This is a genomic window from uncultured Devosia sp. (assembly GCF_913055165.1).
In the GTDB taxonomy this organism is placed as follows: Bacteria; Pseudomonadota; Alphaproteobacteria; order Rhizobiales; family Devosiaceae; genus Devosia.
In genome coordinates, this window is record NZ_CAJXJS010000006.1 from 56857 (window position 1) to 102006 (window position 45150).

The window sequence follows — 45150 nt, forward strand, 5'->3', positions numbered from 1 at the left end:
CGGCCCTATCTCAACCGCACCTTCTTCTCCCTGCTCGGCCAATACATGGCCGACCGGGTGGTCCTCATGCTCGCCTATGACGGCGACGAACCCATCGCCGGCGCCATCAACTTCCGGGGCAAGGACAGGCTTTACGGCCGCAATTGGGGCGCCGTCCGCGATGTGCCCTTCCTGCATTTCGAGGTCTGCTACTACCAGGCGATCGACTACGCGATCAGCCATAAGCTGGCTGTCGTTGAGGCCGGGGCCCAGGGCGAGCACAAGCTGGCGCGCGGATACGAGCCAGTGCTGACCCACTCGGCTCACTGGATCGCCCATCCCGGCCTGCGGCGTGCCGTCGCAGACTATCTGGCCGACGAGCGCCCGGCCATCGAGCAGCAGCAGGAACTGCTCGAGCAGTTCACCCCCTTCCGCAAAGGTGAGCGGCAGGAGCGATCTTAGCGGTGGTCAGTGACTTCGGGCTTCCCCCAAGCTGCGCGCCGCCGTAAACAAATAAGCATCAGACTCGCCGAGGCGCCCATGAGCTACGATCCCGACAACATCTTCGCCAAGATCCTCAAGGGCGAATTGCCCTGCCACAAGGTCTACGAGGACGAGATCGCTCTGGTGATGATGGACATTTTTCCGCAATCCCGCGGACACACGCTGATCATCCCCAAGGCCGCCTCCCGCAACCTGCTCGATGCCGATCCCGCCGCTCTCGCGGCCGTCATGCCGCTGGTGCAGCGTGTGGCTAGGGCGCTCAAGACCGCCACAGGCGCTGATGGCTTGCGCCTGGTGCAGTTCAACGAAGCGCCCGCGGGTCAGACGGTCTTCCACCTGCATTTCCACGTCATCCCCATTTATGACGGTGTGCCGCTTGGCGCTCATGCCGGCAGCAAGGCCGACGACGCCGAACTGGCCGTCCTCGCCAAAGACATCGCCGCTGCGCTCTGACCCCACCATGACACCCACGCGCCACCTCGTCCTGGGCATGGTGCTGACCGGCTCCGCCGGCCTTATAGACGCGGTCGGCTTCATAGAGCTGGGCGGCTATTTCACCTCCTTCATGAGCGGCAACACCACCCAGGGCGGTGCCGCCCTGGTCGATGGCGCATGGCCCGTGGTGCTGCTCACAGCCTCGCTCATCGCCCTGTTCTTCATCGGTAGCGTGCTGGGTGCCCTTGCCGCCTATTCCAGCCCACGCTGGGGACCAGCCGCCGTCAGCGCCGTTGTGCTGGTGGGCGTGGTGACCACGCTGGCGTTGGCGCTGGCCGGTTATCCTGCGAACCAGGCCATGCTGGTGCTTGCGGCCAGTGCTGGTGGACAGAATGCCATTCTGCCCATGCGCGGCGCGGTCCGCCTTGGCGCCACTTTCGTCACCGGCACGCTCTATATGGCCGGACAGGATTTGGCGCTGGCACTGCGGGGAGCCGCCCCACCTTTGCGCTGGCTGCAACACCTGACTGTGTGGTTTGCACTCTTTGCCGGCGCCGCTATTGGTGCCCTGCTCTACCGGCTTCTCGGCATCGGCACCCTGGGCTTGCCGATCGCGATTTACGCCGCCTTCACCTTCGGCCATCTCCGCGCCGCTCGCGCTTCGGCGATATGAAAAGCCCGGCTGAGGAGCCGGGCTTCAGATCATCCGTGACCCACCAGCAGGTCGCCATTTGCCTTATGGTGCACGCCGAGATTGTCGACGATGGTCGCGCTGGCCTTGTTCATGCCCGATAGCGTCACCTCCCGGCCCAGCTTGCGGAATTTGAGAACCGCCTTGTCGACCCCGGCCACACTGGAAATGTCCCAGATATGGGCGTGTGTCAGGTCGATCACCACGCGATCCACCGCCTCATCGAAGTCAAAAGCCCGCATGAATTGCTCGGCCGAAGCGAAGAACAACTGTCCCTGCACGTGATAAACCCGCGTCTTGCCGTCCTCGCTCAGCTCCTTGCGCACCTGGAAGATCTGCGAGATCTTCCAGGCAAAGAACACGCCAGACAGCAGCACTCCCACGAGCACGCCGATTGCCAGATTGTGGGTATAGACCACAAAGGCCACCGTGGAGAGCATCACCATGGATGACGAACGCGGGTGATCGCGCAGATTGCGGATCGACTGCCAGTCAAACGTGCCGATCGACACCATGATCATGATCGCTACCAGCGCCGGCATGGGGATATTGCGCAACAGGTCACCAAGCACCACCAGCAGCACCAGCAGATAGGCTCCGGCAAGGAATGTGGACAGACGCCCACGTCCGCCGGAACGCACATTGATGCCCGACTGGCCGATCATGGCACAACCCGCCATGCCACCAAAAAAGCCGGAGGCGATATTGGCGATGCCCTGTCCGATGCTCTCCTGCCTCTTGTCACTCGGCGTATCGGTGAAATCGTCGATGATCTGCGCTGTCATCAGGGATTCGAGCAGACCAACGGCCGCCACCCCCACCGAATAGGGCAGGATGATCCAGAACATGTCCAGCGTCAGCGGCACATTCGGAATGAGAAGGAACGGCAGCGCCGTGGGCAGTTCGCCCATGTCACCCACCAGGTGCACATCCAGCCCACCGAAGAACACCACCAGTCCAACGACGATGATGGCCACCAGCGGCGAGGGCACCAACGTGGTTACGCGCGGGAACAGATAGATGATCAGAAGCGCCAGTGCCACCATGGGATAGGTCATCATCGGCACGCCGATCAGCTCGGGCAATTGCGCCATGAAAATCAGGATCGCAAGCGCATTGACGAAGCCGGTCATCACAGATTTCGACACGAACCGCATCACGGTATGCAGCTTAAGATAGCCCGCGCCGATCTGCAGCACGCCAGCCAGAATGGTCGCTGCCAAGAGGTAGTCGAGCCCGTGCTCGCGCACCAGTGAGCCGAACAGCACCGCGGTTGCCGCCGTGGCGGCAGAGATCATGGCGGGACGCCCGCCAAAAATAGCAATGACAATGGCGATCACCACCGAAGCATAGAGCCCGACCCGGGGGTCGACGCCGGCGATGATGGAAAAAGCGATAGCCTCTGGAACGAGGGCCAGGGCGACGACGAGACCGGAGAGCAGGTCGCCCCGCACATTCCGCACCCACTCGGCGCGGTAGTTTTCGAAATTGAACATGGACAAGACCCAGGGCGCAGACGGCTGGGAACCGCCTTGAATGCGCGATGATACTTGTGACCGGGGGATAGGCGCCCGGAGAAGCCACTCGGCAGGAAACACCGAGTCCGACGAACGAGAGGCTTATAACGACGGGATCAGGTTCGAACAACCCGGCGACACGCATCCCTGCCCTGACCAGTCGTCAGGCCCGCATTCCGTGACGAAAAAGCGCGAACGGAAAAAAACAAGGCCGGGATCGCTCCCGGCCTTTCATCATCTCAACCTGAGAAGATCTCAGTTCTTGTCTGCCGTCGCCTTGGGCTTCTTCGGTTTGGGCAACGCCTTGGGCTTGGCCGGGCGTGGCGGAACCGCCACCAGTTCCAGCTTGGCCTCGGCGCCCTCGCCCACCACTGCAACCGTCACCGAGCCACCATTGACCAGTTCGCCAAACAGCACTTGGTCGGCCAAAGGCTTCTTGACATGCTCCTGGATCACACGGCCCAGCGGGCGGGCGCCCATGCGCTCGTCATAGCCGTGCTCGGCGAGCCAGTCGGCGGCCTCCGGGGTGAGATTGATCGTAACGCCGCGTTCGGCCAGCTGGCCTTCAAGCTGCAGCACGAACTTCTCCACCACCCGGCGCACCACTTCGCGCGGCAGCGGCGCGAAGGAGATAATGGCGTCGAGCCGGTTTCGAAATTCGGGGCTGAAGGTGCGGTTGATCGCATCCTCGTCATCCCCCTGCTCGCGCTTGCGGCCAAAGCCGATCGGCGCGCGGGCCAGTTCCGCGGCACCCACATTGGACGTCATGATCAGGATGACATTGCGGAAATCCACCGCCTTGCCGTTGTGATCGGTCAGCTTGCCGTGGTCCATCACCTGCAGCAGAATGTTGTAGAGGTCCGGATGGGCCTTTTCGATTTCGTCCAGCAACACCACGCAATGCGGATGCTGGTCGACGCCATCGGTCAGCAGCCCACCCTGGTCGAACCCGACATAGCCCGGAGGCGCACCGATCAGTCGGCTGATCGTATGGCGCTCCATATATTCGGACATGTCGAAGCGCAGCAGTTCCACGCCCAGCGTATCGGCCAACTGCTTGGCAACCTCGGTCTTGCCGACACCGGTCGGACCGGTAAACAGATACGAACCGATCGGCTTCTCCGGCTCGCGCAGGCCTGCACGGGCCAGCTTGATCGCCGAAGACAACGCCGTGATCGCCGAATCCTGCCCGAACACCACTGTCTTGAGGCTCTGCTCGAGCCCCGATAGCAGTTCCGCATCGGATTTGGAAACCGACTTGGGTGGGATGCGCGCTATCGAAGCTATGGTGGCCTCGATGTCCTCCACCTCGATGGTCTTCTTCCGCTTGTCCTCCGGCAGCAGCATCTGGCTGGCCCCGGTCTCGTCGATCACATCGATCGCCTTGTCCGGCAGCTTGCGGTCGGTGATATAGCGCGCGCTCAGCTCCACGGCGGCCTTGAGCGCTTCATCGGTATATTTGAGCTTGTGGAACTCTTCGAAATACGGCCGCAATCCTTTGACGATCTCGATCGCGTCCGGAACAGTCGGCTCGTTGACGTCGATCTTCTGGAAGCGCCGGACCAAGGCCCGATCCTTCTCGAAGAACTGCCGGTATTCCTTGTAGGTGGTCGAGCCGATGCAGCGGATTGCCCCGCTGGCTAGGGCAGGCTTGAGCAGGTTCGAGGCATCGAGCGCGCCGCCTGAGGTGGCGCCAGCACCGATCATGGTGTGGATTTCATCGATGAAGAGCACCGCATTGGGCATCTTCTCGAGTTCCTTCATCACCGCTTTCAGACGCTCTTCGAAGTCGCCGCGATAGCGCGTGCCTGCCAGCAGCGCACCCATGTCGAGCGCGTAGATGACCGCTTCCTTGAGCACTTCGGGCACGTCGCCCTCAATGATCTTGCGCGCCAGCCCCTCGGCAATGGCGGTCTTGCCGACGCCGGCGTCACCCACATAAAGCGGGTTGTTCTTCGAACGACGGCAGAGCACCTGAATAGTCCGGCGCAACTCGCTGTCCCGCCCGATCAGCGGGTCGATCTTGCCCTGGCGGGCCTTCTCGTTGAGGTTGACACAAAAATCGGCGAGCGCCGAGCTCTTCTTGGCTTCCGGACCGCCTTCCGAGGTGCCCTCCCCTTCATCCGCGCCGCGGACCTTGCGCTCTTCACTCGGGCCCGACTTGGTAATGCCGTGGGAGATGAAATTGACCGCGTCCAGCCGGCTCATGTCCTGCTGTTCGAGGAAATAAGCAGCGTGGCTCTCGCGCTCGGCAAAGATCGCGACCAGCACATTGGCACCGGTAACCTCTTCGCGACCGGACGACTGGACGTGAATGACCGCGCGCTGGATCACGCGCTGAAAGGCGGCCGTGGGCCTCGCATCCTGGCCGTTCTGCACGACCAGACTGTCCAGCTCTTCATTAATGAAATCTTCGAGGTCGCTCTTGAGCGCGTCGATATCGACGTCGCAGCCGGTCAGAACGGCCAGCGTGTCACGGTCGTCCGTCAGGGCCAGAAGCAGGTGCTCGAGCGTGGCAAACTCATGGTTGCGCTCACGGGCCAGGTTCATCGCCTGGTGCAGGGCCTTTTCGAGTCCGCGCGAAAATGAGGGCATATGATGTTCCTACTGTTTTTCCATCACGCATTGCAGCGGATGCTGGTTCTTGCGTGCCGTATCCATCACGCGGGTGACCTTGGTCTCGGCCACCTCGTATGGATATACGCCGCACTCACCGACCCCCTTCTGGTGGACGTGCAGCATGATGCGCATGGCGTCTTCGCGTGACTTGTTGAAGACGTCCTGAAGCACCAGAACGACGAATTCCATCGGCGTGTAGTCGTCGTTGAGCAGCAGAACCCGATACAGGTTCGGCCTCTTGGTTTTGGGACGCGTCTTGGTCACCGTCCCGGTTTCGAAATCCGCATCGTTCCCACCCTTGCGGCCGCCGTCATCGTCCTTGGGGCCGGCAGTCACGCGCGGCGGCACGACGGGCCGGATGGGCGAAAGATTATCGGTGGGCAGCTTGAGGGTCATGGTCATGGTAGGCGCTCTGTCGCCAGAGGAAACGAAGCAGTTGGCTGGCACCATTATGTAGGCAAAATCGGGCCGGTGTTAAGGCCCATGCCATCCCGAAAATGTGAGCGCGCGCCAATGGCGCATTAATCAGCACTCTGGACCTGCAAGTCGTGAGGAGCGCCAGCAGTCTGTTGCCCGATTGACGCTCTGAGCCGAAAAAACATCGCATTTTACGGAATCGTAACGGCGCATCGCTAACCTCATGGAAGGTCGGTTTTTCGGGGTTTGGGGACACTCGAAACCGCCAGCGTCAAACGAGTAGCGTACGGGCCATTAGCCCGAGTAAGTAATTGGAGTACCGGGTGATTTTCCTGGCAAAGACCCCCTGGCGCACTGCGTTTCTGCGTGTTGTCGCCGCCGTTCTCGTGACCTTCGCCCTCGGTCTTTCCGCCGCGGCGCCGGTCCAGGCCATTGAAAACCTCCGCAAATATGCCGGCATCGTGGTCGACGCCAAATCCGGCAAAATTCTCTACGAAGAGCAAGCAGATTCAAAGCGCTACCCGGCCTCCGTCGCCAAGGTGATGACGCTCTACGTGCTGTTCCAGGAATTGCAGGCTGGCAATCTCAGCCTCTCGACCAAGATGACCGTGTCGCGTCATGCGGCCTCGGCCGTGCCGACCAAGCTGGGCCTGCGCGCCGGCTCGACCATTTCGGTGGAAGATGCCATCAAGTCGCTGGTCACGCTCTCTGCCAACGACATGGCCCGCGTGATCGCCGAACACATTTCCGGCAGCGAATCCAAATTCGCTGAACGCATGACGGCCACGGCCCGCGCCATGGGCATGTCGAGCACCACCTACCGCAATGCCTCGGGCCTCCCGGACGGCGGACAGGTCACCACTGTTCGCGACCAGGCCATTCTTGGCATCGCCGTCTACCAGCATTTCCCCCAGTACTACGAGTATTTCCAGACCACGTCCTTCCGCTATGGCGGCAAGACCTATGGCAACCACAACCGTGTGCTGGGCTATATGGGCGCAGTCGACGGCATCAAGACCGGCTACATCAACGCCGCCGGGTCGAACCTGCTAACGGCCGCACGCAAGGACAATCGCCACATCGTGGTCGTTGCCTTTGGGTTCAACTCCGCCGCCTCGCGCGACGAGAAGGTGCGCCAGCTGGTTTCGAATTACCTCTCCAAGGGCCGCCGCGGTGATTATCTCCAGACGGCAATGGTCCCGGTTCCCGGCCGCCAGGGCAACACGCAGTTCGCATTGGCACAGCCGCGCAAACCGACATTTGCAATGCCTACCCCCATGCCCGACTTCCGCCTCGCTGCCCTGGTTGCCACTAATGGCGCCCAGCCGCAGCAGGTTCCTCAGCTTGCCGTCGCTTCCGCGGCGCCCGTTACGCTGCCCACGCCTGTACCCACTGACTTGGGGCTCTCCCCTGCTGTCCAGGCGGCCAACGTACTGGCTGCGCCGACCCAGGCTGCCCCGGCCTATCCCAGCCAGGATGTGATCGGCGCCTGGCTCAGCGAAACCTACAATCTCGGCGCGCCACCGGCTGCGCTTGGACAAACCCCGGCTTCAGCCCCGCTGCTGCCGCCAGGTGAAGTCTCCGGTGGTGCCGGTCAGCCTGTAGATCTCATGCACTCAGGCTCGGTTGCCGATGCGGCCCCGATCTCTGGCTGGATCGTCCAGATCGGTGCCGGTCCCTCCGAAGAGAGCGCCCGGGCCATGCTGTCTGACGCTGCCAGCAAGGTCGGCTCGCTGGGCGATTTCCGCTCCTATGTGGAGCGTTTCGAGAAGAACGGCCAGATTTTCTATCGTGCCCGCTTTGTCGGCTTCGGCGATCGCGACGCTGCCGCTGACATGTGCAATCGCCTAAAGGACCAGGACCTGGCCTGCCTGGCGATGCAGGGCTGAATAAGTGTGACAGGCACGGCGGATCAACCGCCGGCCGGACTTACGGTCTCTGAAGCGAGGCCACGGGGAAGCAAGTTGGTGCTTGTGTATGGAGTAGCCCAATGAGTGAACGCAGTGCTCTTGTCGAATTGGCCAATTTCATAGGCCGATCGCCCCTCGCCTCGCCGGATATGAAAATCCGCAACAAGGCGCTTTCCGGCATGACCGAACGGATGCTGCCGCGTCAGAAGCGCTCTGTCGGAGACCTGCTCGGTGTTGTCATGGCCCTGTCGGCGCGTACGCGCCGGATGGCACACGACCCTGCGCATGTCGAGATCGACGTGTTCGCCCCCAGCGGTCAGCGCGCCCTCCGCATGACCCTGGGTAGCGAGTAACGAAGCGCTGGGCACCCTATACGAGTGCCACAATCTCCTTGCGCTTCCAGACGAAGTGATAGAGTCCGGCCTGCAGAACCAGCATCATGGTGAAGCTGGCAGCATAGGCCACCCAAATTCCGGTCAGGCCAAGGCTGGTCTGGCTTAACCATATGGCGCCGGGAAGCTCGATGAGCAGGATGCAGGCGAGCGATAGTGCCATCGGTGCATAGACCATCCCGCTGGCGCGCATGACGCCGGAGAACACCACACTCCAGCCGAAGCACAAAATGCTCCACAGCACCACATGCAGCAGCGTTTCGGCCAGATCCACGACGGCTGCGTCGGTAATGAACAAAGCCACCAGGTGCTGACTGAACAAATAAGCCAGGACGACCAGGCCACCTGTGATGATCAGGTTGAGTGCCAGCGCCGTCCGGGTGATCGCTTCGATCTGTTCAATCTGGCGCGCGCCGATGGCTTGGGCAGCAAAGATCGACGCCGCGATACCGATAGACATCGCTGGAAATTGCACATAGCTCATGACCTGCCCAAGCGCCCCATAGGCCGCCGTGGCGTCAGAGCCAAAGCGGTTGACGAGCCCCACCACGACGATCCCCGCGATGGATGAAATAACCATCTGCAGGCCCGCCGGGATACCGAGCTTCAGGATCAACCCGAGAAGTTTGATATCGGGCCGAACCATGGCTTGGAACAACACACCGTCGGGCGCCAGCGGCATGTTTCGTATCCGTAGGTAGAAGAACAGGAATACCAGGACAGTCGAAAAGCCCGCAATCATGGCGACAGCGGCGGCGTTGACGCCCAATTGCGGCAGACCTCCCCAGCCCAGGATGAGGGCCGGCGTGACGACCAGCCCCACCACCAGCGAAAGCACCAGCGCCAGCAAGGGCGTGATCGTGTCACCAACCCCGCGCAGAACGGACGTGCCGACCAGAAAAAGGAAGAACCCCGGCATACCGATCAATACGATCCGGGCATAGCCGACACTAAGGTGCAGGATATTGTCGGGCGCCCCGAGGACCCGCATGATCTCTTCGGTCCAGATGCCGCCCACCAGGGCGACCAGGAGACCCAGCACGCTGGCGGCCGCCAGGGTCGTACCGGCAACCTGCTTGACCTTGTCGACATTGCGGGCGCCCCAGGCTTGGCCAACCAGGATGGTCGAGCCTGCGGACAAGCCGATAATGAAGCTCATCAGGAAGAACATGATCGGAAAGAAGGTGGCTGTGGCGGCAAGTGCCTCCACGCTGATCAGCTGACCGACATAGATGGCGTTAATTGTCCCAGAGAGGGCCTGCAGGATATTGGATGCCATTAGTGGAATCAGGAACAGACTGAAGCGCTGCCAGAGCGGGCGGGTTGATGTCGGGTCCATGGAATACTCCAGCATGGTTCGAAATTGGCCGGTCACCGCCGGGAACCCCGAATCCGATTGTGCTGATCGAAATGTCAGTCCGTCGGGGGGACCTATTCACACCGCTTACGCGATGCCGGCTGGACGGGCGCTGGAGGCAGGGCAATGACACCGGAGTCTCTACGCCCGACGATTGACCGCGTCAACGTTCGCCACCAAGCCAAGACCAGCGATGTTCGGAAACTGGTGCCCCCCGCGAGACTCGAACTCGCACGCCTTGCGGCGGAGGATTTTGAGTCCTCTGCGTCTACCATTCCGCCAGAGGGGCACGGGCTGGGTTCCTAGCTCACAAGCAACGCAAGCGCAATAACTTGTCATGCGCATTCGTCGCGCTCTCAACAGCCCAGATGGTCACTGCGAAAGGCTACGCGGCGCGCTCAGGCTCGGATCAAGGAAAGTGCCACGGTTGCTCGGCTGCGTTGTCGTGAACATACCGCCATATTGCTGCTGCATCATCTGCTGCCGCTGGATGGCGTCGAATGCCTGCACATCCAGGCCAATGACCGAAGTCATCAGATTAGGGCCCGTGCCCGGCTTGAAGGCCTCCGCAATGGCTGCCTCGCCTTCAAAGGCCTGAACGCCCGTACTGGGATTGATCCAGGCCGTAGTCATGCCACTGGGGACATTGAACGGCGTCGCCGGCTTGCCCTGCAGCGCCTTGGCCACGAAATTGGTAAAGATCGGAACGGCCATGCCCCCACCCGTCGAGGCCGACCCCATCGATCGGGGTTGATCATAGCCGACATAGACACCCACGGCCAATTCGGGGGTGAAACCCACAAACCAGGCGTCCTTGTAGTCATTGGTGGTGCCCGTCTTGCCGGCGACAGGACGGTTGAGCGCGCGCGCGGCTGTACCTGTGCCGCGCTGCACCACGCCTTCCATCATCGAAGTGATCTGGTAGGCCGTCATCGGATCGAGCACTTGCGGGCGGTTATCAATGATGCGGGGTTCCCCCTGCCCGCGCCAATCTTCGGCAGCGCAGCCATCGCAAAAGCGCTGGTCGTGCCGGTAGACGGTGTTGCCATAGCGATCCTGAATGCGGTCGATCAATGTCGGCACGATCTTGCGCCCACCATTGGCAATGGTCGCATAGGCTGCGGTCATGCGCATGGCGGTGGTTTCGCCGGCCCCCAGCGCCATCGCCAACACCGGCTGCATGTTGTCGTAGATACCGAAGAGCTGTGCATAGTCGGCGATGAGGGGCATGCCGATGTCGCGCGCCAGGCGCACCGTCATGACGTTCCGGCTGCGCTCGATCCCCCGCCGCAAGGTCTGCGGCCCGTAGAACTCCTGGGAATAGTTCTCAGGCCGCCAGACCGATCCATCGGACATACGCACTTCCACCGGCGCGTCCAGCACGACCGAGGCCGGCGTATAGCCGTTGTCGAGGGCAGCCGCGTAAACGATGGGCTTGAAGGATGACCCCGGCTGGCGCAGTGCCTGCGTTGCCCTGTTGAACTCGCTTTCGGCGAAGGAGAATCCGCCCACCATCGCCAGCACGCGGCCGGTACGCGGGTCCATGGCCACAAGCGCGCCCTCGACCTCAGGCACCTGCTCGAGCGTATAGACCCCGTCCTTGCCCGAAACCGGCGAGACATAGACGACATCACCGACCTTCAGGATGTTCTGAACCGCCTGCGAGACCCACTTGATTTCTGGGCCCGACAGGACGCCTTCAATGCGCTCCGGGGCAACGGCGCCATCAACGTCATCATCCGGCCGCAGCCCGATCCGCGCCTGGTTGTCGCCGACCTCCAGCACCACGGCCAATTGCCATTCCGGCACGTCGCTCAATGGCACGATTGCCGAAACGGCGAGCCCCCAGTCGTCACCCAATTCCACGCTGGCAACCGGCCCGCGGAAGCCCCGCCCCCGATCATAGGCGATAAGCCCATCCATCAGCGCCCGGCGTGCATATTCCTGCAGTCGCGGCTCCAGCGTGGTGCGCACAGAGAGACCCCCGCCATAGAGCTGGTCCTCGCCATAGAGCTTGGCCAGTTCGCGCCGCACCTCTTCCGTAAAATACTCCGCCGAATAGAGCTGGCTCCCGGCCGCCCGGGGAATGACGTTGAGCGGTTCCTGCTTGGCCACCTCCGCCTCTTCATAGGAGACGTAGCCATTCTCGACCATTCGGTCGATGACCCAGTTCCGCCGCTCGATGGCAGCTTCGGTGCGACGGAAGGGATGATAGTTGTTCGGTCCCTTGGGCAATGCAGCAATATAGGCCGCTTCCGGCAGCGTGAGCTGGTAAAGCGCCTTGTCGAAATAGTTGAGCGCCGCCGCCGCCACCCCATACGAGTTCAACCCAAGGAAGATCTCGTTGAGATAGAGCTCCAGTATCTTGTTCTTGGTGAAGGTGGATTCGATCCGCAGCGCCAGAATAGCCTCCTGGATCTTACGGTCCCAGGTTTGCTCGGATGTGAGCAGGAAGTTCTTTGCGACCTGTTGCGTGATGGACGAGCCGCCCCCCTGGATCGAGTTATTGCCATCCAGCCGCGCGAGCAGATTGTCCCGCAAGGCGCGGACCACCCCATCAACGGCAATGCCGTTGTGGTTGAAGAAGTCCTTGTCCTCAGCCGACAGAAACGCTTGAACTACCAGTGGCGGAACGGTCTCTACCGGTTGGAATAGCCGCCGTTCACGGGCATATTCGGCCAGCAACGTACCGTCGGCGGCGTGAACGCGCGTTGTCACCGGCGGCTGATAGTCCTGCAGCACCGTATAGTCTGGCAGTTGCGCACTGACCGCAGCCAAATAGACCGCAGCCGCCGCCACCCCACCGAGCGCAAGAAACATGCCGAAGCCGAACAGCCATCCGAGCAGTCGAAACATCTAGCTCTCTTTCCTGGCGCTCGCTGAAGCCATCAGCGTGGAATCATAGCAGATTTTCGTGGTCTTGATGATCACAGCTCTTCTTCCAGGCTGTCGAAATAGGTGGAGATACCGCGCGCAATAGCCTCCGCCGTGCGGTCACGCCAGTCCGATTGCATCAGGTTGGCGATATCGCTGGCGTTGGACAGGAAACCAAGTTCGACCAGCACTGAGGGTACGTCGGGTGCCTGCAGCACGAAGAAGTCGGCTTGCCGCACCGGGAAACGGCGCAGCGCCACGCTGGGCTCAAGCTGATGCACGATGGATTGAGCGGCCATGAAGGACTGCACCCGCATCTCGCGCCGCATCAGGTCGAGCAGAATGTCCACCACCTCCGGCGCCATTGTTGTCGGCATGGCAAAACCGGCAATTACATCGGAGGCGTTCTCATTGTCCGCCAGCACCTTGTCCAGCACGTCGGTCGCGTTCTCGTCGCGCGTATAGACACTTGCGCCGCGGATTTCGGGCTGCTGAAAACTGTCGGCATGAATGGAAATGAAGAGGTCGGCCTTGTTTGTGCGCGCCAGATCCACTCGCTCCTCGAGCCGCAGATAGGAATCGTCCTCCCGCGTCAGCGCCACATCGAAGCGGCCCGATTCAATTAGCAGTTCCTGCAAGCGCAAGGAGAAGGCCAGTACAATGTCCTTCTCTTTCACCCCATCCGCCGTCTCGGCACCGCTGTCGATGCCCCCATGTCCCGGATCGATGACCACCAGCGGCCGCGTCGCAATAGGAAGTTCGGACCCACCCGCCGGTGTTGAAACAGCCGGCACAGCGGCCTGTGACGCGGCCCTGTCCTGTTCCACATTGGCGGCAAACTCATCGTCGGTCGCTGGGATAATATCCACCACCAGCCGCGCCGGCTGCCCCTCAAAAGCGTCCAGCACATAGGCCTGCTGCACTTGGGCAGGCCCGGTCAGCGTCAAGGTTGTACGTACGCGATCCGCCGCGGCCTGCTCGATCGCATAGCTTGCCACCAGCCCCTCATCCGTCAGCACCCCTTCAGGTTCCGGCACCGAAAACGTGCCCGCTCGAACATCAATTGCCAGACGTGCCGGATCGTCCAGGGACACGAAGGAAAACTCAGTCCGATCTGCCAGGTCCACAACCAGGCGAGCGCGGTCAGGCGCTACCGTGACGCGGGCATCAATGACATTGGGCAGGGGCGGCAGGGTCGCGGCGTCCTGCCCTGCGCTGCCAAGCGGCATGCCCAGCATTGCAACGAGACCCAGCACGAGGGCTATCAGAATTTGTCTGGTCAAGACGGCGGCCGGCTCCAAAAGTTCCGAGCACTGCCTGACGCCGGCATGCGGCGATTCTTCGGCAGAAACCGCCTTATGCGATGATTTGCGCGCCTATCCAAGAATGCAGAGGCCGGAACTGTGAGCAACCGGCCAATTTGACTTTCCTGTTGCCATTACGGCGCAACTTTCCTACACGCTTAATATGTAGGCGCGTATGTTTCACGGTCGCTTTCGGGGCAAGCACTTGCCCCCTGTGACCTGAAGCGGAAGTTGCGGTTTCCGCGCCCTGCATTGACGAATTTCGGTCCAGATCGGACCGGACGGCAGCAGGCCCCCGGGCCTGACGCCCAATAGGAAGAGGTCATATGGCCCGCTGGCGAACAGAGCGCGACGCGATCGAAAGAACCGATTGCCGCTTTGCTACGCCTTATGTGCCGGCCCTGACCACCCAGACTTCGGCGCAGAACGTGAGAGGTTCGCGCCATACAGTATCAAACCTATTCGCCCCGCAATGCGCCACGACCAGGAGGCCGGTATTCCGGCAACCTCTTGTCGGCGCGCGGGCGCGCGGAGTTCATTATGGCGACCAAGAGAATGCTGGTGGATGCCATCCACCCGGAAGAAACACGGATTGTCGTTACCGCAGGTAACCGGCTTGAGGAGTTTGACTTCGAATCGGCGACCCGCCGCCAGTTGCGGGGCAATATCTACCTTGCAAAGGTAACAAGGGTTGAGCCCAGCCTGCAGGCTGCCTTTGTCGAATATGGCGGCAATCGCCATGGCTTCCTGGCCTTTTCGGAAATCCACCCGGACTATTACCAGATCCCGGTAGCCGACCGCGAAGCTCTGCTGCGCGACGAAGAGCACGATGATGATCATCACGATGATGCTGACGACTCGGTGTCCTTGCCCGAGGGCGTGACCGAGCCCGATGCAGAAGCCGATCCGCAGGAGCCCGGTGACGCGGATCACATTGAGCAGGCCCCGGCCAACAGCGAACCTGTGGAGTCGATCGGTGGTGCCGATGCGCTTGAGGAGGTCCCCGAGCGTCGTCGCTCCGGCCAGCAGCGGCGTCACCAGTACAAGATTCAGGAAGTCATCAAGCGCCGGCAGGTCATGCTGGTGCAGGTGGTCAAGGAAGAACGCGGCAACAAGGGCGCGGCTCTCACCACCTATCTGTCGCTTGCCGGCCGCTATTCGGTGCTGATGCCCAACACCGCCCGTGGCGGCGGCATCTCGCGCAAGATCACCAACGCGGCGGATCGCAAGCGCCTGAAGGAAATCACCGCCGATCTCGAAGTGCCGCAAGGCATGGGCGTCATCCTGCGGACTGCCGGCGCCTCGCGCACCAAGGCGGAGGTCAAGCGCGACTTCGAATATCTCATGCGGCTTTGGGAGAGCGTCCGCACTCTGACGCTGCAGAGTTCGGCCCCATGCCTGGTCTATGAAGAAGGCTCGCTGATCAAGCGGACTATTCGTGACCTCTACAACAAGGACATCGATGAAGTTCTGGTCGCCGGCGACAACGCCTATCGCGAGGCCAAGGACTTCATGAAGATGATCATGCCGTCCCACGCCAAGAACGTGAAACCCTATGGGGAAGAGCAGCCGCTGTTCTCCAAATACGGGGTTGAGAACCAGCTCGATCAGATGTTCTCGCCGACGGTGACCTTGCCCTCTGGTGGCTACATCGTCATCAACCCGACCGAAGCGCTGGTATCAATCGACGTCAACTCGGGCCGCTCGACCAAAGAACACAATATCGAGGACACTGCGCTCCAGACCAATCTGGAGGCGGCTGAAGAAGTCGCGCGCCAGCTGCGCTTGCGCGATCTTGCGGGGCTGATTGTCATCGACTTCATCGACATGATGGAGAACCGCTCCAACCGGGCCGTCGAGCGCAAGCTCAAGGAGTGCCTGAAGGACGACCGCGCCCGCATCCAGGTGGGCCGCATCAGCCATTTCGGCTTGATGGAAATGAGCCGCCAGCGCATCCGCTTCGGCGTCGTCGAAAGCTCCACGCATAAATGCCCGGTTTGCGAAGGCACCGGTTTGGTGCGCTCCACCGAGAGCCTTGCGCTCATGATCATGCGTCATATCGAGGATCATGTGCTGCGCAAGCAAGGACAGTCCATCAATGTCCGCGTGCCGGTAGAAGTCGCGCTCTATATCCTGAACTACAAGCGCGACACGCTCAGCCAGCTCGAAGCGCGCAATAGCCTGTCCATTACCATCACTGCTGACAGCAAGCTGACTGGCCATCAGTTTGCAATCGAGAAAGGCGAGGCACGTGTCTCCGCTTATGCCGATCAGCGGGCGGCAGCCCATGTTCGGGTCGACAGCGCGGTAATCGACGACACCGCTGAAGAAGAAGAGGTCGAAGAGATCGAAGAGGCTGAGGCCCGCACTTCGGAGCAGGGTGAGGGCGAAGGCTCGGGACGCCGCCGCCGCCGCCGCCGTCGGCGTGGCGGTCGCAATGGCGATCAGCAAATCCCGCAAGCCGCCGAATCCAATGGCGAACAGGATAGCGACGCCGACGGTGAGGACACCGAGGACGCAGAGGACACGGTTTCGCGCCAGGCTGCCGAAGGTGAAAGTGACGGCGAGACCCGCCGCCGCCGCCGCCGTGGCCGCCGCGGCGGTCGCCGCAATCGTCGTGATCAGAATGGTGAGACCACCGAGGCTTCTGAGGCTGCCGTCTCTGCGCCCGAAGATGCCGTGATCGAGCACGTTGAAGTTAGCGAGGAGCCGGTGACGGAAGCCAGCCCGGCAGCCGAGGAAGCGCCTGCGGAGAAGCCACGACGCACCCGTCGCAAGAAGGTTACGGAAACCGAAGAATCGGCACCGGAGGAAACCACGCCGGTGGAAGCTGTTTCCGACACGCCCCCGCCGGAGGAAAAGCCCAAGCGCAAGCCACGCGCGCGCAAGCCAAAGGCCGAGGCCAGCGATGCAACGGCGGCAACGGCAGTTTTCGAGACGGCGCCGGTGGAGGCCCCATCGGCCGCCGGTGAAGCAGAAAAGCCCGCCCGCAGCCGCCGAGCGAAGAAGGAATTGCCACCCGAAGGCGTGGTTGTGACCTCAAGCGCTGCCGCCCAACAAGAGCCTGCCGCGCCTGCCGAAGGCGATGCAGCGGCCGAGGGCGAACCGGAGAAAAAGAAGAAGGTCGGGTGGTGGCAACGCCGTCTGGGCCTCGGCTAGAGACATCAAGGGCGGTCCTTCGGGGCCGCCCTTCTTTCTTTCCCGGGATAAACTGACGATGTCACTTAACCTGCGGTATATCGATAGACGACATCGCCTTCGTCCTGGGGCACGGCATTATCGTCCCGCACACCGCCGAGCCGCGCCGACACGGCCATCGATTTGTGGTTCTCGGGATGAAAATAGCTCACCAGTGTCTCAAGCCCGAGCGTCTCGAACGCCCAGTGTTTGAGAGCCCCACCTGCCTCTGTCGCGTAGCCCTGGCCCTCGAATCCGTCATAGAGCATCCAGCCGAGTTCCTTTTCCGGGAACATCGGACCATGGTTGATCCCCACTTGGCCGACGCAGATGCCGCTTGCCTGCAGGTCAATCATCAGCGCGCCGTGGCCAAACAGTTCCCACATCGCCACGTCACCCGCAAACATGCCCCAGGCAGCCCAGCCGACATGCGGACCACCCATCATCCGTGATCGGTCCGAGGCCATGAAGGCTGCATAGGCCGGGTAGTCCGCCATTGTGGGAGCACGCAGCACCAGTCGCTCAGTTTCAAGAACCGGAATCGTCATGATCGCCCTGCTGCAAGAAAAGCGCGCATTCGCTCCAATGCGATCAGCATGCTTGCCTGTGTTCCCGCGTAGCTGAACCGCACATAGCCATTACCGTCGGTCCGATCGAAGTCGATCCCCGGAGTTGCGGCAACCCCAGCCCTCTCCAGCATGGTCAGGCAAAAATCCATGGCGTCGTTGGAGAATTTTTTGATGCCGGCATAGGCATAGAAGGCACCGTCGCCATCGCGGGGCAGCTCGAATCCGAGTTCGCGCAGGCCCCGCCCCAGAAGCTGGCGGTTCTGCGCGTAGGCAGCCTTCTGTTCCTCTGCATATTCCCGTTCTTCGAGCGCCACGGTCGCCGCGATCTGGCTCAGGGTCGGCGCAGAAATGAACAGGTTCTGCTGCAGAATTTCGGCCCGGCGGATGAGACTTTCCGGCAGTACCATCCAACCGATCCGCCAGCCGGTCATGCAGTAATATTTCGAAAAACTATTGATGACGATGGCATCACGCGACAACTCGAGCGCACTGACTGACGGGCCTGAATAATCGAGCCCATGATAAATTTCGTCAGAAATGAGCTGGACGCCCAGCCGCCTGCACGTCGCAACAATGTCGGCAAGCTGATCACGAGAGACAGCCGCGCCGGTCGGGTTAGCCGGGCTGGCGAACAGCAATCCATCGAACGACATCTTCAGATGGGCCCGTGCTATGTCTTCTCCTGTCAGGCGCCAGCCATTCTCGGCGCTCAATGGGATTTCGATCGGGTTGAAACCCAGACCGAGCAGCGTATTCACATAGGCCGGATAGCCCGGGCGCGTAATGGCGATACGCGCGCCCGGCTTGAATGCCGTGTGAAAGGCCAGGATGAACCCGGCGGACGATCCCATGGTCGCGACGATCAAATCCGGGTCGATGGCGACCCCGTGTTGCCGCTCATAATAGAGGGCCAGGCCCTGCCTCAGGCCATCGAGCCCTTTGGCATTGGTGTAACCCTGCGGGTTCGGCAACGCCCGCGCCACCGCTTCGATCACCTTCGGCGCCGGCGGCGCACCGGGTTCCCCCACTTCCAGATGACAGACTGCCCGCCCCTGCGCTTCCAGAGCCTTGGCGCGCTTGAGAATGTCCATGGCGAAAAAGGGCATCAGGCCGTCGGTCAACTTGCTGGACAGCTCGCTCAGTTCTTCGGTCATGCTGCCTCCGGTTCCTCACACCGGACTAGCGCGCTCCACTTGCCTTCTCAACAACATTTGATGCGGTCGAAAACCGGCCGGCGACAACGCACTGCTAAATTACCGCACCATCTGCTAGAAACTCCCCACTGACTCGACCGGAGCCCGAAATGAACCGCCTCTCCATCGTACTGGCCGCGCTTGCCGGACTTCTCGCCGGTGCACTGGGCTATTCCTTTCTCAATCAGCCCAAGCCGGAAATCGATGCCCTGGCCGTTCGGGCTATCGTCGAGCAGGTATTGGAAGAGCAGGCTTCGCAGGCGACGGCGCAAGTGCCAGAGACCGTCGCGATCCCCGAAACCGCCCAGATCGATCCGGCGGTGCTCAACCCGATGATCGAACAGTTCCTGCTCGATGATCCAAAGGTATTGCAGCGGGTCTCTACCGCTCTGGAGGAAACCCTGCGTGCCGAGGAGGCCGAGCGATCCAGAACGGCGCTGGCCGAGTTCCACGACAAGATCTTCAATGCGCCGGGCCAGATCGTGCTGGGCAATCCGGACGGTGACGTCACCCTGGTGGAGTTTTTCGACTACAATTGCGGCTACTGCCGCGCGGCCCTGCCGGACATGGCGGCACTGCTGGCCGAGGACCCCAATTTGAAGGTGATCCTCAAGGAATTCCCAATCCTCTCCAATGAATCGATCGACGCCGCGCGCGTGGCGGTCCTCGTCGGCCAGTCCGATGCAAGCTATTGGGACTTCCACTCCACCCTGTTCACCAGCCGCGGCAAGGTGGATAAGACCGTGGCGCTCGCTGCCGCCCAAGATCTGGGATTGTCTCCCGTCGATCTGGAACTGCGCATGGGAGACGCCGGGGTCGCAGAAACCATTCAGGCCTCTTACGAGATTGCCCAGGCGCTGGGCATCACCGGCACCCCCACATATATCATCGGCAACGAAATCATTCCCGGTGCCATCGGCGCGGACGAGCTGCGGGCCCGCATTGCAGACATGCGGGCTTGCGGAAAGACGCAATGCAGTTGAACTGCCTCATCTAGCCTTTTCAGTGCATTTCGTGTAACCGCCCTTGCGCTGGCCAAAAAGGCCGGTGCACAAGGCATGGATAATGACAAAACGCGTTCTCGTCCTCAATGGCCCGAACCTCAACCTGCTCGGCACGCGCGAGCCAGGCACATATGGCGCCGAAACACTCAAGGACCTGGAGACGCTGTGCAGGACTGCTGCTGAGGAGTTGGGGCTGGGCCTCGACTTCCGCCAGTCCAACTATGAAGGCGAGCTGGTGACCTGGATCCAGGACGCCCGCAAGACGGCCGACGCCATCCTGATCAATCCTGCCGCCTATTCGCACACATCCGTGGCCATACACGATGCCCTGAGGGCCGTGAACCTGCCTGTGGTCGAGGTGCACTTGACCAATATCCATCAGCGTGAGGCCTTTCGTCACCATTCCTATGTGTCTTCGGTGGCCTTCGGCGTCATTTGCGGCTTCGGTACGCTTGGATATAGACTGGCCCTCATGGCCTTGGCCGACAAACTCAAATAACGCTTCATCACGGGAAGCCGGGAGACCGACAGAATGACCAAGTCATCGGTGGATCAGGACCTGATCCGCGCCATCGCCGAACTGCTCAACAAGGAAAACCTTGCCGAGATCGAAATCGAGCAGGAAGATTTGAGGGTCCGCGTGACACGCTCTTACCCTGCCGAGGCTCCCGCCTACGCACCGGCTCCCATGCACTATATGGCGCCACCGGCCGCCGCGCCTGCCCCGGCCGCTCCCAGCGCGCCTTCGGGTTCCGTTCCCGCTGCAGCGCCTGCAACCGCTGAAGATCTGGCCTCCAACCCCGGCACCCTCACATCGCCCATGGTCGGCACGGCCTACCGTTCGCCCGAGCCTGGCAAGCCGGCCTTCGTCGATGTTGGCACCAAGGTGTCCGAGGGTCAGACCGTCCTCATCATCGAGGCCATGAAGACCATGAACCAGATTCCGGCACATCGTTCAGGGACCATCACCCGCATTCTGGTGGATGACGCCCAGCCGGTCGAATATGGCGAGCCGCTCGTCGTCATCGAGTAAGGGGGCGACCATGTTCCATAAGGTTCTGATCGCCAATCGCGGCGAAATCGCCCTGCGCATCCTGCGCGCCTGTAAGGAAATGGGCATCCAGACGGTTGCCGTGCACTCCACGGCAGACGCCAATGCCATGCATGTGCGCCTGGCCGATGAGAGTGTCTGTATCGGGCCCAATGCCGCCAAGGACAGCTATCTCAACATTCCGTCCATCATGGCTGCCTGCGAAATCACTGGCGCCGATGCGGTGCACCCGGGCTATGGCTTCCTCTCCGAGAATGCGCGCTTCGCCAAGATCCTGACCGAGCACAATGTGACCTTCATCGGTCCCTCGGCGCACCACATCGAGATCATGGGCGACAAGATCACGGCCAAGAAGACCGCGGTCGAACTCGGCATTCCGGTCGTTCCCGGCTCTGACGGCGCAGTCGAGACCGAAGAAGACGCCAAGCGCACGGCCAAGGAAATTGGCTACCCGGTCCTCATCAAGGCCACCGCAGGTGGTGGTGGCCGCGGCATGAAGGTCGCCAAGACCGAAAAGGACCTGATTGAGGCCTGGTCCACCGCGCGCACCGAGGCCAAGGCCGCTTTCGGCAATCCCTCGGTCTATATGGAAAAGTACCTGGGCAAGCCGCGCCATATCGAGGTGCAGGTGCTGGGCGACGGCCAGGGCAATGCCGTGCATCTGGGTGTGCGCGACTGCTCGCTACAGCGTCGTCACCAGAAGGTCTGGGAAGAGGCCGGCGGCCCAACCATTGCGCCCAAGGAACGCGACGAGATCGGCGAGATCTGCGCCGCCGCCATGCGCAAGCTGAAATATTCCGGCGCCGGCACGATCGAGTTCCTCTATGAGAATGGCGAGTTCTATTTCATCGAGATGAACACCCGCCTGCAGGTGGAACACCCTGTCACCGAGCGCATCACCGGCATCGATATCGTCTATGAGCAGATCAAGGTTGCGTCGGGCGAAAAACTCTCGATGACGCAAGACCAGGTGCAGTTCTACGGCCACGCCATTGAAGTACGTATCAATGCCGAGGACCCGCAGACCTTTGCCCCCTCGCCCGGCACCATCACCTTCTACCATCCGGCCGGTGGCGTTGGTGTCCGCGTCGATTCTGCGGTCTATCAGGGCTACCGAATCCCGCCCTATTACGACTCGCTGATCGGCAAGTTGATCGTTTATGGCCGCACGCGCGAGGAGTGTCTCAAGCGCCTCAGCCGCGCCGTTGACGAGTTTGTCGTGGATGGCGTCAAGACCACCCTGCCCCTGTTCCAGCGCCTCATCAAGGAGCCGGACATTCTGGCAGGCAATTACGACATTCACTGGCTGGAAAAATTCCTCGCCGCGAACAAGGCCTAGTATTGAGGGGCGCGAGAGCGCCCCTTATCTTTATGCCATGGCTCGCAAATCAGACCCTTTTTCCATCGAGATAACCCCAGAGCTCATTGTTCGGGCCTACCGGGCCGGCATCTTTCCCATGGCGGAAGACGCCGAGGACACGGACCTGTTCTGGGTCAGCCCGGACATGCGCGGGATCATCCCGTTGGACGGCTTTCACACCAGCAAGAGCCTGCGCAAGGCCATGCGCAAATCCGGTTGGTCCGTTCGGGTCGATACTGAATGGGAGGGCGTCATAGAGGGCTGCGCCACAGTCGGGAGCGATCGCCAATCCACCTGGATCAACGGCACCATACGGGCCGTCTATGGAGAGCTCTTCCGGCGCGGCGTTGCCCATACCGTGGAGGTCTGGGACGGCGATGAACTGGTCGGCGGGCTCTACGGCCTGGCCATTGGTGCGGCCTTCTTCGGCGAGTCCATGTTCCACCGCCGCACCGACGCCTCCAAAATGGCCATGGCCCATCTGGTCGACCGCCTGAACGCTGGCGGCTATGAACTGCTCGACACCCAGTTCCTGACCGATCATCTTGCTTCGCTCGGCGGCATGGAAATCCCCCGAACCGAATATGAAGACCGTTTGGGCCTGGCATTGCTGCGCGAAGGCAATTGGAACGCCTGGGACCATCGATGAAGCCTGAAGATCTTCCCGAAAGCCTCTCGCCCCTGCGCGACCTTGACTGGTCGCCGATCAACATCGGTGAATCCTCCGCGTCCGTCTGGCGCATCGCCCTTGGCGACGGAAATGCCGCCTTCCTCAAGTCCGAGCCGCTGCATCCGCTGGCCGAGTTGCCGGGCGAGATCGAACGGTTGAACTGGCTGACCCATATGGGCTTCAAAGCGCCGCGTGTTGTGGACGCCGAACAGGGTCACGAGCGTCTCTGGCTCCTGATGAGCGCCGTGCCCGGCGAGGACCTGACCCACTATCTCGACCAACCAGACGTCTTCGTCCACGTCTATGCGCAGGGCCTCAAACGTCTGCACGCGCTCGACACCACCACCTGCCCATTCGATCATGGCATCGAGGCGCGCCTGGCCGCGGCTGAATCCAGAGTGGAGGCCGGCCTGGTTGACGAGACCGACTTCGACGACGCGCGCTCAGGTTGGACAGCCCGGCAGGTGCTTGACTGGCTCAAGGTCAACCGTCCTCAAACCGGTCAGCAGATCGTTACGCACGGCGATGCCTCGACACCCAATATCCTCGCCTTCGACAGACGCTTTTCCGGCATGGTCGATTGCGGCCGAATAGGGCTGGCCGATGTCTGGCAGGACCTTGCCCTCGCCTGCCGGAGCATCGAGTTCAATATCGGCCGCGACCATATTGCGCCCTTCCTGTCCGCCTATGGCGCCGAGTGGGATGAGGCCAAGTACCTCTACTACTGCACCCTGGACGAGCTGTTCTGACACTCAATCCTTGAGCTTGAACGCAAGGGTCGTCACCCACTCATCCATATTCGGCACCTCGGTCGGGTCGCTCTCGTAGAGTTCGAGCCGGCAGGCAAAATAATCGTTCTTGCCATCGCGATACCCATCGAACGGCTGCTGAGTGAGGTTCGACCAGGCGATCAGCATGCCCGTCACGGTTTCGAGCTTGTCCGGGTGACCATGCCAGGTCACGCCCATGAAGCGCCCGCCTGGCAATGTGCCCACTTTGACCGCTCCCTCTTCCGGCCCAACCCGGTCGACGGCGATGCCCGCCTCAACATCGAGCGTTTCCGCCATGTTGATGCGACGGTAATTGTAGAAGGCCGCTCCGATCGGCCTCAAACCATGCTTTTCGATATAGGCGAATATCTGGGGAAAGCCTTCATTTGCCGGCCGCTGCATCTGCTGCATGGTGACGGTGAACGGAACATAGACATAGCTTTGTGAAGGCCGCTCGGCGGTCTCGGGCAGTGTCATCATCGGGTAACCCTCCTGTGACGGTTTTATCAGCGAGACGCTGATGTTTGCCTCACACGACGAGGGACGGCGGGCCGTCTAGACAACCGAAAGAAAAAATTACCGCTCGGAAGGCGGCGGCACATTGGTCGAGGTCTTGCACTCGATCAGCCACACATCATAGACAGCGTGATCAACGGCATTGAGCGCGGGACTGTCCGCAAACATCCAGCCCGTGAATATGCGCTGCGCTGATCCGTCTAAGCGCATCTGGTTGACCTCCAAAAAAGCCGACGTGCGCTGTAAGGTGTCACTGCTGGGCCGGTCGTAGCAGGCGCGTGGCGTAATTTCGAGTGCCCCGAATAACACGGTCTCATCGACATAGACGTCAAACCGGGTAATGCGGCCGGTGATCTTGTCCAGGCCGGCGAAAGTCGCGACCGGATTGGCGGTCGGCTGGGCCTGCACCGAAGGCGCCAAAGCCAAAACGGCCGCTGCCAGCAGCGACCGAATGAAAATGAGTCTATCCAGCCCCAAGCTTGGCAACCTTATTCCGGCGACCAGGCCTGATAGTCGCCGGTGACGCGCGGACGTTCACCCTTGTTGAGCAGGCTGCCATCCGGACGATAGGCAGCAGCAGTGCCGGTGAGATTGGGCTGATGCGGCCTTTCCCAGGCGCGCGGCTCATACTTGGCATTTGCCGGTTCCACGTCGGAGCGATGATGCATCCAGCCATGCCAACCGGGAGGAATGGCCGACGCATCGGCAAACCCACCAGCATAGGTAACGTAGCGGCGGTTGGCCTTGCGATCCTGATAGTAGCGATTGCCGAATTCGTCAGAACCGACATAGTCGCCAAAGCGCCGAATCCACAGGCGCGTGCCCCAGGTGTTCCCACCCCACCAGGAGAAAATTTCGCTAAGGAACTGCTTGATACCGGACTGGGCCAATTTTCGATTCCGTGGATATGGCGTCGATTTTGCGGTCGGTTTAGCATGGCTCGCCGGGCGATCCTAGACTTTCTTGGCCAAGTTCCAACCAGAATGGCAGTCACTGATGGCGGACCCCACCGCGACGCCCAGATCGGATTCATCGCATGCTTTGCGTCGGTTCCTCGGGCTGTACTACGCCTATGCGTTCCTGTTCGACTTCATACTGGCCTACGCCTTCTATACGGCCCTGTTTGAGCTCGAAGGTCTGTCCTTCGCCGAGATCGGCTTGCTGCTCGCCTTCTGGTCGGCGACAGCGATCATGCTGGAAATGCCCTCTGGGGCGCTCTCGGATCATTTCGACCGGCGCTGGCTGCTTGTTGCCGCGCCACTGTTCAAAACACTGACCTTCCTGTTCTGGATCCTGGCCGCTGGAAGCTTCTGGCTCTACGCGGCAGGTTTTATGTTCTGGAGCCTGGCGCAGGCCCTGCAATCGGGCTCTCGCGAAGCCTTGCTTTATGAGCGGATGGAACGCGAGGGACGCGTTGCCCAGTTCGACAAGGTCCTGGGCCGGGACAACGCGGCCGAGGAACTGGGCATCGGCTTTGGCGCGCTGCTGGGCGGATTTGTTGCTTTCTACAACTTTGATCTCGGCCTGTGGTTGTCTATCCCACCGCTGCTGCTCGTCGCCTTACTGGCCCTGGGACTACACGATGGCCGCCGCGGCCGGAAAGGCCCCGCTGCTGATGACGTCGTGGAGATGCCAGCCACCTACCTCTCCCATTTTGTTGACGCCATCGGCGAATTTCGCCGGCACGCCAATCTGCGCTTCGTCACGACCTATATCGCTGTGGGCCTGGTGGTATTCGAACTCATCGAGGAATTCGATCAGCTCTATTTCCTGGCAGTCAATCTGCCGGTCTGGGCCTGGGGCATCGCCGGCGCGCTTGTGGAGTTCATCTACGCCGCCGCCAGTATCCATGCTTACAGGCTGGCGGGACGGCCATGGTTGGCCTGGCTTCTGCCACTCCTGGGTGGTGGATTGCTGGTCGCCGCCTCGGTCGGATCAAGCCCCTGGTATGTGCTGCTTCTGTGCCTGGCCTATGTGCTCATGGCGCCCTTGGGCGTGCTCGCCGAAGCGCGCTTCCACCGGGTCATGGAGGGCAGGAGCCGGGCGACAACAACCTCCGCGCTGGTCATGGCCGAGAATATTTCGGGCATTGTCGGCACCCTGGCCTTTGGCTTCCTGGCGCAATGGGTCGGTATTCTGCCGGCCTATGGCTGGGCGGGCCTGGTCATGCTGCCGCTCGCGGTCTGGGTTGCCATTGGACAGCACCGGGGCCTGCAGGCGATCGACTGATCTGCCCTGTCAACGCCCAAGCAGCAGATCCCGCGCCTCGTTGATCTTGGCTGCCAGAAACTCCGATCCGCCGCGATCCGGATGCACACCCTTCATCAACTCGCGATGCGCGGCTTTGATTTCTTCGTCGCTCGCCCCCGGCTCCAGACCGAGTACGGCATAAGCCTCCGCCACCGGATCGCGTGCCGAACCACCGCCCGTTGCCGTGGCCCCTCCAGCGTCCTGCTCCGCAAAATACTCCCGCCAGCCGGCCCGGTTGGTGTCCAGCCAGCTTTCCAGCAGGTTGACGCTTTCCGCGTCATGGCCGATCTCGTCGATAAGGACACGGGTTTCGTTCTCACCGAGATCCATCAGATCCCAGCCAGCGAACTGGCCATCCAGAATGCGTCCGGTCAACTCGCCAGTGTCGTGATCAAGCTCCATGGCAAGATAGCGGCTGCGGACTTTTGAAACATTGGCCGAAGAGCCCGAGCTGAGGCTATCGAACGAAAACTGCCCCAGCCGGCCACGGAACAATACCGAAGCGGCGACGGCTCCAAGGATCATGGCGATATCGATGCGCCGGAACAGCAATGCCGCCGCCGCAATCGCCGCAGCGCCGCCACCCACGATCCAGCGCAACCCGCGCACAAGCAGGCGACGATCCATGTTGCGCAGCGCGTAACCCAGCCAGAGCAGACCAATCAGCCCCAGGGTCCCTAGAAAGATCCAGCTCATCGCCCCTCGATCTGGGTCAACAAGACCCGCGCCGCACCACTCGACTGCAGCTTCAACTGTGACCGCCCGCCGCTGGCGTAGGCCGCCACCGCCTTGAGCAAGTCCGCCAATTGTTGCGGCGCTCCACTATCGAAGCGCGCATATGCGCCTTTTGACAGTCGCGCGAACTCGCGGAAGGCCGCTTCCACCCGACTGTCATGGCCCTCCTGGAACACAAAGATCGGCAACCCCATCAGGCCCAGTTCACCCGCCTTGGCGCACAATGCGTCGACGTCTTCCTCAATCGCGTCGCCGACATAGACCACCGCATTGATCCGCCGCTTTCCGTGTTCGTCGCGGGCATGATTGAAGATGCGCCCGATCTGCGTTTGACCACCCTGGCAGGCAATGGTGCTCATCAGGCGGGCCAGAGCCTTGGCGTCCACAACCCATTTTGACGCGCGGCACTCGCCCAGCCCCCGGAAATAGATCAGTTGCACCTGCAGATGCGCATCCTTGGGAATGGCCTCGAACATGCCTGCCTGCAGCGACACGGCCAAGTCCCATGTCGGCTGACGGCTCATCGTTGCGTCCATGCCGAACAGCAGCCGTCCGTCCTCACCGGCATTGGGTCGCGCCAGCTGCCCCACCTTCTTGACGAAGGCGGCAACTTCGTCGCGCATCTCTCCCTTGGGCGCCACGGCGTCGCTGCGCCGGGCCGGATTCTTCTCGCTCATGCGTTGAATATGTGACCGCCGGTGCTCCCGGGCAAGGCGGCTTGCCGTGCCGATGATAAAATTCGCTTGTCTGCGTCGAAAGCCTGGCGCCTCATCCGTCGTGCCGGTGACATCCTTTGTGGAGGAACTTGCAATGGAACGACAATATGGCTGGGTGATCGTTGTTGCTGGCGCTGTGATTACCTGTCTGGCCATGGGCGCCATGTTTGCCTTGCCCGTCTATCTCCAACCCATGAGCGATGAAACCGGTTGGACCCGCGCGGGCATTTCGGGTGCCATGACGGTTGGCTTCATCGTCATGGGGGTTGCCGGATTCTTCTGGGGCACATTGGCGGACCGGATCGGTGCCCGCCCGGTCATTCTCACCGCCGCCGCCATGCTTGGCCTCGGTCTCTATCTCGCCAGCCGGGCCACTGATCTGCTGGTTTTCCAATTTGCCTATGGCGGGCTCGTCGGTGCCTCAGGCGGCGCCTTCTTTGCCCCACTCATAGCCACGACGCTTGGCTGGTTCGATAAGCACCGAAGCCTTGCGGTCTCCCTTGTCTCGCTCGGCGCGGGTGTCGCACCCATGACCATGACGCCCCTTGCCACCATCCTTATCGAACAGTTCGGCTGGCGCGATGCCATGATGCTCACTGCCCTCGCAGCAACGGCCTTCATAGCACCAGCGGCATTCCTCATTCGCCAGGCCCCGGAAGCGCTGTCAGAGGCTCCCACACCGGCTAGCGACGTCGTCCCCGCGAGCAAGCCTCCCCGCACCATCACGACGATCTTCCGAACGCCGCAATTCATCGTTCTGGCGGCCGTCTTCTTCCTCTGTTGCGGCGCCCATTCAGGACCGATTTTCCACACGGTGAGCTATGCCATGTTGTGTGGAGCATCTGCGCTGGCTGCCGCCAGCATTTACAGCGTCGAAGGGTTCGCCGGTCTGTTCGGCCGCGTCATTTTCGGCATGTTGGCAGACCGCATCGGCGTCAAGCGCGTCATCATTGGCGGCTTGCTGCTTCAGGCCGTGGGCATCTACAGCTACATTTACGTATCTGAATTGACCCACTTCTACCTGCTGGCAGTGCTGCTCGGCCTCGTCTATGGCGGCGTCATGCCACTCTATTCGGTGCTTGCGCGCGACTATTTCGGCCCCAAGGTCATGGGTACGGTTCTGGGTGGCATCACCATGACCTCAGCTATCGGCATGGCCTTCGGACCGGTCGGCGGAGGCTACCTCTACGATACGTTCGGTGACTACCACTGGCTCTATGTCGCCTCCGCCGCTGTGGGACTGGCGGCCGCCATGCTGGCCCTCGCCTTTCCGCCCAAGACGGAGGCCGCCGCCCCGGCTGGCGCGGCCCCGGCCTAGCAATCGCTCCCGGTCAGGCGGGGTTGGCGACAGTCGCCCCGCCGCTGGCCCCGTCATCGTCCCTGCCTTTGGCATAAGCCGCGGACAATTCCCGATAATATCGGGAATTGAAGGCCAGGATTGTCACCACGAGGCCGACCAATCCGGCGATGGTGAACACCAACGCCATACCGCGATCCGGACCCGTACCAAACCAGCCGCCGATCGCATTTGCCCCGGCCCCATCTGTCATGAAGGGAATGACCACGAACTGGGTCAGCGGACCGATAAGGAAAGCGGTCAGAGGTGAGGCCGACTGTTCCACCGATTGGGCAAAGCCGAAAACCCTGCCCTGCCGTTCCAGCGGGACCACTTTCTGCAGCGTCGTATGCTCGGCAGCCTCCGCATAGGGCCCAAGCAACATCCAAACGAAGCACCCGGCGGCAAGCAACCAGAACGAGGACTGGATGGTGAAGACGCAACAGACGGACCAGGTGATGGCATTGACCAATAGCAGCGTCCGAAGCGGGTTTATGCCAAGTCCGGTGCGTGAGATGATGATGCCGCTGAGAATGAACGCGGTCGACAACACGCCGAAGGTCAGCCCCCAGATTTCCACCGGCACCAGGGAAAGACCATAAGCGTCGAGCAACGCCATGAAGATGCCGCCCAGAAAATTGTTGAAGCAGGCAAAGAAGATCAGGGCGAAGAGGCCGGGAACAGCTGCTACGACCCTGACGGTGCCGGCGATGTCGACCCGCTTGGGCTCTACGGGCTTGTCTGGGTCAACCGCCACCCTGCCCTCATCGATCTGGACCAGGCCCAGATGCACAAAGGCCAATCCGGTGGCCACCAGGGCCGACACCATGACGCCAAACATGCCGGTGTAGGCGACAAGAAATCCCGAGATCACCGAGGTGGTGAGAAAACCGATACCGGTGACCATGCCGACCAGACCGTTCGCCTTGTCGCGAGAGTCTTCAGGGATGAGAATTGTCACCAAGGTCGGCAGGGCAATCGAGCGGATATTGCCAGCGATGACACCCAGCATGACCAGCAGGACGAAGCCCCACAGATACCAGCCATAGGGATCGCGAAAGGCGCCCTCCGGCTCAATGAGTATCATCCCCAGGGCCAATATGTAGAAGAAGGCGGAAGCCGCACTGGAGGCCAGCATGGCGTGCTTTTTGGCATTGTGGTCGACGATCGAGCCGAACCAGAACCCGAACCCCGCAGTGAACACCAGATAGAACCCGGCAATCATGCCCGTGGCGAACACTGACTGGGTTTCGAGAAACACCCAGAACGTAATGGCGAACCACACAGTGAAGTTTGTGACGTTGGCGACAAGGTTATTCGCAAGAATCTGGTGAAACGGCTTCATTTGATCGGATCCAATCCTGGCTGGCCGTGGTGTAACTCTAGATGAGCGGCGACCCCGCCTCAACGACTATCGGCCCGTCGCGACAGGGGCTGTCAGCGGCAGTCAAAGATGCCCTAGAGGGACCCGCTCGAGGCAGCGACGAGCATGAAATGCTCAATTCGACGGACGTCGGATGCTTCAGATGACCTGGGCCAATTCCCAGATATGGCCAGAGGGGTCTGCAAAGGCCGCTGTCCTGCGCCCCCATGGACGATCAACGGGGCCATTGAGCACCGAGACGCCAAGGGAGGCCAGCCGCTCGCACTCGGTGTCGACATCCTCGACCTTGATGGTCAGCAAAGTTCGAGCGCCCTGCCCACCTATGGCAGCTGGAGAAATCAGCTCTGGCGCCTGATTGACGTCAAGAAGATTGATCATGCCTCCGCCGAAGGCGAAAACCGCCGAGACATCGTCGGAATAGACGATCTCAGCGTCGAAAACGCGCTCGTAGAACTGCCGAGTCGCAGAGAAATCATCAACAAACAGGGTTACGACTTCGAGATTGGCTAGTGTCATGTGAACTTCCTCCTTGGACACAAAGCACGACGAACCAGTCCCCGCACTTTCGACCGAATCCAGAGCTTTGCGCTGTCCGACCAGGCGCTATGCCGAGCAACATGGCTTCATTTACCTTTGCTCAACCATGAGAGCGCAGGCTTTCCCCGCCATGCCACCAAGGAGTGCCCAGATGCACGAGGAAATCCAGCGCCGCGCTTATGCGATGTGGGAAGCCGACGGACGGCCGGAAGGTCAGGACCAGGCCTATTGGTTCAAGGCCGTTGCCGCACTGACAACCGAAGCTGCCAAGGCCATCAAGCCGGCGCGCAAGCGGGCGCCGCGTACGACCAAAGCCAAGAAGGCAGCATGAGCCCGACCTCTACTGGCCGCGACTCTACCACTGTCGTGGCCAGTAGAGGTCGTCTGCAAAATCCGCTGGTATCGACGACAGGCGAAGCAAGGCTTCCGCTGCCAGGTCGATTTGCCGGCACATCTGGCTAATGGCGTCTGGGACGGGCCGGCCGGTCACATATTCCCGCAATTGCCACTCATCGAGATGGAGCGACGCCTTGCGCCGCCGAGCCTCGGCCTCCACCGCTACAGGCCGAACGGCCGTCCCAACACCAACTGGCCCAACGGGCTCACTCCATTCACGCCGTTCACCAACGACCGCAAAGCGCATTTCCGGTGTATCCCGTGCCACATCCCGCGTGGCCAGTGATTACCATACGCACCACAACATTACGGAAGCGCAAAGAGTGCGCTTGGCGGGCTGGCTCGTCATGATAAACTTGCAGGCATGTCGATCCTCTACCTCATGGCAGCAGAAGCCGAATATGGTCCTCATCTGAGGGCCCGTATCGAACCGGTCGTGATCGGCGTCGGACCTGTCGAGGCCGCCGTCAACACGACCCGCCTGTTGGCCTCATCGGAAAGCCGTCGACTGCGGCTAGTCGTATCGCTCGGTTCGGCAGGTTCGCGGCGCCTGGAGCAATGCGAAGTCTATCAGGCCGTCACCGTTTCCTACCGCGACATGGACGCGACTGCGCTGGGATTTGCCAAGGGCGTTACCCCTTTCCTCGACATGCCTGCGACTTTGAGGCTCGCGCCACCGGTGCCCGGCCTCAATCCGGCCAGCCTCTCCACGGGTGCTAATATCGTCTCCGGTTCGGCCTATGATCTGGTGCCCGAAGACATGGTGGACATGGAGACTTTTGCCATTCTGCGAGCCTGCCAGGCCTTCGAAATCCCGCTCCTGGCGATCCGGGGGATCTCCGACGGCAAGGGCGAGGTCACGCAGATGGCCGATTGGACCCAGTATCTTCATATTGTGGATGAGCGCCTGGCCGCTGCCGTGGACATCATCGAGGCCCATTATTCGGCAATGGCCTGACGCCCCCTATTTGCGTCGCTTCTTGTCGCGCCGGTACCGCTGCCAGTTCGTCCACCAGCGACTGCCGCGCAGTATGGCTGTATTCACTGGCCCCTGAAGGAAAATGAGGTCGACCGCCAACAGCAGCAGGCCCAGCGGCAGCATCCATATGCCGAGCACCGGCAGGAAGCTGAAAATGCCGCCCAAGACCAGCAGAATGCCCAACGGGATGCGCACCCATCTGGCGCCCGGGCGTCTCAGACGCGCCAGCCAACCTGCCGCCAGCCCTGGAATGCGCCGTTCCAGTCGGTCGAAAAGCCGGTTGAGGCGATCTGTGCTCTTGGTCATGCGGGTTCCTTCCACACCACCTAAATGGCGCCGACCTGTGGCAGTTCAAGGGCATGGAACCGCGCGAGATATCCGGCCGTTTATCGAAAAACGCGGAGCGGATCATGTCCCTTGATGCTTTTCTCTCCCAGCTCACCAACCAGCGGCGTGGGCAGCACGACCTTGAAGGCCAGGTGCGGGCCATGCGGCGCGACGTCCAGCATCTGGTCCATCAGCTCGCCCACCTATCGGGACACACCACCCACAACCTAGGGGGCCAGCTACAGGAAATGGGCACCGCTGCGGCCGCGCACGGTTCAGAATGGGCGCGCCTGGCCGGCGAACAGGCCATGCACGGCGCCAGGCTGGTGCGGCGCGACCCGCTTCCCGCAATCGCGCTGGTCAGCACGACCTTGCTGCTTTTGCGGCTCCTCAAGCGATAGATAGAAAAACTTAACCTTCCGGCTCAGGCGTTCCTTAAGGCTAGGCGCGCATTTTCGGGCAAAGCGATCTTTTCGCAACAAGCCCGGAATGTCCCCATGCGCCGCACCAGTTCAACCATTCTGCGCCTTTCCATGGCCGTCCTGGCAATCACCAGCCTGGGCGGGTGCAGCTTTCTCGGCGTCAATCTGGGCATGGCCCAGCTGAGCGAGAAAGAGTGCATGATGCGGGCTATGTACTTCGAATCCAATCGCTCCAGCCCAGACGGCATGCTCGCCGTGGGTACCGTCGTGATGAACCGTCTCCACGATCCGCGCTATCCCAAGTCCGTGTGCGGTGTGGTCGGGCAGAAGAACCAGTTTGCACAGGGCGTGCTGACGCGTCCCATGACCGATAGCGGCGCGGTGCTTGCCGCCCAGGTGGCCGATCAGGTCCTTTCCGGCGCCCGCCATCCCGGCGTCCAGAACGCCCAGCATTTCCACACTGCCGGCCTGCGGTTCCCGTACAACAATATGTATTACGTTCTCGAGGCGGGCGGGAACGAGTTCTATGAAAAGCGCAGCACCCGCTGACCGCTAGAACTCGCCACCAATATCAAAGCCGCCCCAATCGTCACCGGCGTCGATGTCCTCCTCCACGGAAGGCTCTTCGGGCGCCGCCTGAGTTTCCGCGGCCTGCGCGGGCTCACTGAACATGCCAGCGATTGCCGAGCCCAGCAGCACGCCGCCGGTGACACCAAGGGCCGTCTGTGCGGCACCAGCGAGAAACCCACCGCCATCTGTGCGATCCCATGGCCCCGGGCGCCGCACCTGTTCGGGGCGCACCCGCCTCTCGGCGTCATCGCCAAAAATGCTGCCCAGAAAACCGCCCGATCGGCTGCGATCGGCCTCAAGGGATTCGATGCGCGCCTGCTGATCGCGCAAGGCGGCTTCCTGCACAATGATTGCCTGCGCCATATAGTATGCAGCAGCAGGATGCTCGGCCAGCCGCTGGCGGATCAAAGCCTCGGAATCTCTATCGCGCGGGCCGCTCTGGCGCTCGACGCGTCGCAGGCGTTCGAACAAATCCTCAATGGCGCGTTCGTCTTCTTCCCTGATCATGGCGTCCTCCAACTGGTCCACAAGGACATGGGAAGCCGCAGCGGGACGCGCAAGGTTACCGCCTTGTTTGGCGCAGCACGTAGCCGATGACCACAGCCATGGCATCATAGAGCTCAATGGGTATGGTCTCGTCCAACTCGACCCCGCTCAGAGCTTCGGCAAGAACCGGGTTGGCTTCGATGACCACCCCATTCTCTTCCGCCAGCGCTATGATCTTCTCGGCGACCAGCCCCCTGCCCTTGGCCACCACCCGCGGCGCCTCGCGCGAGCCTTCTTCGTAGTGCAGTGCAACAGCCAGAGGCCGTTCGGTCGGATCGTCAGCTGTCATCGCCTGGCGTCCAGATGTTGCCCGGCATACCCCGCCGGCTGTTTCTGCGGCGCGACCGGTGGTCCGGTACGCACCACAACCGCCCCTGGAACCAATCCTATCGAGGCAAGCTCGCCTTTGAGCTCTTCAATTCCGGCAGCCAGCGCCGCAGCTGTCTCCGGCTGATCTGCCCAAAGCATGACACCCGTCGATTTGGATTTCATGGCTATTTGCGCGCCGATTTCTCCAGCACCAGCAAGGTTGATCGCGAAACGAATTTGCCAGCCCCGATCCTCCGGGGCCTGATTGTCGGCGGTGTCATCCCGATGAATCTGCATCTGCAGTAGGTGCTGTTGTCCCGCAATGACAACCGGCAGGTCGAGGCTCCACTGACTATCCTGCCGAACCGAGTTGGTGTCCGGCAACGACGCATTCTGGTGCAAACGCATACGGGATAGGGCCGCCTCGGTCCGTTCCAATAGCACTTTGCCAGCCTCCATGAGATCGTCCGGCAGATTGGGCGTGCCGCCGTCCCCGGCACGCGCGCGCAGTTGCACGCCGCGCATGGGTGGCGCAACGGCAGCAACCTGGGCGACGGGCGCCTGCTGGCCAAGCCAGTTGCCGAGAGTTTGCCGCAGGCCGAGCAGCGCCGTTTTGGTGTCACCAGCCGCTTGCGCGCCCTGTCCCGACGCCAGCAGGGCTTCCTGGAAAACTCCAGATCTTTGTACCGCGGTCTTGATCATCGTACCGTCTAGCCGCGCGCCGTCCAGGGGCACCCGCAGGGCAAGCACCTGCTGCGCCGCCTTTGCCACCGGCTCGGGCAACGCAAATCTGCCGGCCGCTGCTGTCAGGGCCGTGGTCAGCCCCACCACGCTGTCCTGCCGGGGGATGGCTTGCTGCACCATCTGAGCAAGAGCGGCCTGCGGTGATGAGGCCGCGGCTGGCGGTACACTCGGCGCCACCGGAGAAGTATTGACTGAGCCCCCTGCCGCCATCCCGCCGTAGCTGGGCTGGGGCGCATGCTGGCCGACAACGCTGGAGGGCACAGCCTGCCCCACGGGCGGCAACGCAGTTGCTGCAGAACCAGCAGGGCTGACCACAACTGCCGGCGCGGCAGAAGACGGGGCCGCGTAGGGAATGCCACTTGGCGCTGTCAACGGCGCAGACGGCCCAAACGCCGGTGCCGGAATGGTGTTGCCCGGCGGCGCCCCTGGCGAAACCGGCGCTGAGGGAGGCGGCGAAGCTGCGCCCGGCGCCAATGGCAAAGCGGTTTGCGCCACTGTACCGGTCGGGACCTTCGTCCCTTGCACCGGTGATGCACTTGACGCGATCGGCGAGACAACCCCACTCACAGGTTGCGGCGCTGCCTGTGCGGCCGAAACGGGTGTGGTCGCGTTCGTCGCAATCGACGCGTTGCCGGAGACCGATGGTGGACTGGGCGCCGTCCCAGACACAGCCGTCGATGCCGGCACACCGCCATAGGTGGGGCGAGCAGGCCCCACGCCAGCTGAAGCCGGAGGCGCCGGCGAAGTCCCAACTGTCGACGTCGGCGGCGTCGGCGCTTGCGCCCCCACAACGCCTCCTGCGGACGGCCTAAGGCTTGGGTTCGCTGAGGCAGGCAAGCCGGATAGCGCCGCTGCCGAGAGCTGAACGCTGGTGGCCGGGGTTGTCGTTGCCATCGACGGTTGCGAGACCGTCACTTGTGCTGCGGGTGGCCGCACGCCCTCGACGCTCAGGCGCAACTGCCCGTCCGCCTGCTGCACCGACAAGGTCAAGACTGACCCGACCGGTTGGCTTTGCGGCAAGGTCAGGTTCAGTACCTGCCGACCGACCTGCACCTGCGTCGTGCCATTGGCGGCTTGGCTCAGCACCCGCGCCTCCACCGTCTGCCCCGCTGCCTGTGCCAAGGCGCGCAGACTCGCGCTGGCCATTGCCAGTGGAATGGGCGGAAGCTGGGACGATATGCTCATCGGCCGGCCGACTCCGGCCACGTCATGTGGCTCACACAAGTGTAGCGCATTGCACGAAGCGCGCTACCCTCTCGCGTTTCCGGTAATCCAACGACTATTGCGGCCGGATATCGGTGTAATTCTTGGTCTTGGGTTTGCCGCGGAAGGTCACCCAAAAAAAGTTCAGCGTATAGGTCCCGGCAGTCCGGAAAACCCCTTCCTTCTCCAGCCGCCGGCCCGACGTCTTCATCTTGAGCGCGTAGGTCCACTTGACCCCGCCAACCTTGGACAGGCGCACCGCGACATCGGTATCCTCCCCGAAGAAGTCGATGCTGCGATCATATCCGCCGACCGCCGCCCAAGCGGCCCGCTTGAAGACGAAATTGCCCCCCTGCACCACCGACCCTACGCGCAGCACAAAGCGGTTGAGCAGGTAAATCAGGTAAGTCAGCCCATAAAACAGGCTGATCAGGAACCGGTTATGCGGCGCCATGTCATAATAAACATAGGGCCCGCTGAGACAGACCAGCTTCGCGTCGCGTTCGAATTCCCGCATGACCACATCCAGCCAGCCTTCGGGCACGATGGTGTCGCTGTCGATATTGGCCACCAGCTCATAGCCTTCGCTCGCCGCAAAACCGGCATCGCGGGCATTTACCAGCCCCTTCTTGGGCTCATCCACAACGCGCACGCCCGCAAAGCTGCGGGCGATCTCGCCCGTCTGGTCGGTCGACGCATTGTTGACGACGATCACGTCCGCATCCGCGCCGGACCGCTCGATTTCCGCCAGCACTGATTCCAAACATTTGCCGATCAGCGCCTCTTCATTGTAGGCGGGAATGACGAAGGCCAACTTCATGGGGTTCCCCTTGTCCGGCGCCGGGCCGGTCTTGTTTGGGGAGCACATAGCGCGCCACAGCGTTTGCGGCAACCGATCCCATGTCGAACCGGCACCGTCTGGTGCCACCGGGCGACTTGTTCCGTCGGCCCATGTAGTCTGCTAACATTGATCGGGCGCCCGAACGGTTCATGTGCCGTTCAGCAGCAATCATCGATGGATGTAGTCATGATTAGACTTGCCACATATATCGCTATTGCTTCCATGATTGTGTCCGGCGTCACTCTTGGTGCCGGCGAGGGAACGGCCGTCGGAGTCAAACCCGATGCCCTTTCGCGTCTGGGGTCCAACGATCGCCTCCTTGTGGTTGGTGCCGACGTTTCCGTCGGGGAGACTATCGTCACTGGCCCCACTGGCAATGTGCAATTGCTGTTTGACGATGCCACCCGCCTCGTCGTCGGCCCGCGTAGTAGCCTGCAAATTGAGACCTATCTGCTCGGAGGTGGCGGCGGCGCGAGCAAGTTTGCTGTCAATGCGCTGGCCGGGACTTTCCGCTTCATCTCCGGCAACAGCCCGAAATCAGCCTACTCCATCGACACGCCGACGGCCTCAATCGCCGTGCGCGGTACAGAGTTTGATCTCACGGTCGGCGGACGACAAAATTTCGTCCTGCTCTTTGAGGGCGCCCTGCGATTGTGCAGCGGCACGACCTGCGTGGACCTGACCAGACGGTGCGATCTCGGGGTGATTGGCGGAGGCGCCGCCGATGTTCTGGCCTGGACCAATCCGGAGCGCGACGGATTGGTGGCGAATTTCCCGCTACCGAACATCCAGGCCAGTTTCGGCACCCCATTCAGGGTGTCGGGCGCCCAGGCCTGCCTTGCCGCCCCCCAGAACGGCTCCTCCAATTCGCTGGTCAACTTGCCGCCCCCCGGACCGCCCCGCAATCAGACGACACCCTGCAACAATCCGCAGATCTGTTGAACGCCACACAACTGCGGAAGTCGCGCGGCGCCTTGAAATGGCAGGCGATTTGGTCCTTTGTGGTGCGCTCGACCCTGTCCACAAACAAGTGATCCAGATTGAGCTCCGCAGACCGATCGACCGCGAGACCCGAAGCCCCGGAAACCAGACTGGGCCGGCTCAGATCGAAGCTGCGGCTGCTCTACCATGGCCAATCACCGCAGGCCCTGCGGTTTCAGACCACCATCCTGCTGGTCGACTTGGCAATCATCGCCTTTTTCATTGCCACGCCCCTGCTGCGCGAAACCGAAACCTTCCTTTGGATCGACTACTCGATTGCCGCGATCCTGGCGATCGATCTCATCGCCCGCGGCCTGGCATCGACCCATCCGCTGCGATGGCTCCGGCAATTGCCGGTCATCATCGATATCTTCATCCTGATCACGCTGCTGGCCCCGACATGGCTGTTCAATCTAGGGTTCCTGCGTATCCTGCGACTTTGGACCCTGACCCGCACTAGCATGGTCTGGCGGCCGCTCGAAAAACGCGGTTTGGGCGGGTATCGCGAAACGATACAGGCAGTGATCAACCTGCTGGTTTTCATCTTCGTGGTGACGGGCTTCGTCTACACAGCCTTTGCACGGCGCGACTCGGGCATTGCCGGTTATGTCGATGCGCTCTATTTCACTGTCACAACCATGACCACCACGGGGTTCGGCGATATTGTCCTGCCGGGCACCTTCGGCAAGCTCGTGTCGATTGTCGTCATGATTATCGGCATCTCGCTATTCGTGCGCCTCGCGCAGCTGATCTTCCGCCCCGCCAAGGTCAATTTTCCCTGTCCGCAATGCGGGCTTCACCGGCACGAACCAGACGCGGTGCACTGCAAGGCCTGCGGACACCTGCTCAACATTCCCGACGAGGGCCTGGGCTGATCTGGCTATTTGACCACGGGAATACGCACCCGGAAGCAGGCGCCGGGCAAGGGGCCGGGGACGAGCTCGAGCGTTCCGTTCATCCGCGCCACGATCTGTCGGCTGATGGCAAGTCCAAGGCCCGCGCCACCCTGGTCGCCGCCCCCCTCAACGCCGCGCCAGAACTTCTCGAATATCATCTTGCGTTCGGACTTCGAGATGCCCGGACCGTTGTCGGCGACATCCACGACATAGTGACCCGATCTGACGCTCGAACTGATCTGTACCACCGGATCGTTGGCGTCATTGTACTTCACCGCGTTGGAAATCAGGTTGATGAAGACCTGGCACAGCCGGTCGCTATCCCCCTCCACCATGGTGGTGTGCGCCCGCTCTCCGAATTCGACCCGAATGCCCTTTTGCCGCAGAAGTGCGTCGCAAACCCCGATGGCCCGGTCCAGTGCCTCTTCGCCATCGACCGGCGTGTTTTGCCAGCTCCGCTCGCCGCGCTCCAGGGCGCTTAGGTCCAGAATCTCATCCAGCAATCGTGTCAGGCGCAGGCTCTCGTTGTGAATCGTTGAGATAAAGCGCTGGCGCTGTCCCTCATTGAGGTCGCCGGGCTCCATCAAAATCTCCGAGAACGAGCGGATCGAGGTCATCGGCGTCCTTACCTCATGGCTGACCTGGCTGAGGAATTCGTCCTTCTGGCTATCAAGCTCGCGCAATTGCGCATTAGCATCTTCCAGCTTCCGGGCAGTCACGCGAAGCTCCGCGGAGGTCTTCTCCAGCTCCTGCGAATATTCGATGACCTGCTGGGTCTCGTCGGCCATCTGCATCATTTCCTCGAGCGACACATCGCCGCCGGCCACCACCTTGGCCAGCATCACATGTGCCGAGGCCGATCCGATCGAGCCTGCAAGTTCGCGCTCAAGGCGCGAGATGAATTCGGGCGTCGGCTCCAGCATCGCCGGCTCCACACCGCGCTCTTCCGCCGCCGCTTCGAACAAGGCGGCCGCGCGCTTCTCGCCCAGCACGCGCTCGGCAACAAAATAGAGGTCATTGGCGGTGGCCGAACCCGGCATGAAGCCGCGATGGGCAAAGGGCCGGCGGCGGAACACATCGACAAAGGCCGCGGCCTGAATGCGCTCCAGTGCCGATTGACTGGAGAGCAGAGACCCCAGCACGAGAAACACGCTATTGAGCAGCAGGCTCCAAAACACCGAATGCACGAGCGGATCGAGGCCATTGAGACCGAAGAGGTTTTCCGGCCTCAAGTACCCGATGCCCCAGGGCCCACGCTCCATGACATCCGCGACCCAGGGAACAACGGTTTCGAAACTGGGCAGGAACATCGTCCAGGCCCAGACCACGAAGCCAACAAAAATGCCGCTCGCCGCACCGCGCTGCGAAGCCTCCCGCCAATAGAGCCCAGCCAGTATCGCTGGCAGGAATTGCGCCACCCCGGCAAAGGAAATCAGGCCGATGGGCGCCAGGGCGTCATCACCCGTCAGCGAAAAATAGAGGAAGCCCAGGGTCAGGATCAGGCCGATCGACACGCGTCTGCTGAGCAGTAAAAGGCGACGAACGTCCTGCCCGTCCCCCTGTCCGACATTGGAGGAGCGCAGGATGATCGGCATGATGATATGGTTGGACACCATGATCGACAGGGCGATCGAGGCAACAATGATCATGGATGTGGCCGAAGAAAATCCGCCGATGAAGGCGAAGAGCGCAATGCCCGACTGGCCCTCCGAAAGAGGCAGCGTCAACACGAACATGTCCGGATTGGCGCCCGGTGGCATCACCGTCATCCCGTAAAGCGCGATCGGCAGGGTGAAGACACTCATTAGCAGCAGGTAGGCGGGAAACGCCCAACCGGCGACGCGGAGATGGTCCTCATTGGCGTTCTCGACCACCGTGATCTGGAACTGCCTGGGCAGGCAGATGATCGCGGCCGCCGAAAGCACAGTCATTGCCACCCATCTGGGGCCGAACGGGTCCTCCTCATAGATGGCAATGCCCGCCGCCTCGGCACCGCGATAGATCGCCTCGAAACCGCCTCCGAGCCCAAAGGTCACAAAGATGCCCACTGCGAGCAGAGCGGCAAGCTTGACCACCGCCTCAAAGGCAATGGCCGCCACCACGCCGTGATGTTGCTCCTTGGCATCCACATTGCGGGTCCCGAAGAGAATGGTGAAGAGTGCCATGCCCGCGGCAATTCCGAACGCCAGGGCCCCGTCATCAACCCCGGCCAGGCTGCCACGCGCGCCCTCGGCCGACTCGGCCACAGCCTGGATCGAGGCGGTAATCGCCTTCAGTTGCAGCGCGATATAGGGCGTGATGCCAATGACCGCGATCAAGGTGACGAGTACCGCCAGGCGACTCGACTTGCCATAACGCGAGGACAGCAGATCGGCGATGGAGGTAATGGCCTGCATGCGTCCGATGCGCACCAGCTTGCGCAACACGAACCACCAGCCCACAAAGACAATGGTGGGACCAAGATAGATCGTCAGGAACTCCAGCCCGCCGCGGGCCGCATTGCCCACCGCGCCGTAGAAGGTCCAACTGGTGCAATAGACCGATATGGACAGGGTGTAGACGGCAGGATGGCGCAGGAATGAGGACTTGTTGGCACGGGTGTGCCGATCGCCGAAATAGGCCAGCACAAACAGCAGCCCAACATAGACAATGGCCGTCGCGATGACGAAATCCGCCGACAGCATCAGTCGTTCCCCACATGCTCGTCCTGATCGGACGCACGCGGCAGGTGACGGGTCAGGATCGCGGTCGCAGTGACCATCAGAGCCCAGACCACGAACAGATAGACCACAATCTGCGGCAGTCCGAAGACCAGGATCGGATGGTTGAAGATATAAACCAGCGGCGGAACGATCAGCAGGGCGCTGAAGACAGCAAGGACCAGAACACCGCTTTCGAGCTTACGACGATCGGTCATCTTCGCCCAGCAGCTGGCGGACCGCTCCCACCACCTCGGCGTTGGAATAGGGCTTTGTGACGAAACCGTCCGCACCCAGTTCCTCGGCGATCCGGCGATCCTGCTGCTGCCCCTTCGCCGTCAGGATGAGCACTGGCAGGTGTCGCGTCGGCGCGTCCGCTCGCAATTGTTTCAAGACGTCGAACCCGCTGCGCTTGGGCAGCATCACATCCAGAACCAGAATGCGCGGCAATTCGCGCCGCACACGTTCCAGAACCGCCTCCCCATCTGTCACCGATTCTATGCTCCAACCCGCGCGGCGGAGAATAAAATCCAGTGATTCCAGTATGCTAGGCTCATCTTCGGCGATCAAAATGTCGACTGCCAATGCTCCCCCCAGACGCGCGATCTCCCCTTCGCGCATTGTGATACTAACCCGAATTCACCCATCGGCGCCAAGAGCAAAACCATCACCCACCAATGTGGCTCGTAAGTTTTCGCCCCCTGGAGCCGGCGCCATGGGCTCTTCTTGGCGGCTGGCACAATTGGTCCTGGTACACAGCCGGCAGGTGGGCCCCACTTCAACATCGGCCTCGTTGTCGGCCAGATCGAGCCCCTGCGCATAGACCGTCTTGTCTGCATGCAAGACATTGCAGGCCAGCATGACCGAGGCCATAACCGGTGGTTCATGGAAGGCTGCCGCCCTGCGTTGCACGGTGCGGGCCACGAACAGATAGCGCGACCCATCGGAGAAGCGGACGACCTGGCGCACCGGCATGTCCGGCGTTCGGAAGGCGCCATAAATCACCCAGAGCGGACATGCATGCCCCGAATAGGGCAGCAAAAGCCCTGGCAATGGGAAGTGCTTGGTCAGCCGGCCGGCCGGATCGGACCTCAAAAAGCCGAAGGGAACCCCTTCTTCGCCGGGCCGCCGCAAGGAGACCAGCCTATGGGCCACTTGCTCATAGCTGGCGTAATAGGTCTGTCGCAGCTGATCGATGTCATAGGCGCCTGCCTCCGCCTGCTCCAGAAAGGGCGAATACGGGAAGATCATCGCGCCCGCGAGGTAGGAACCGAGCGCCCGCTGCGCCAATCGCAACGCTGCCGGTGAGGCCAATGCGGCCTCGTCCAACTCGGCCTCGATTGTCGCACCGGCCGCCAGTTCCCCATAGAGACGGGCCAATTGGAACTGCCGCGTCGCCAGCGTCGTCGCCCCCTGCAGCCACATTGTTCCCAACTCGGGAAAGTAGCGATATTGGCCGGGGAAGTCGGGCGGACCTGCAGGTGGAGGCCCGCCAATTGTGACGGTCACGTTGAACTGCCGTTCGAGGGCCTCCGTCAGGCCCTGCAGTCCAAAGCGGCCATACTTCTCCACGTCCATCCGCAGCGCCTCACCGGCTGCCTCCAGCGACGGGAAGTAATTTGTGCGCTCGATCAACAGATCGTCGATCTCCCTGGCCGCCGAAACACTCCTCCGGCTGGCGCTGGCATTTTCAAAGTGACCGATGAGATTGCGCGCAACAGCGCCAAGATTACGAGTCTCACGTCCGATAGCCGCCAAAAATCGCTGCCGCTCTCCGTCCTCGAGGTCGGGCACATCCTCGAGGATCTCTGCGCTCGAGCGAACAGCCGTCACCCCGGAGAGCACCTGGTGCAGCAACTGACTGAGGAGCGGATCGGAACGAAGGCGGTCAGCAAAGGCATCCGCGCTGGCGACAGCATCTGTGTAGGCCCTGTGCAGCCGCGTTATCGCCAGCGCGCTTGCCGGATATTGCGCCACCATCTGCCTGCGTTCGTCCGGCTGAAATGGTAGCGACTCGATCATGGGATCGGCATAGGCCTCTTCCAGATCCTGGAGCAGTTTCTGCTCCGCCTGGCCGGTCAGATCGTCGATGTCGATGTTCAAATGCAGCGCCACACGCTGCAGCAAGGCACCGCCGACATCGCGTTTGTTGTTTTCGATCAGGTTCAGATAGCTGGGAGAAATACCGACCAGCCGCGCCAGCGCCGCCTGAGAAATCTTCAGCGATTTCCGCCTGTTGCTGATCCGAAATCCGATTGGCGCGCGCATGCTCACCCTCCCCCGAACAGCCGACTTGTCAACGAATTTACTCGATGACGCGCCTTGAAGAACAACAATTTACAAGTTTTTGCTGGAATTACAATGACCTATTGCCGACGTTTTCAAATATGTCGAATACTGGGCAGGCGGAAAGTGGCTGGCAAAGTACCAGCCGCCCCGCGCCACAAGGAGGAGATCGATGACATTTTTGAAGCGCGGGCTGTCCCGTCGCAGGGTTCTGCAGACCGGCATGGCCGGCATTATCGGTTCGGGCGTGGCCCCCATGATGTTCACCAAGGGGGCTTGGGCGCAGGAATTCTGCAACAACCCCACTGGCGACACGGTCACCCTTGGCCTCAACCTGCCGTTGACCGGCGCCTATGCAGAAGAAGGCGCAGACGAACAGAAAGCTTACGAGCTGGCCATTGCCCACCTCAACGGTGAAGGCGACGGCGGCCTGCTCAACGTACTCACCCCGTCCGCCCTGAAGGGCAACGGTATCCTGGGCAAGAAGGTCGGGTTCGTCACCTCGGACAGCCAGACCAAGTCCGACGTTGCTCGTGCAGGTGCGACCCGCATGATCGAGCGCGACGGCGCCATCATGATCACCGGTGGTTCGTCATCGGCCGAGGCCGTGGCCGTGCAGGGTCTCTGCCAGGAAATGGGCGTCATCTTCATGGCGGGCCTGACCCATTCCAACGATACGACCGG

General features: G+C 61.6%; 46 protein-coding genes, 1 tRNA gene, 1 pseudogene and 1 other annotated feature (1 of these 49 only partly in view). Of the genes and pseudogenes, 22 read left to right on the forward strand and 26 right to left on the reverse strand.

Going from position 1 to position 45150, the window contains the following annotated elements; all coding sequences use genetic code 11:
• From QZ564_RS03790 to QZ564_RS03800, 3 genes are all read left to right on the forward strand, one after another.
• Positions 1-441: the end of a GNAT family N-acetyltransferase gene (locus tag QZ564_RS03790; protein ID WP_297104997.1), read on the forward strand. The gene continues 690 nt to the left of window position 1, outside the view; 441 of the gene's 1131 nt are visible here — the last part of the coding sequence; its start codon lies beyond the left edge, outside the window; it ends in the stop codon at positions 439-441.
• A gap of 78 nt (positions 442-519) precedes the next feature.
• Positions 520-936: an HIT family protein gene (locus QZ564_RS03795; RefSeq protein ID WP_297104857.1), complete on the forward strand. Its 417-nt coding sequence runs from the start codon at positions 520-522 to the stop codon at positions 934-936.
• Positions 937-943: 7 nt separating this feature from the next.
• Positions 944-1591 carry a YoaK family protein gene (locus QZ564_RS03800; RefSeq protein WP_297104860.1) on the forward strand — a complete coding sequence of 216 codons (648 nt, stop codon included), beginning with the start codon at positions 944-946 and terminating at the stop codon, positions 1589-1591.
• Between the two features lie 29 nt (positions 1592-1620).
• Here QZ564_RS03800 and QZ564_RS03805 read toward each other — a convergent pair whose 3' ends face one another.
• The 3 genes from QZ564_RS03805 to clpS all read right to left on the reverse strand — a co-directional run bounded on the left by QZ564_RS03805 (position 1621) and on the right by clpS (position 6141).
• Positions 1621-3105, reverse strand: a complete 1485-nt coding sequence (locus tag QZ564_RS03805; RefSeq protein ID WP_297104864.1) for a SulP family inorganic anion transporter — start codon at positions 3103-3105, stop codon at positions 1621-1623.
• 54 nt (positions 3106-3159) lie between these two features.
• Positions 3160-3217, reverse strand: a sequence feature (sul1 is cis-regulatory element that is thought to sense ions involved in sulfur or methionine metabolism; They are found in Alphaproteobacteria).
• Between the two features lie 164 nt (positions 3218-3381).
• Entirely contained in the window at positions 3382-5721 is a 2340-nt protein-coding gene (gene clpA, locus QZ564_RS03810; protein WP_297104867.1) for an ATP-dependent Clp protease ATP-binding subunit ClpA, read from the reverse strand.
• A 9-nt stretch (positions 5722-5730) separates the two neighbouring features.
• Positions 5731-6141 carry an ATP-dependent Clp protease adapter ClpS gene (gene clpS, locus QZ564_RS03815; RefSeq protein ID WP_297105000.1) on the reverse strand — a complete coding sequence of 137 codons (411 nt, stop codon included), beginning with the start codon at positions 6139-6141 and terminating at the stop codon, positions 5731-5733.
• 344 nt (positions 6142-6485) lie between these two features.
• Between clpS and QZ564_RS03820 the strand changes: the two genes are divergently transcribed.
• On the forward strand, positions 6486-8051 hold the full coding sequence (locus QZ564_RS03820) for a serine hydrolase (RefSeq protein ID WP_297104870.1): 1566 nt from the start codon (positions 6486-6488) through the stop codon (positions 8049-8051).
• Positions 8052-8152: 101 nt separating this feature from the next.
• Positions 8153-8425 (forward strand): hypothetical protein, encoded by a 273-nt coding sequence (locus tag QZ564_RS03825; RefSeq protein ID WP_297104873.1) that lies wholly within the window; start codon positions 8153-8155, stop codon positions 8423-8425.
• A gap of 16 nt (positions 8426-8441) precedes the next feature.
• Here the strand turns inward: QZ564_RS03825 and QZ564_RS03830 are convergent, their stop codons facing one another.
• The 4 genes from QZ564_RS03830 to QZ564_RS03845 form a co-directional block, all read right to left on the reverse strand.
• Entirely contained in the window at positions 8442-9818 is a 1377-nt protein-coding gene (locus QZ564_RS03830) for an MATE family efflux transporter (RefSeq protein ID WP_363311514.1), read from the reverse strand.
• A 208-nt stretch (positions 9819-10026) separates the two neighbouring features.
• Positions 10027-10110 (reverse strand) — tRNA-Leu (locus tag QZ564_RS03835).
• Between the two features lie 83 nt (positions 10111-10193).
• On the reverse strand, positions 10194-12677 hold the full coding sequence (locus tag QZ564_RS03840; protein ID WP_297104879.1) for a penicillin-binding protein 1A: 2484 nt from the start codon (positions 12675-12677) through the stop codon (positions 10194-10196).
• 71 nt (positions 12678-12748) lie between these two features.
• Positions 12749-13978 (reverse strand): N-acetylmuramoyl-L-alanine amidase, encoded by a 1230-nt coding sequence (locus tag QZ564_RS03845; protein WP_297104882.1) that lies wholly within the window; start codon positions 13976-13978, stop codon positions 12749-12751.
• Between the two features lie 561 nt (positions 13979-14539).
• Between QZ564_RS03845 and QZ564_RS03850 the strand changes: the two genes are divergently transcribed.
• The gene (locus QZ564_RS03850; RefSeq protein ID WP_297104885.1) at positions 14540-17158 is read left to right on the forward strand and encodes an Rne/Rng family ribonuclease; all 2619 of its coding nucleotides are present in this window, start codon (positions 14540-14542) and stop codon (positions 17156-17158) included.
• A 65-nt stretch (positions 17159-17223) separates the two neighbouring features.
• Here the strand turns inward: QZ564_RS03850 and QZ564_RS03855 are convergent, their stop codons facing one another.
• Both QZ564_RS03855 and QZ564_RS03860 read right to left on the reverse strand, forming a co-directional pair.
• The gene (locus QZ564_RS03855) at positions 17224-17724 is read right to left on the reverse strand and encodes a GNAT family N-acetyltransferase (protein WP_297104888.1); all 501 of its coding nucleotides are present in this window, start codon (positions 17722-17724) and stop codon (positions 17224-17226) included.
• The gene (locus QZ564_RS03860; protein ID WP_297104893.1) at positions 17721-18899 is read right to left on the reverse strand and encodes an aminotransferase class I/II-fold pyridoxal phosphate-dependent enzyme; all 1179 of its coding nucleotides are present in this window, start codon (positions 18897-18899) and stop codon (positions 17721-17723) included. Before QZ564_RS03860 ends, QZ564_RS03855 begins: the two co-directional genes overlap by 4 nt.
• A 149-nt stretch (positions 18900-19048) precedes the next feature.
• Here QZ564_RS03860 and QZ564_RS03865 point away from each other — a divergent pair, with 149 nt between their 5' ends.
• The 6 genes from QZ564_RS03865 to QZ564_RS03890 all read left to right on the forward strand — a co-directional run bounded on the left by QZ564_RS03865 (position 19049) and on the right by QZ564_RS03890 (position 23772).
• Positions 19049-19921 carry a DsbA family protein gene (locus tag QZ564_RS03865; protein WP_297104897.1) on the forward strand — a complete coding sequence of 291 codons (873 nt, stop codon included), beginning with the start codon at positions 19049-19051 and terminating at the stop codon, positions 19919-19921.
• 82 nt (positions 19922-20003) lie between these two features.
• Positions 20004-20441 carry a type II 3-dehydroquinate dehydratase gene (gene aroQ / locus QZ564_RS03870; protein ID WP_297104899.1) on the forward strand — a complete coding sequence of 146 codons (438 nt, stop codon included), beginning with the start codon at positions 20004-20006 and terminating at the stop codon, positions 20439-20441.
• Positions 20442-20474: 33 nt separating this feature from the next.
• Complete coding sequence (gene accB, locus QZ564_RS03875) at positions 20475-20975, forward strand: acetyl-CoA carboxylase biotin carboxyl carrier protein (RefSeq protein WP_297104902.1); 501 nt, start codon at positions 20475-20477, stop codon at positions 20973-20975.
• A 10-nt stretch (positions 20976-20985) separates the two neighbouring features.
• Positions 20986-22332 (forward strand): acetyl-CoA carboxylase biotin carboxylase subunit, encoded by a 1347-nt coding sequence (accC, locus tag QZ564_RS03880; protein ID WP_297104906.1) that lies wholly within the window; start codon positions 20986-20988, stop codon positions 22330-22332.
• Positions 22333-22369: 37 nt separating this feature from the next.
• Positions 22370-23002, forward strand: a complete 633-nt coding sequence (aat, locus tag QZ564_RS03885; RefSeq protein WP_297104910.1) for a leucyl/phenylalanyl-tRNA--protein transferase — start codon at positions 22370-22372, stop codon at positions 23000-23002.
• Positions 22999-23772 (forward strand): APH(3') family aminoglycoside O-phosphotransferase, encoded by a 774-nt coding sequence (locus tag QZ564_RS03890; RefSeq protein WP_297104913.1) that lies wholly within the window; start codon positions 22999-23001, stop codon positions 23770-23772. The genes aat and QZ564_RS03890 overlap by 4 nt, the downstream gene beginning before the upstream one ends.
• 3 nt (positions 23773-23775) lie before the next feature.
• Here QZ564_RS03890 and QZ564_RS03895 read toward each other — a convergent pair whose 3' ends face one another.
• The 3 genes from QZ564_RS03895 to QZ564_RS03905 form a co-directional block, all read right to left on the reverse strand.
• Positions 23776-24273 (reverse strand): GyrI-like domain-containing protein, encoded by a 498-nt coding sequence (locus QZ564_RS03895; protein ID WP_297104916.1) that lies wholly within the window; start codon positions 24271-24273, stop codon positions 23776-23778.
• 96 nt (positions 24274-24369) lie between these two features.
• On the reverse strand, positions 24370-24753 hold the full coding sequence (locus tag QZ564_RS03900; protein ID WP_297105004.1) for a DUF2155 domain-containing protein: 384 nt from the start codon (positions 24751-24753) through the stop codon (positions 24370-24372).
• 44 nt (positions 24754-24797) lie between these two features.
• Positions 24798-25184 (reverse strand): NADH:ubiquinone oxidoreductase subunit NDUFA12, encoded by a 387-nt coding sequence (locus QZ564_RS03905; protein ID WP_297105006.1) that lies wholly within the window; start codon positions 25182-25184, stop codon positions 24798-24800.
• 121 nt (positions 25185-25305) lie between these two features.
• On the opposite strand from QZ564_RS03905, the gene QZ564_RS03910 reads away from it, so the two are divergent.
• Complete coding sequence (locus QZ564_RS03910) at positions 25306-26538, forward strand: MFS transporter (protein WP_297104919.1); 1233 nt, start codon at positions 25306-25308, stop codon at positions 26536-26538.
• A gap of 9 nt (positions 26539-26547) precedes the next feature.
• Here QZ564_RS03910 and QZ564_RS03915 read toward each other — a convergent pair whose 3' ends face one another.
• Both QZ564_RS03915 and QZ564_RS03920 read right to left on the reverse strand, forming a co-directional pair.
• A complete protein-coding gene (locus QZ564_RS03915; RefSeq protein WP_297104922.1) occupies positions 26548-27255 on the reverse strand; it encodes a DnaJ domain-containing protein in 708 nt (235 codons plus the stop codon).
• On the reverse strand, positions 27252-27971 hold the full coding sequence (locus tag QZ564_RS03920) for a VWA domain-containing protein (RefSeq protein WP_297104924.1): 720 nt from the start codon (positions 27969-27971) through the stop codon (positions 27252-27254). The genes QZ564_RS03915 and QZ564_RS03920 overlap by 4 nt, the downstream gene beginning before the upstream one ends.
• 133 nt (positions 27972-28104) lie before the next feature.
• Here QZ564_RS03920 and QZ564_RS03925 point away from each other — a divergent pair, with 133 nt between their 5' ends.
• On the forward strand, positions 28105-29328 hold the full coding sequence (locus QZ564_RS03925; RefSeq protein WP_297104927.1) for an MFS transporter: 1224 nt from the start codon (positions 28105-28107) through the stop codon (positions 29326-29328).
• 13 nt (positions 29329-29341) lie between these two features.
• Here the strand turns inward: QZ564_RS03925 and QZ564_RS03930 are convergent, their stop codons facing one another.
• A complete protein-coding gene (locus QZ564_RS03930) occupies positions 29342-30691 on the reverse strand; it encodes an MFS transporter (RefSeq protein ID WP_297104930.1) in 1350 nt (449 codons plus the stop codon).
• Between the two features lie 177 nt (positions 30692-30868).
• A complete protein-coding gene (locus tag QZ564_RS03935) occupies positions 30869-31246 on the reverse strand; it encodes a VOC family protein (protein ID WP_297104933.1) in 378 nt (125 codons plus the stop codon).
• Between the two features lie 172 nt (positions 31247-31418).
• Here QZ564_RS03935 and QZ564_RS03940 point away from each other — a divergent pair, with 172 nt between their 5' ends.
• A complete protein-coding gene (locus QZ564_RS03940) occupies positions 31419-31598 on the forward strand; it encodes a DUF2934 domain-containing protein (protein WP_297104937.1) in 180 nt (59 codons plus the stop codon).
• Between the two features lie 24 nt (positions 31599-31622).
• On the opposite strand, the gene QZ564_RS03945 is transcribed toward QZ564_RS03940, so the two are convergent.
• Positions 31623-31910 carry a hypothetical protein gene (locus QZ564_RS03945; RefSeq protein WP_297104940.1) on the reverse strand — a complete coding sequence of 96 codons (288 nt, stop codon included), beginning with the start codon at positions 31908-31910 and terminating at the stop codon, positions 31623-31625.
• Between the two features lie 90 nt (positions 31911-32000).
• On the opposite strand from QZ564_RS03945, the gene QZ564_RS03950 reads away from it, so the two are divergent.
• Positions 32001-32621: a 5'-methylthioadenosine/S-adenosylhomocysteine nucleosidase gene (locus QZ564_RS03950; RefSeq protein ID WP_297105009.1), complete on the forward strand. Its 621-nt coding sequence runs from the start codon at positions 32001-32003 to the stop codon at positions 32619-32621.
• Between the two features lie 6 nt (positions 32622-32627).
• On the opposite strand, the gene QZ564_RS03955 is transcribed toward QZ564_RS03950, so the two are convergent.
• Positions 32628-32948 carry a hypothetical protein gene (locus QZ564_RS03955; RefSeq protein ID WP_297104944.1) on the reverse strand — a complete coding sequence of 107 codons (321 nt, stop codon included), beginning with the start codon at positions 32946-32948 and terminating at the stop codon, positions 32628-32630.
• A 104-nt stretch (positions 32949-33052) separates the two neighbouring features.
• Between QZ564_RS03955 and QZ564_RS03960 the strand changes: the two genes are divergently transcribed.
• Positions 33053-33370, forward strand: a complete 318-nt coding sequence (locus QZ564_RS03960; protein WP_297104947.1) for a hypothetical protein — start codon at positions 33053-33055, stop codon at positions 33368-33370.
• Positions 33371-33562: 192 nt separating this feature from the next.
• A pseudogene (locus QZ564_RS03965) lies at positions 33563-33931 on the forward strand (cell wall hydrolase); the annotation flags it as partial.
• Between the two features lie 12 nt (positions 33932-33943).
• Here the strand turns inward: QZ564_RS03965 and QZ564_RS03970 are convergent.
• Genes QZ564_RS03970 through QZ564_RS03980 form a run of 3 tightly spaced genes read right to left on the reverse strand, consistent with a single transcriptional unit; the run spans position 33944 to position 35599 of the window.
• Complete coding sequence (locus tag QZ564_RS03970) at positions 33944-34468, reverse strand: DUF2076 domain-containing protein (protein ID WP_297104950.1); 525 nt, start codon at positions 34466-34468, stop codon at positions 33944-33946.
• Between the two features lie 55 nt (positions 34469-34523).
• The gene (locus QZ564_RS03975) at positions 34524-34796 is read right to left on the reverse strand and encodes an EscU/YscU/HrcU family type III secretion system export apparatus switch protein (protein ID WP_297104953.1); all 273 of its coding nucleotides are present in this window, start codon (positions 34794-34796) and stop codon (positions 34524-34526) included.
• Positions 34793-35599: a flagellar hook-length control protein FliK gene (locus tag QZ564_RS03980; protein ID WP_297104956.1), complete on the reverse strand. Its 807-nt coding sequence runs from the start codon at positions 35597-35599 to the stop codon at positions 34793-34795. Before QZ564_RS03980 ends, QZ564_RS03975 begins: the two co-directional genes overlap by 4 nt.
• A gap of 313 nt (positions 35600-35912) precedes the next feature.
• Here QZ564_RS03980 and QZ564_RS03985 point away from each other — a divergent pair, with 313 nt between their 5' ends.
• Positions 35913-36257, forward strand: a complete 345-nt coding sequence (locus tag QZ564_RS03985) for a hypothetical protein (protein WP_297104959.1) — start codon at positions 35913-35915, stop codon at positions 36255-36257.
• A 582-nt stretch (positions 36258-36839) separates the two neighbouring features.
• On the opposite strand, the gene QZ564_RS03990 is transcribed toward QZ564_RS03985, so the two are convergent.
• Entirely contained in the window at positions 36840-37583 is a 744-nt protein-coding gene (locus QZ564_RS03990; RefSeq protein WP_297104962.1) for a glycosyltransferase family 2 protein, read from the reverse strand.
• A gap of 207 nt (positions 37584-37790) precedes the next feature.
• Here QZ564_RS03990 and QZ564_RS03995 point away from each other — a divergent pair, with 207 nt between their 5' ends.
• Together QZ564_RS03995 and QZ564_RS04000 are read left to right on the forward strand one after the other, a co-directional pair.
• Positions 37791-38546: a FecR domain-containing protein gene (locus tag QZ564_RS03995; protein WP_297104966.1), complete on the forward strand. Its 756-nt coding sequence runs from the start codon at positions 37791-37793 to the stop codon at positions 38544-38546.
• Between the two features lie 98 nt (positions 38547-38644).
• Positions 38645-39460: a potassium channel family protein gene (locus QZ564_RS04000; protein ID WP_297104969.1), complete on the forward strand. Its 816-nt coding sequence runs from the start codon at positions 38645-38647 to the stop codon at positions 39458-39460.
• Positions 39461-39465: 5 nt separating this feature from the next.
• On the opposite strand, the gene QZ564_RS04005 is transcribed toward QZ564_RS04000, so the two are convergent.
• Genes QZ564_RS04005 through QZ564_RS04020 form a run of 4 tightly spaced genes read right to left on the reverse strand, consistent with a single transcriptional unit; the run spans position 39466 to position 44448 of the window.
• Positions 39466-42165: a sensor histidine kinase gene (locus QZ564_RS04005; protein ID WP_297104972.1), complete on the reverse strand. Its 2700-nt coding sequence runs from the start codon at positions 42163-42165 to the stop codon at positions 39466-39468.
• Complete coding sequence (locus QZ564_RS04010; RefSeq protein ID WP_297104975.1) at positions 42165-42398, reverse strand: hypothetical protein; 234 nt, start codon at positions 42396-42398, stop codon at positions 42165-42167. Before QZ564_RS04010 ends, QZ564_RS04005 begins: the two co-directional genes overlap by 1 nt.
• Positions 42382-42765, reverse strand: a complete 384-nt coding sequence (locus QZ564_RS04015; RefSeq protein WP_297104978.1) for a response regulator — start codon at positions 42763-42765, stop codon at positions 42382-42384. The genes QZ564_RS04010 and QZ564_RS04015 overlap by 17 nt, the downstream gene beginning before the upstream one ends.
• 54 nt (positions 42766-42819) lie before the next feature.
• Positions 42820-44448 carry a short-chain fatty acyl-CoA regulator family protein gene (locus tag QZ564_RS04020; protein ID WP_297104988.1) on the reverse strand — a complete coding sequence of 543 codons (1629 nt, stop codon included), beginning with the start codon at positions 44446-44448 and terminating at the stop codon, positions 42820-42822.
• A gap of 190 nt (positions 44449-44638) precedes the next feature.
• Between QZ564_RS04020 and QZ564_RS04025 the strand changes: the two genes are divergently transcribed.
• Positions 44639-45150: ABC transporter substrate-binding protein (locus QZ564_RS04025; protein ID WP_297104991.1), on the forward strand; the 512-nt coding region annotated here is incomplete at its 3' end.

Bases quoted from the DNA above. Each gene is read 5' to 3' on its own strand.
- QZ564_RS03915 (WP_297104922.1), bottom strand. From the start codon at position 27,255: ATGAGCTGGATCTTTCTAGGGACCCTGGGGCTGATTGGTCTGCTCTGG.
- QZ564_RS03935 (WP_297104933.1), bottom strand. From the start codon at position 31,246: ATGACACTAGCCAATCTCGAAGTCGTAACCCTGTTTGTTGATGATTTC.
- QZ564_RS03860 (WP_297104893.1), bottom strand. From the start codon at position 18,899: ATGACCGAAGAACTGAGCGAGCTGTCCAGCAAGTTGACCGACGGCCTG.
- QZ564_RS03930 (WP_297104930.1), bottom strand. From the start codon at position 30,691: ATGAAGCCGTTTCACCAGATTCTTGCGAATAACCTTGTCGCCAACGTC.
- QZ564_RS03920 (WP_297104924.1), bottom strand. From the start codon at position 27,971: ATGAGCGAGAAGAATCCGGCCCGGCGCAGCGACGCCGTGGCGCCCAAG.
- QZ564_RS03960 (WP_297104947.1), top strand. From the start codon at position 33,053: ATGTCCCTTGATGCTTTTCTCTCCCAGCTCACCAACCAGCGGCGTGGG.
- QZ564_RS03975 (WP_297104953.1), bottom strand. From the start codon at position 34,796: ATGACAGCTGACGATCCGACCGAACGGCCTCTGGCTGTTGCACTGCAC.
- QZ564_RS03990 (WP_297104962.1), bottom strand. From the start codon at position 37,583: ATGAAGTTGGCCTTCGTCATTCCCGCCTACAATGAAGAGGCGCTGATC.
- QZ564_RS03840 (WP_297104879.1), bottom strand. From the start codon at position 12,677: ATGTTTCGACTGCTCGGATGGCTGTTCGGCTTCGGCATGTTTCTTGCG.
- aat (WP_297104910.1), top strand. From the start codon at position 22,370: ATGGCTCGCAAATCAGACCCTTTTTCCATCGAGATAACCCCAGAGCTC.
- QZ564_RS04020 (WP_297104988.1), bottom strand. From the start codon at position 44,448: ATGCGCGCGCCAATCGGATTTCGGATCAGCAACAGGCGGAAATCGCTG.
- clpA (WP_297104867.1), bottom strand. From the start codon at position 5,721: ATGCCCTCATTTTCGCGCGGACTCGAAAAGGCCCTGCACCAGGCGATG.
- clpS (WP_297105000.1), bottom strand. From the start codon at position 6,141: ATGACCCTCAAGCTGCCCACCGATAATCTTTCGCCCATCCGGCCCGTC.
- QZ564_RS03945 (WP_297104940.1), bottom strand. From the start codon at position 31,910: ATGCGCTTTGCGGTCGTTGGTGAACGGCGTGAATGGAGTGAGCCCGTT.
- QZ564_RS03890 (WP_297104913.1), top strand. From the start codon at position 22,999: ATGAAGCCTGAAGATCTTCCCGAAAGCCTCTCGCCCCTGCGCGACCTT.
- QZ564_RS03970 (WP_297104950.1), bottom strand. From the start codon at position 34,468: ATGATCAGGGAAGAAGACGAACGCGCCATTGAGGATTTGTTCGAACGC.
- QZ564_RS03940 (WP_297104937.1), top strand. From the start codon at position 31,419: ATGCACGAGGAAATCCAGCGCCGCGCTTATGCGATGTGGGAAGCCGAC.
- QZ564_RS04005 (WP_297104972.1), bottom strand. From the start codon at position 42,165: ATGCTGTCGGCGGATTTCGTCATCGCGACGGCCATTGTCTATGTTGGG.
- QZ564_RS04010 (WP_297104975.1), bottom strand. From the start codon at position 42,398: ATGACCGATCGTCGTAAGCTCGAAAGCGGTGTTCTGGTCCTTGCTGTC.
- QZ564_RS03910 (WP_297104919.1), top strand. From the start codon at position 25,306: ATGGCGGACCCCACCGCGACGCCCAGATCGGATTCATCGCATGCTTTG.
- QZ564_RS03985 (WP_297104959.1), top strand. From the start codon at position 35,913: ATGCCACTTGGCGCTGTCAACGGCGCAGACGGCCCAAACGCCGGTGCC.
- QZ564_RS03830 (WP_363311514.1), bottom strand. From the start codon at position 9,818: ATGCTGGAGTATTCCATGGACCCGACATCAACCCGCCCGCTCTGGCAG.
- QZ564_RS03925 (WP_297104927.1), top strand. From the start codon at position 28,105: ATGGAACGACAATATGGCTGGGTGATCGTTGTTGCTGGCGCTGTGATT.
- aroQ (WP_297104899.1), top strand. From the start codon at position 20,004: ATGACAAAACGCGTTCTCGTCCTCAATGGCCCGAACCTCAACCTGCTC.
- QZ564_RS03865 (WP_297104897.1), top strand. From the start codon at position 19,049: ATGAACCGCCTCTCCATCGTACTGGCCGCGCTTGCCGGACTTCTCGCC.
- QZ564_RS03895 (WP_297104916.1), bottom strand. From the start codon at position 24,273: ATGATGACACTGCCCGAGACCGCCGAGCGGCCTTCACAAAGCTATGTC.
- accC (WP_297104906.1), top strand. From the start codon at position 20,986: ATGTTCCATAAGGTTCTGATCGCCAATCGCGGCGAAATCGCCCTGCGC.
- accB (WP_297104902.1), top strand. From the start codon at position 20,475: ATGACCAAGTCATCGGTGGATCAGGACCTGATCCGCGCCATCGCCGAA.
- QZ564_RS03825 (WP_297104873.1), top strand. From the start codon at position 8,153: ATGAGTGAACGCAGTGCTCTTGTCGAATTGGCCAATTTCATAGGCCGA.
- QZ564_RS03850 (WP_297104885.1), top strand. From the start codon at position 14,540: ATGGCGACCAAGAGAATGCTGGTGGATGCCATCCACCCGGAAGAAACA.
- QZ564_RS03955 (WP_297104944.1), bottom strand. From the start codon at position 32,948: ATGACCAAGAGCACAGATCGCCTCAACCGGCTTTTCGACCGACTGGAA.
- QZ564_RS03805 (WP_297104864.1), bottom strand. From the start codon at position 3,105: ATGTTCAATTTCGAAAACTACCGCGCCGAGTGGGTGCGGAATGTGCGG.
- QZ564_RS03795 (WP_297104857.1), top strand. From the start codon at position 520: ATGAGCTACGATCCCGACAACATCTTCGCCAAGATCCTCAAGGGCGAA.
- QZ564_RS03855 (WP_297104888.1), bottom strand. From the start codon at position 17,724: ATGACGATTCCGGTTCTTGAAACTGAGCGACTGGTGCTGCGTGCTCCC.
- QZ564_RS03995 (WP_297104966.1), top strand. From the start codon at position 37,791: ATGATTAGACTTGCCACATATATCGCTATTGCTTCCATGATTGTGTCC.
- QZ564_RS03800 (WP_297104860.1), top strand. From the start codon at position 944: ATGACACCCACGCGCCACCTCGTCCTGGGCATGGTGCTGACCGGCTCC.